General features: G+C 49.2%; 48 protein-coding genes (2 of these 48 cut by a window edge). 19 read left to right on the plus strand and 29 right to left on the minus strand.

The genetic code is table 11. The features are described 5' to 3' along the window. Window positions 1-1314: the 3' portion of a penicillin-binding protein 1B gene (gene mrcB / locus AC27IB_RS11075; protein ID WP_487120916.1), read on the plus strand. Its footprint begins 1011 nt before the window's first position; only the last 1314 of its 2325 coding nucleotides appear in the window; the start codon falls outside the window, past its left edge; its stop codon occupies window positions 1312-1314. Window positions 1315-2227: 913 nt separating this feature from the next. Here mrcB and AC27IB_RS11080 read toward each other — a convergent pair. Then, complete coding sequence (locus tag AC27IB_RS11080; RefSeq protein WP_296044258.1) at window positions 2228-3142, minus strand: DUF808 domain-containing protein; 915 nt, start codon at window positions 3140-3142, stop codon at window positions 2228-2230. Window positions 3143-3152: 10 nt separating this feature from the next. After that, window positions 3153-3899 (minus strand): hypothetical protein, encoded by a 747-nt coding sequence (locus tag AC27IB_RS11085; protein WP_487120918.1) that lies wholly within the window; start codon window positions 3897-3899, stop codon window positions 3153-3155. Between the two features lie 239 nt (window positions 3900-4138). Between AC27IB_RS11085 and glnK the strand changes: the two genes are divergently transcribed. Further along, the gene (gene glnK / locus AC27IB_RS11090) at window positions 4139-4477 is read left to right on the plus strand and encodes a P-II family nitrogen regulator (RefSeq protein WP_273641883.1); all 339 of its coding nucleotides are present in this window, start codon (window positions 4139-4141) and stop codon (window positions 4475-4477) included. Between the two features lie 33 nt (window positions 4478-4510). Then, a complete protein-coding gene (locus tag AC27IB_RS11095; RefSeq protein ID WP_487120920.1) occupies window positions 4511-5755 on the plus strand; it encodes an ammonium transporter in 1245 nt (414 codons plus the stop codon). Between the two features lie 100 nt (window positions 5756-5855). On the opposite strand, the gene AC27IB_RS11100 is transcribed toward AC27IB_RS11095, so the two are convergent. Further along, window positions 5856-8369, minus strand: coding sequence for a putative bifunctional diguanylate cyclase/phosphodiesterase (locus AC27IB_RS11100; protein ID WP_487120922.1), 2514 nt, complete (start codon window positions 8367-8369; stop codon window positions 5856-5858). 292 nt (window positions 8370-8661) lie between these two features. Between AC27IB_RS11100 and AC27IB_RS11105 the strand changes: the two genes are divergently transcribed. Beyond that, window positions 8662-10164, plus strand: coding sequence for a catalase (locus tag AC27IB_RS11105; RefSeq protein WP_487120924.1), 1503 nt, complete (start codon window positions 8662-8664; stop codon window positions 10162-10164). Window positions 10165-10231: 67 nt separating this feature from the next. Here AC27IB_RS11105 and AC27IB_RS11110 read toward each other — a convergent pair whose 3' ends face one another. Beyond that, complete coding sequence (locus AC27IB_RS11110) at window positions 10232-10984, minus strand: glycosyltransferase family 2 protein (protein WP_487120926.1); 753 nt, start codon at window positions 10982-10984, stop codon at window positions 10232-10234. Between the two features lie 421 nt (window positions 10985-11405). On the opposite strand from AC27IB_RS11110, the gene ggt reads away from it, so the two are divergent. The 4 genes from ggt (at window position 11406) to htpX (ending at window position 15955) form a co-directional block, all read left to right on the plus strand. Beyond that, the gene (ggt, locus tag AC27IB_RS11115) at window positions 11406-13094 is read left to right on the plus strand and encodes a gamma-glutamyltransferase (protein ID WP_487120983.1); all 1689 of its coding nucleotides are present in this window, start codon (window positions 11406-11408) and stop codon (window positions 13092-13094) included. Window positions 13095-13136: 42 nt separating this feature from the next. Then, on the plus strand, window positions 13137-14054 hold the full coding sequence (locus tag AC27IB_RS11120; RefSeq protein WP_296044242.1) for a Dyp-type peroxidase: 918 nt from the start codon (window positions 13137-13139) through the stop codon (window positions 14052-14054). Window positions 14055-14069: 15 nt separating this feature from the next. After that, window positions 14070-14948, plus strand: a complete 879-nt coding sequence (gene nhaR, locus AC27IB_RS11125; protein WP_296044240.1) for a transcriptional activator NhaR — start codon at window positions 14070-14072, stop codon at window positions 14946-14948. 128 nt (window positions 14949-15076) lie between these two features. Then, complete coding sequence (gene htpX, locus AC27IB_RS11130; RefSeq protein WP_296044238.1) at window positions 15077-15955, plus strand: protease HtpX; 879 nt, start codon at window positions 15077-15079, stop codon at window positions 15953-15955. A 101-nt stretch (window positions 15956-16056) separates the two neighbouring features. Here htpX and AC27IB_RS11135 read toward each other — a convergent pair whose 3' ends face one another. Genes AC27IB_RS11135 through AC27IB_RS11150 form a run of 4 tightly spaced genes read right to left on the minus strand, consistent with a single transcriptional unit; the run spans window position 16057 to window position 19684 of the window. After that, window positions 16057-16266 (minus strand): hypothetical protein, encoded by a 210-nt coding sequence (locus AC27IB_RS11135; RefSeq protein WP_487120929.1) that lies wholly within the window; start codon window positions 16264-16266, stop codon window positions 16057-16059. A gap of 16 nt (window positions 16267-16282) precedes the next feature. Beyond that, complete coding sequence (locus tag AC27IB_RS11140; protein ID WP_487120931.1) at window positions 16283-17356, minus strand: adenylate/guanylate cyclase domain-containing protein; 1074 nt, start codon at window positions 17354-17356, stop codon at window positions 16283-16285. Window positions 17357-17386: 30 nt separating this feature from the next. Further along, window positions 17387-18667, minus strand: a complete 1281-nt coding sequence (gene hemL, locus AC27IB_RS11145) for a glutamate-1-semialdehyde 2,1-aminomutase (RefSeq protein WP_487120933.1) — start codon at window positions 18665-18667, stop codon at window positions 17387-17389. A gap of 6 nt (window positions 18668-18673) precedes the next feature. Beyond that, complete coding sequence (locus tag AC27IB_RS11150) at window positions 18674-19684, minus strand: aspartate carbamoyltransferase (RefSeq protein WP_296044230.1); 1011 nt, start codon at window positions 19682-19684, stop codon at window positions 18674-18676. A 199-nt stretch (window positions 19685-19883) separates the two neighbouring features. Here AC27IB_RS11150 and AC27IB_RS11155 point away from each other — a divergent pair, with 199 nt between their 5' ends. Both AC27IB_RS11155 and AC27IB_RS11160 read left to right on the plus strand, forming a co-directional pair. Beyond that, window positions 19884-20057: a hypothetical protein gene (locus tag AC27IB_RS11155; RefSeq protein WP_487120935.1), complete on the plus strand. Its 174-nt coding sequence runs from the start codon at window positions 19884-19886 to the stop codon at window positions 20055-20057. Beyond that, entirely contained in the window at window positions 20041-20730 is a 690-nt protein-coding gene (locus AC27IB_RS11160; protein WP_487120937.1) for a DUF2982 domain-containing protein, read from the plus strand. The genes AC27IB_RS11155 and AC27IB_RS11160 overlap by 17 nt, the downstream gene beginning before the upstream one ends. Here the strand turns inward: AC27IB_RS11160 and AC27IB_RS11165 are convergent. Continuing rightward, window positions 20727-23864, minus strand: a complete 3138-nt coding sequence (locus tag AC27IB_RS11165) for a hybrid sensor histidine kinase/response regulator (protein WP_296044226.1) — start codon at window positions 23862-23864, stop codon at window positions 20727-20729. The genes AC27IB_RS11160 and AC27IB_RS11165 overlap by 4 nt on opposite strands. Window positions 23865-24093: 229 nt before the next feature. Here AC27IB_RS11165 and parC point away from each other — a divergent pair, with 229 nt between their 5' ends. From parC to AC27IB_RS11180, 3 genes are all read left to right on the plus strand, one after another. After that, window positions 24094-26346: a DNA topoisomerase IV subunit A gene (gene parC, locus AC27IB_RS11170; protein ID WP_487120939.1), complete on the plus strand. Its 2253-nt coding sequence runs from the start codon at window positions 24094-24096 to the stop codon at window positions 26344-26346. 159 nt (window positions 26347-26505) lie between these two features. Further along, complete coding sequence (locus AC27IB_RS11175; protein WP_296044223.1) at window positions 26506-27048, plus strand: heme NO-binding domain-containing protein; 543 nt, start codon at window positions 26506-26508, stop codon at window positions 27046-27048. Then, a complete protein-coding gene (locus AC27IB_RS11180) occupies window positions 27045-29201 on the plus strand; it encodes a putative bifunctional diguanylate cyclase/phosphodiesterase (protein ID WP_296044221.1) in 2157 nt (718 codons plus the stop codon). Before AC27IB_RS11175 ends, AC27IB_RS11180 begins: the two co-directional genes overlap by 4 nt. Window positions 29202-29248: 47 nt before the next feature. Here AC27IB_RS11180 and AC27IB_RS11185 read toward each other — a convergent pair whose 3' ends face one another. The 8 genes from AC27IB_RS11185 to rpe all read right to left on the minus strand — a co-directional run bounded on the left by AC27IB_RS11185 (window position 29249) and on the right by rpe (window position 37861). After that, the gene (locus AC27IB_RS11185; protein ID WP_296044219.1) at window positions 29249-30055 is read right to left on the minus strand and encodes a DUF1338 domain-containing protein; all 807 of its coding nucleotides are present in this window, start codon (window positions 30053-30055) and stop codon (window positions 29249-29251) included. A 15-nt stretch (window positions 30056-30070) separates the two neighbouring features. Then, the gene (gene astD / locus AC27IB_RS11190; RefSeq protein ID WP_296044217.1) at window positions 30071-31546 is read right to left on the minus strand and encodes a succinylglutamate-semialdehyde dehydrogenase; all 1476 of its coding nucleotides are present in this window, start codon (window positions 31544-31546) and stop codon (window positions 30071-30073) included. Between the two features lie 40 nt (window positions 31547-31586). Then, a complete protein-coding gene (gene astA / locus AC27IB_RS11195) occupies window positions 31587-32624 on the minus strand; it encodes an arginine N-succinyltransferase (RefSeq protein ID WP_296044215.1) in 1038 nt (345 codons plus the stop codon). A gap of 17 nt (window positions 32625-32641) precedes the next feature. Next, entirely contained in the window at window positions 32642-33850 is a 1209-nt protein-coding gene (locus tag AC27IB_RS11200) for an aspartate aminotransferase family protein (RefSeq protein WP_296044213.1), read from the minus strand. 358 nt (window positions 33851-34208) lie between these two features. Then, on the minus strand, window positions 34209-35369 hold the full coding sequence (locus tag AC27IB_RS11205; protein ID WP_296044211.1) for an HDOD domain-containing protein: 1161 nt from the start codon (window positions 35367-35369) through the stop codon (window positions 34209-34211). A gap of 111 nt (window positions 35370-35480) precedes the next feature. After that, on the minus strand, window positions 35481-36134 hold the full coding sequence (locus tag AC27IB_RS11210) for an anthranilate synthase component II (RefSeq protein WP_296044209.1): 654 nt from the start codon (window positions 36132-36134) through the stop codon (window positions 35481-35483). 16 nt (window positions 36135-36150) lie between these two features. Next, window positions 36151-37158: a tryptophan--tRNA ligase gene (gene trpS / locus AC27IB_RS11215; RefSeq protein ID WP_296044206.1), complete on the minus strand. Its 1008-nt coding sequence runs from the start codon at window positions 37156-37158 to the stop codon at window positions 36151-36153. Window positions 37159-37183: 25 nt separating this feature from the next. Further along, window positions 37184-37861, minus strand: a complete 678-nt coding sequence (gene rpe / locus AC27IB_RS11220; protein ID WP_296044204.1) for a ribulose-phosphate 3-epimerase — start codon at window positions 37859-37861, stop codon at window positions 37184-37186. Between the two features lie 425 nt (window positions 37862-38286). Between rpe and AC27IB_RS11225 the strand changes: the two genes are divergently transcribed. The 3 genes from AC27IB_RS11225 to AC27IB_RS11235 all read left to right on the plus strand — a co-directional run bounded on the left by AC27IB_RS11225 (window position 38287) and on the right by AC27IB_RS11235 (window position 39643). After that, on the plus strand, window positions 38287-39015 hold the full coding sequence (locus AC27IB_RS11225) for a TorF family putative porin (protein WP_279318950.1): 729 nt from the start codon (window positions 38287-38289) through the stop codon (window positions 39013-39015). A gap of 154 nt (window positions 39016-39169) precedes the next feature. Then, window positions 39170-39430 (plus strand): hypothetical protein, encoded by a 261-nt coding sequence (locus AC27IB_RS11230; RefSeq protein WP_296044198.1) that lies wholly within the window; start codon window positions 39170-39172, stop codon window positions 39428-39430. A gap of 21 nt (window positions 39431-39451) precedes the next feature. After that, on the plus strand, window positions 39452-39643 hold the full coding sequence (locus AC27IB_RS11235; protein ID WP_296044196.1) for a DUF2970 domain-containing protein: 192 nt from the start codon (window positions 39452-39454) through the stop codon (window positions 39641-39643). 15 nt (window positions 39644-39658) lie between these two features. Here AC27IB_RS11235 and AC27IB_RS11240 read toward each other — a convergent pair whose 3' ends face one another. From AC27IB_RS11240 to pilM, 9 genes are all read right to left on the minus strand, one after another. Then, window positions 39659-40513 carry a Dam family site-specific DNA-(adenine-N6)-methyltransferase gene (locus AC27IB_RS11240; RefSeq protein ID WP_296044194.1) on the minus strand — a complete coding sequence of 285 codons (855 nt, stop codon included), beginning with the start codon at window positions 40511-40513 and terminating at the stop codon, window positions 39659-39661. Window positions 40514-40714: 201 nt separating this feature from the next. Next, window positions 40715-42121 carry an SPOR domain-containing protein gene (locus tag AC27IB_RS11245; RefSeq protein WP_296044192.1) on the minus strand — a complete coding sequence of 469 codons (1407 nt, stop codon included), beginning with the start codon at window positions 42119-42121 and terminating at the stop codon, window positions 40715-40717. A 37-nt stretch (window positions 42122-42158) separates the two neighbouring features. Continuing rightward, window positions 42159-43226, minus strand: coding sequence for a 3-dehydroquinate synthase (aroB, locus tag AC27IB_RS11250; RefSeq protein ID WP_487120945.1), 1068 nt, complete (start codon window positions 43224-43226; stop codon window positions 42159-42161). Between the two features lie 22 nt (window positions 43227-43248). Beyond that, window positions 43249-43764, minus strand: coding sequence for a shikimate kinase AroK (aroK, locus tag AC27IB_RS11255; protein ID WP_296044187.1), 516 nt, complete (start codon window positions 43762-43764; stop codon window positions 43249-43251). 290 nt (window positions 43765-44054) lie between these two features. Next, the gene (locus AC27IB_RS11260) at window positions 44055-45830 is read right to left on the minus strand and encodes a type IV pilus secretin PilQ (RefSeq protein ID WP_487120947.1); all 1776 of its coding nucleotides are present in this window, start codon (window positions 45828-45830) and stop codon (window positions 44055-44057) included. Between the two features lie 15 nt (window positions 45831-45845). Then, entirely contained in the window at window positions 45846-46370 is a 525-nt protein-coding gene (locus AC27IB_RS11265) for a pilus assembly protein PilP (RefSeq protein WP_487120949.1), read from the minus strand. Further along, on the minus strand, window positions 46370-46978 hold the full coding sequence (locus AC27IB_RS11270; RefSeq protein ID WP_296044179.1) for a type IV pilus inner membrane component PilO: 609 nt from the start codon (window positions 46976-46978) through the stop codon (window positions 46370-46372). Before AC27IB_RS11270 ends, AC27IB_RS11265 begins: the two co-directional genes overlap by 1 nt. Beyond that, window positions 46975-47556, minus strand: coding sequence for a PilN domain-containing protein (locus AC27IB_RS11275; RefSeq protein WP_296044177.1), 582 nt, complete (start codon window positions 47554-47556; stop codon window positions 46975-46977). Before AC27IB_RS11275 ends, AC27IB_RS11270 begins: the two co-directional genes overlap by 4 nt. After that, window positions 47544-48614 carry a type IV pilus biogenesis protein PilM gene (gene pilM, locus AC27IB_RS11280; RefSeq protein ID WP_296044300.1) on the minus strand — a complete coding sequence of 357 codons (1071 nt, stop codon included), beginning with the start codon at window positions 48612-48614 and terminating at the stop codon, window positions 47544-47546. The genes AC27IB_RS11275 and pilM overlap by 13 nt, the downstream gene beginning before the upstream one ends. A gap of 140 nt (window positions 48615-48754) precedes the next feature. Between pilM and AC27IB_RS11285 the strand changes: the two genes are divergently transcribed. Together AC27IB_RS11285 and AC27IB_RS11290 are read left to right on the plus strand one after the other, a co-directional pair. Continuing rightward, complete coding sequence (locus AC27IB_RS11285) at window positions 48755-51406, plus strand: penicillin-binding protein 1A (RefSeq protein ID WP_487120951.1); 2652 nt, start codon at window positions 48755-48757, stop codon at window positions 51404-51406. A gap of 42 nt (window positions 51407-51448) precedes the next feature. After that, window positions 51449-53140 carry an NAD-dependent malic enzyme gene (locus AC27IB_RS11290; RefSeq protein WP_487120953.1) on the plus strand — a complete coding sequence of 564 codons (1692 nt, stop codon included), beginning with the start codon at window positions 51449-51451 and terminating at the stop codon, window positions 53138-53140. 313 nt (window positions 53141-53453) lie between these two features. On the opposite strand, the gene AC27IB_RS11295 is transcribed toward AC27IB_RS11290, so the two are convergent. Continuing rightward, window positions 53454-54314, minus strand: coding sequence for an alpha/beta hydrolase family protein (locus AC27IB_RS11295; protein ID WP_487120955.1), 861 nt, complete (start codon window positions 54312-54314; stop codon window positions 53454-53456). 321 nt (window positions 54315-54635) lie between these two features. Between AC27IB_RS11295 and AC27IB_RS11300 the strand changes: the two genes are divergently transcribed. Next, the gene (locus AC27IB_RS11300) at window positions 54636-54713 is read left to right on the plus strand and encodes a transposase (protein WP_296049503.1); all 78 of its coding nucleotides are present in this window, start codon (window positions 54636-54638) and stop codon (window positions 54711-54713) included. 367 nt (window positions 54714-55080) lie between these two features. Here the strand turns inward: AC27IB_RS11300 and AC27IB_RS11305 are convergent, their stop codons facing one another. Both AC27IB_RS11305 and argA read right to left on the minus strand, forming a co-directional pair. After that, window positions 55081-56214, minus strand: coding sequence for a hypothetical protein (locus AC27IB_RS11305; RefSeq protein ID WP_487120957.1), 1134 nt, complete (start codon window positions 56212-56214; stop codon window positions 55081-55083). Window positions 56215-57296: 1082 nt separating this feature from the next. Continuing rightward, on the minus strand, window positions 57297-57671 hold the 3' end of the coding sequence (argA, locus tag AC27IB_RS11310) for an amino-acid N-acetyltransferase (RefSeq protein WP_487120959.1). Its footprint extends 936 nt past the window's final position; 375 of the gene's 1311 nt are visible here — the last part of the coding sequence; its start codon lies off the right edge, out of view — the gene reads right to left on this strand; it ends in the stop codon at window positions 57297-57299.

The following is a 57671-nucleotide window of genomic DNA, read 5'->3' on the forward strand; positions in this document are numbered from 1 at the left end:
GAGTTAACCCCTCAACAATACGAGATGGCGGTGTCCAGGCCTGTGGGTATCGCCACCGGCGATAGTCTGGCAACCGGCAAGCACCCGGCATTTATGACCCAGGTGCGCAAAGAACTGCAAACTATTCTGGCTGATCCGAATATTCGTGAGTCAGGAGTAAAGGTGTTCACTACCCTGGATATTTATGCCCAGCGCCGAGCAGAGCAGGCGCTGACCAGTACACTTGACCGGTTACAGCCGGGCCGGGAGGCGCCCCTGGAAGGCGCTATGGTGGTATCGGATATCGGCAGCGGTGAAGTGCGGGCTCTGGTAGGCGGCCGCAATGTTAGCTTTGCCGGGTTTAACCGGGCGCTGGATGCGGTACGGCCGATCGGCTCTCTGGTAAAGCCGGCCGTGTATCTGACAGCTCTGGAGCAGCCTGCACAGTATAACCTGGCCACACCGCTTCAGGACCAGCCTTTGTCACTCAGCGATGAGCATGGCGATAACTGGCAACCGCAGAACTTTGATAAAACCTACCGGGGCAGCGTACCGCTAATCGATGCACTTAGTCTGTCGCTTAATGTCCCAACCGTTAATTTGGGGCTCGAGCTGGGTATCGACAATGTTGCGGCGACACTCAAAAAACTGGGCGTCAAACGGCCTGTTCCTGAGGTGCCGGCATTAACGCTGGGGGCCGTTGCCCTCACGCCTTTTGAAACCAATCAACTGTATCAGACGATTGCCAACAACGGCGCTTATCGACCACTGCATACCGTTAGCGCTATTGTGAGCGTAAATAATCGCTTAATGTGGCGACAGGCAGAATACGGTGAGCAGCGGGTTAATGAAGAATCGGCTTATTTGCTTAACTACGCCCTGTATCGCGTTGCTACCCAGGGCACTGCAAAAGCTATCGGCAGAGCCTTTGATAACATCAATATGGCCGGTAAAACCGGTACTACGGATGATTACCGTGACAGCTGGTTTGCCGGCTATGACCGCAATAACCTGGCGACCGTATGGGTCGGAAACGACGATAATAAATCTATCGGCTTAACCGGATCTACCGGCGCGCTGCCGGTATTTATGGCTTATCAGCAGTTGCAGGAGCCTAAATCACTGTCCCGACGCTTCCCCAACGGCCTGGGTATAGCTCACTTTGATCCTGTCACCGGTGCAGTGTTAACTGCCGGGTGTCCTGGCAGCCTGAGTGTCCCTGCAGTGCTTGATGCCCTGCCGCCTGCTCAGGGCTGTGTGGGCCAATCGAGAGACAAAACGCCGGTTAAGAAAGCAAAGGAAAAGTCATGGTGGGAACGGTTGTTTGGTGGTTGATAGGCTAATGAACCTGGCTAAAACTACCTGGTTGGTGAAGTTTATAAGCAGAGTGCAATACATCCTTATTTTTGGTTCTTATTGAGCGAGATACTGTCATTGGGCAGATGAAGTAAAAGCGTAGAGGCGTCATGGACGACGCCTCCGGCCAGCGAGGGCATGGAGCCCTCTCTGGTCGATAGGTTTTACCTGCCCGATGACAGTATGCTTTTCGTGAGTAAGAACTGCGGGGGTCAAGGGGCGTCGCATAACGCCCCTTGGTGCTGTCGGCACCCCGACAAAATGCCAAGACATCTATCGTATTTAAAGTGAACGTTACAGCAAAAATAAGTTTGTTGTGAAGAAAAGAGGCTGCTAGCTTGCTATAACCGAGTAACTGCGAGTGATTATTAGTCTTTAACAGATAAAAAACTCAGGAGATTGCAGAGATCTGCAATTCCTGAGAAGTGGCACTACGGGAGTGTCCAGGGATATAAAACGGGTAAACTATTAATGGATCAACGAGTCAGACGTAAACAGATACCGAATACCGTTCACAATTCCCAGAGCGACGATATAAGCCAGTACCGGACCCAATAAAAGCCAAATCAAAAAACTGTAAGTAATCATAATCTCGAACCTCGCTGTTCGTTACGGGCACACCAGTGAGAGAGTCACACTCACTGCCCTGTACCCAATCAGAGCCTCTTCATGCTCGCCGAGCAGGCTGTCTGTTTAGTTAAGTCGCAGAATAGTTAGCGATAGTTGTGCCAGTCAGGTTATTAATTTTTAAATTATTGATAATTATAGGAATGTTTTGTTTTTGGCAGGGTGGCGAAAAATAAAGGAGTAGCTTTTTAAACTAATTAATAACAGAAATGACAGTAAAGTAGCGAAAATGACGAACGCAACTTTACTGTGGATAGAAGACGTTTTAACTGCGGGCCTTATTGAAGATAGCCAGGGCAAGAGCGATGATGGTGCCGGCGATTAATCCGGCAATGCCATCGGCAACAATGCTCAGGATCAGCGCTATTGGCGGCACTAACTGGCTCACCGACTCGGCCAGGTGATGTAAAAAGGGAATGCTGTGGGTCAGAATGCCGCCGCCCACCAAAAACATCGCTATGGTGCCAACAAACGACAATACTTTCATCAGCACCGGCGCCGCAGTGAGCAGAAAACGGCCGGCCAGTCGCTGGGCCGAGTTATAACCACCGGTAAGCGACTTGCGCAGCAAATACAGGCCGAGATCGTCCATCTTTACAATGCCGGCTACCAGGCCATAAACGCCAATAGTAAAGGCGATACTCAAACCACTGAGTACCAGAATCTGAGTCGTCAGGTCGGCACCTTGCAAGCTGCCGAGAGTAATAACCACTATTTCAGCCGATAAAATAAAGTCGGTGCGAATAGCGCCCTTAATCTTATCCTTTTCCATTTGCACGAGGTCAATGGACGCGTCGGCCAGATTATTCAGACGTGCATCGGCTTCCTCCGCGGTGTCGCTATGGGGCAGGAAGCGGTGGAGTACCTTCTCGGCCCCTTCAAAACACAAATAGAGCCCGCCAAGTACCAGTAGCACGGTGATTAGCACCGGTACAAAAGCACTGATCAACAATGCTGCCGGCACCAGGATCAGTTTATTAATGAAGGATCCCTTAGCCACTGCCCACACCACGGGTATTTCGCGGTCAGGTTTCACGCCCTGTACCTGATTGGCATTCAGCGCTAAATCATCGCCCAGCACACCGGCAGTTTTCTTGGCTGCCATTTTCGACATCATGGCGACGTCGTCTAGCAGAGTGGCTATATCATCAATGAGTGCAAGTAGGTTGGCTCCGGCCACGGGCAGTCCCTTATTGTTCTGGTTGGTTATGTTGTCGTTTGTCGATGAATTGCTGAAATTCATTGCGACTGTTGCACTTTACATTGCCTCCAAACAGTCGCGCAACTGTTGCCACAGTTCTATTCACTCCCTTTTCGCAATTCACGGCATATTCACCGACGACTTTTTTGGGTGGTTCGTACTCACTGATTTTTAAATCGGGTGAGATGTGCTCTTCGCGCCGCTGGCGGCTGACTTCCTCTGCTAAGTCGTATTGTTGCTGCAACTGTTGCCCTGCAATGCCTCGGCTGATGGCATCGGATAGCCGTCGTGAGGGCGGCGCGGGGCTATCTTCTGCCTGCATGAGTATTTCCCCGGGGGCGGGTGCAGATGACTGGTTATTGGTGTTTACGTTCGTCTCTGGCTGTGCCAGCGGTGAGTGCTGCTGAGCGGGTGGCGGCTCCTCAGATGACTGAGCGTTAGGGTCTGCAGCTTCAGCAACGACGGGTGCCGGTTGGGACTTCTCGTTCGTCTCGGGCTTTGGGGGGAGGGGTCTAACCGGTGTGTATAACGCGGCTTTAATCGGGCTGGATTTTACCGGCGGCACAGCCGGTGGCTGAAACGACAGTGTGGCCAGCACTGCGATATGAAACAACACCGAGCCGATAATCAGCCACACCAATCTGCCAGCTTTGTTCGGGGCTGGTTCAGAAGGTTTAAAGCGGGTTGGTCCGGTAAAGGCTAAGTCCATTTTTTCCATGCCAGATAGACCGGCCATTTACCGCTAAGTTCCCTGCGATAAACGACATTACTGACAGGATGAATTGGTCATGCATCAAAATGGTGCAAACGGACGCTCATGCATTTAAATGGTGCGTAAAAATGTAAGAAAATATAACAATTTTTGATTTAGCTATTGATTTATAAGATTTTTAATTTGTGGCATAGGACTTGTTCTAGTCAATCTCGCACAACATGAACACTGGTAGCAAACCACTATTATTTTGGGAGCAACACATGAAACTAGTCACAGCAATCATCAAGCCATTTAAGCTGGATGATGTTCGTGAAGCCATTTCAGAAATCGGTATTGACGGTCTGACCGTAACCGAAGTGAAGGGTTTCGGACGTCAAAAAGGACACACAGAATTATACCGCGGAGCCGAGTATCAGGTCGACTTCCTGCCGAAAGTCAAACTGGAAATAGCGGTTCAGGATGATCAGGTAGAACGTTTGGTTGAAGCCATCGTTGGCGCTGCTAAGACCGGCAAAATTGGTGACGGCAAGGTTTTTGTTTATGACCTTGAAGGCGCTGTCCGGATTCGTACTGGCGAAACAGATACCGACGCACTGTAATCAGTCGACGAGAAATTTGCGGAGATAAGCATAATGGAAACAACTTTTGAATTAGGGTACGCGTTAGATACCTTTTACTTTTTGATCTGTGGCGCACTGGTAATGTGGATGGCTGCAGGTTTTGCCATGCTGGAAGCTGGCCTTGTACGTGCTAAAAACACAACTGAAATCTTAACTAAAAACATCGCACTGTTTGCGATTGCTTGTACTATGTACATGATTTGCGGTTACGGCATCATGTACGGCGGTGGTGACTGGGTACCTTTCCTGGGCGGCATCGTAGCTGACGGCGCAACTGGCGTTGCTGATGAACCAGCAACCTATGCCCCATCTGCTGACTTCTTCTTCCAGGTAGTATTCGTTGCCACGGCAATGTCTATCGTATCTGGTGCGGTAGCTGAGCGTATGAAACTGTGGGCATTCCTTGCCTTTACCGTTGTTATGACTGGTTTCATCTACCCAATGGAAGGTGCCTGGACCTGGGGTGGTGCGTCTGTATTCGGTATGTATACACTGGGCGACCTGGGTTTCTCTGACTTTGCTGGTTCTGGTATCGTTCACATGGCTGGTGCTGCGGCTGCTTTAGCTGGCGTACTGGTACTGGGTGCTCGTAAAGGCAAGTACACTGCAGACGGAAAAGTTAACGCGATTCCTGGTGCAAACCTGCCGCTGGCTACTTTAGGTACATTCATCCTGTGGATGGGTTGGTTTGGCTTTAACGGCGGTTCTGTACTGGCTACAGCGACTGTTGAGAGTGCCAACGCGGTTGCCGTTGTATTTATGAATACCAACGCTGCGGCAGCGGGTGGCTGTATTGCTGCACTGATCGTTGCTCGTATCATGTTTGGTAAAGCTGACCTGACTATGGCGCTGAACGGTGCTCTGGCAGGTCTGGTAGCGATTACTGCTGAACCTTCTACTCCAACGCCTCTGACAGCGACTCTGTTCGGTGCTCTGGGTGGTATCCTGGTAGTCTTCAGTATCGTTACTCTGGACAAACTGAAAATCGATGATCCGGTAGGTGCGATTTCTGTTCACGGTGTGGTTGGTCTGTTAGGTCTGTTACTGGTTCCTGTTACTGGTGGCGCGACTCTCTCTGGTCAAATCATCGGTGCACTGACTATCTTCGTATGGGTATTCGTAACCAGCTTAGTGGTTTGGTTAATCATCAAAGCCGTTATCGGTGTACGCGTTAGCGAAGAAGAAGAATTTGAAGGTGTTGATATCAGTGAATGTGGTCTGGAAGCTTATCCTGACTTCACTGGTGGCCGTTCATAATCTTCGGACACATTATTGATTAGGCACTTAAGTTAATAATAATAAGCCTAAATCACTTCGACTCAGACCCCGCTTTTGCGGGGTTTTTTCTTTAGGGTAGTCACAAGGCTTCGGTCTGCTGTGTCGCATAAGTTTCAAAAGCGTCTGGCTTCAGGGGGCGACTGAAATAGTAACCCTGAAAATAATCGCAACCCATTTCTTTTAGCATTTCTACCTGTTGCAGGTTTTCCGTTCCCTCTGCGACGGTGAGCAGCTTCATGTGTTTACCGATAGCAATAATCGACCTGACCAGTTCCTTACTCTGTTGATGCTCGATGTTATCAATAAACGACTTATCGATTTTAAGCACGTTCAACGGCAGGTCACGCAGGTAAGATAAAGACGAATAACCGGTGCCAAAATCATCCAGGGCCACTGAGATGCCGGTGCTTTGTAATGTCTTGAGTTGCTCGATGGCCTTTTGGCTGTCAAATAACAAACTCGACTCGGTGAGTTCCACCTCGATCAGCTCTGCCGGTATCTCGTAGCGCTCACGTTCCGCCAGCAGATAGTGAATAAAATCCCCTTCAGCAAATTGCGAGGCCGTTACGTTTACAGATACCCGGAACAGCGGGACGTCGCGTTGTTGCCAGCAACTGAGTTGATCAAACACACAGCGTAAAACCCATTTGCCTAATTCGTGGATCAGGCCCGTTTCTTCTGCGATGGGGATAAAATGCGCCGGTGAAATGAAGCCTTTAACCGGGTGATGCCAGCGTAATAATGCTTCACTTCCCATCAGGCGACCCTGTGGATCGACTTTGGGTTGGTAAACCATCGAGAGTTCGTCGTCGTTCTGTAACGCTTTAGACAGCTCTTCTTCAAGTTCCCGGGCGGCATCCTTGAGAGCGAGCATTTGAGGCGCGAATAGTGAGCACTGATTACGGCCACGCTCTTTGGCCTGTTGCAGCGCGTGTTCTGCTGAGCTGATAACGTCAAAACGACTTTCAATTTGTTCCGGGAATAACACGGCTCCTGCGCTGCACTGAATTGATATCTTACGTCGGCCAATGTTAATTTCATCACTGACTATGGCTTTCAGAGCTGCCCAGTGAACATGCAGCAGTGCGGTGTAGTCGGCTTGCAGGTTCGTTAACAATATGGCGAAATCATCACCGCCATTACGTGCTATAAAAACATCTGCCGAGCGATAGGCAGCAAACCGGTTACCCAGAATATGGATCACCCGATCGCCAATCTCGTAGCCGTACTTTCGGTTAATCTCACCAAAATGGTCCAGATCAAGCAGTACTAGCAAGGCATTCTGCCGATGCCTGGTGGCATCGAGGTACGTGGCATTGAGCACTTCCAGTAATTTGGCGCGATTCGGTAAGTTCGATAAATAATCGTAATAAGCCATGGAGCGTAATTTCTGCTCCAACTGATCACGTTGTAATTCAGAGGCTGCCCGTGATGCAACGATCTGAAGGGCTTGCTGCAGCGCATTATCCATGCCATTGGCGTGGGGGAAGAACATCATGATCACCCCGGTGTTTTGCTGCTCAGCATTTACAATTGGTATGCCAGCGTAACTGCCCGACGCCTTAATTTCAGTAGACTCGCTACAATGAAAGCGGTCTGCTTTGATGTGCCTTCTACTGTGCAAACCGAGGTTTAACACTTCTTCACTAGGGGTACCGGCTAGCTCGTAGGTGAAGTTTTTCCCTTTCTGGCCAAACGCTAACACCGCTTTGGTCTCAACCTGGTTTTGATTATCTGGACAAAGGTTGCCAATAAGGATGAATTCAGCCGGTGAGAGCTGGTAAAGAATGGTGATCATTTCAAAATAGAGATGCTCAGCATTGCTACCCGCCGCGCTGGTCGCAAGCCGTTTCATGGCCATCTCAAGTTCGCGCTGGCGTTGACGCTGATGATCCAGCTCCCTGGCATTACGCCGGTATGAAACACTGAGCATTAAGGCAAAAGACAGAGAGATAAGCGTAAAAGGCAGACCTCCGGTATAAAACAACGGCACGCTGCCGCTGTCTATCTGATAACTCATAAAGCTGGTGGCTACCGACAACCCCAGGCAAACGGTCAGAGCCAGTGAAATAAAATTGTTTTGCCGTTTATAAAAACGTAAAGCAAACAAAAGCTGCACAACAGCCATAACGATAAAGCCAGCATGGTACAGGGAGAAAAACAGACTGGGCTCACCAACCAGCAGGGACATCTGCTCGCCAAATAAGTTATTAAATTTAACCAGTTGTGGGTTGTTACCATGCCGCAAAACCGCATCAGAGAATGTGTTAAACAGCGTGAAAATGGCCGCCATAGTACCGAAAGCCAGTACCATAAGGTTGGTATAGCGGAATCTGCACCAGTGGCCAAAGGTATAGATAATAAACGGCCAACCAAGGATTACGGTATTGGTGTGTAATCGACTGAGAGTAATGGCTTCTGAAACCGTGGCGGCCTGGTGAAAACGCCAGGATAAAAAGTGGTAACCAACCAGCAGTAAATTAACGATTGCCAGTGAGTAGTAATGATGTTTCTTGTGCTGAATACCGGACAGCAGGATGAACAGAAAACAAACCAGGTTTAGTGTAATAACGGCTACAAAATAAATTGTCATTTACAGCATCCTGAGCAAGAGCTTGGAATGGGGTGAGTGGTCAGTGGCCAGTAATCGCTTTTGGTTCAGCACTCTGTTAGCGAGCGGGTACGAAAATAATTGATTACTACTATAGTTTAACAGTTGAGAAATATTTTGCGTAAAAGCCCGCTCTCAAATAGTGCAGAAGCGGATGGTTGCGGGTGGTACTGAGTGAATCACTTTTACTATTCTGATCAACAGTCAAAATCGATTGGTCGCTTTACAGTCTGAGGGCGTATCAATTAAGTAACTCATACTCAAAGGACAGAAAATGGCTAAAGCACCAAAGCTTACCACCTCCGCAGGCGCGCCGGTTCATTCAAACGCTACGTCAAAAACTGCCGGCAGTCGCGGTCCGGTATTGCTGGAAGATTATCAGCTAATTGAAAAGCTCGCCCATCAAAACCGCGAACGTATTCCTGAACGCGCGGTGCATGCCAAAGGCTGGGGGCTTCAGGGGACATTCACCGTTACCCACGACATTACCCAGTACACCTGCGCTGATTTATTTTCTGAAATAGGCAAGCAAACCGATGTATTAAGCCGCTGGTCAACGGTAGCCGGAGAATCCGGCGCGGCTGATACTGAACGTGATGTACGTGGATTCAGCCTCAAGTTTTATACGGAGGAGGGCAACTGGGATATGGTAGGTAACAATACGCCTATCTTCTTTATCCGTGATGCTTTTAAGTTCCCCGACTTTATTCGTACTCAGAAGCGTCACCCTAAAACTAATCTGAGAAGCCCGGAAGCGATGTTTGATTTTTGGGCCGCACAGCCGGAATCCGTGCACCAGGTAACTATCCTGATGTCTGACCGTGGTATTCCTAAAAACCCAATGTACATGAATGGCTATGGTTCCCATACTTTTAGTCTGTGGAATGCCAATGGGGAGCGCTTCTGGGTGAAGTTTCATTTTAAAACCCAGCAAGGCCATCAGCATTATACTAATGAGGAATCCGAGCACATTATCGGCAAAACCCGGGAGTCTTATCAGGAAGATCTCATCAACGCCATTGATGAAGGCAACTTCCCTAAGTGGACACTGTATATTCAGGTGATGCCTGAAGAGGAAGCCGGTAATCAGCCCTACAATCCATTTGATTTAACCAAAGTCTGGCCGCACAAAGACTTTCCGCTGATTGAAGTGGGTGAGCTGGAAATGCATACCGTGCCGGAAAATTATTTTCAGTTGGTTGAAAACGCCGCCTATAGCCCTTCGAACGTGGTGCCAGGCATTGGGTTTAGTCCGGATAAAATGCTGCAGGCGAGAATTTTTTCTTATGCAGATGCGCACCGTTACAGACTGGGCACGCACTATGAAGCCTTGCCTGCGAATGCACCGAAGAATGCTAAGGTAAATCACTATCATAAAGATGGTGCCATGCGATTCTTTACTAATGATTTCGGTAATGCGGATGCCTACTATGAGCCTAATCAGCACGGTGGCCCTGAAGCTCAGGTTAAATACCCTGAACCGCCATTGCGTATTGACGGCGATGCCGACCGGTACCATCAGGACGAAGCGGATATCGATTACGTGCAGCCAAGGGCGTTGTATGAAATGTTTACCGACGAGCAAAAGGCCCGTTTATATAAAAATTACGCTGCTGCCATGGGCCCTTGCTCTGATGGCGTTAAAGCGCGCTGGTATGCGGTACTGGAAAAAGTGCACCCTGACTACGCTGCGGGCGTCAGGAATGCCGTTGAGTCGCTCGATACCGATGTCAACACGGTACCGGTTACCGAAGACACACCGCTGAAAGATAAATAAGTCAGCTTAATGCAAAAAAGCCCGGTTCACTTCATTAATTGAACCGGGCTTTTTAATGTCTAACGTGTTAAGCGGTTTGCCGCATATCTTCAGCAACTTCCGGTTGTTCTTCACAGGGCTGCTCAATAAAAAACGCGTCGAGCTCTTCATCTGAAGCCAGCCGGGTAACCCGGAGCCCGTTTTGCTCGTAATCTTCGTTCACATAACCAAGTTCGGCGAACTTCTCGAAATAATCGCAAAAGGGGTAGCAACTCCACTTCTGTTTGAACAGCTCCGCATTGGCTACCAGATCACACAGGTGGTTAAGCGGCGGATTAAAATGCATATGAAATTGTTTAAACACGTGCCTGCCGGTATTGACCAATGTAAGGCCGGCCTGACTGCAGCGCATCGCAAAATCCACATCGCTGAAGCCATAGCCATCGTAGTCGGTATCAAAACCGCCCAGTTGGCTGAAGTCTTCCTTTGTGATAGCAAATGCGGTGGCATCAAAATGCACAAAAGGTTGTTGTTCTGCGGCCTTTACCGGCATTGCTGCGAGTTCTTTTAACACGCTGTTGGTTACCTCTTCGGCCTGGCATGGCAGGTCGGTAATATTGGCGCTGACAACCCGCCCGTTGGTCAGTTGCTCTGTCATGGTTTGCAGCAGGGTTTCCGGACACAAACAGTCTACGTCCAGATAAATAATTCGGTTGCTGGTACAGGCGTCAAATCCTCGGTTACGGGCTTTGGCAATCGGCAGTTCCGAGTGAGTAGCAAAGCAGTGCTGAATATTAAACGAGTCGCTGCTTAACAGTGACTCGTCACTTGGCGAGGCCATTCAAACAATGATCATTTCTTTCGGTAACAACGAAGAGCGCTCTATGCTGCTGAGCAAATTATTCAGTTGTGGGGTGCGGTGCTTAACAATCGTAACGATACTAAACTCTGTGCTCATGGTACTGGCTCTCTGCGGCTGAATGTTTAAAAACAAAAATGAAAAGGGTCCACAAGTACTGCAAGCGAGGGGACAGATAAACAGCTGTTTGCAAACTTAATTCCACAATGTCAAATCTGGCCGGTTGCTGTTCAGCCCACGTATTTAAAGGTCTTTGGTTTTGAAGCAAAAAGTGAAGGATTGTAATAATATGGTATCGTAAGCAAAGGATTCACGCCGGGCTGGTAATTCTTACATACGGTTAATCACTCGCGATAACAAAGGTAACGTAATAATAATGATGTTGAGTTTATTTAAGCGCATGATGAGTACTAAGCTGACTTGTCTGATGATGGGGCTAATGGTCACTGTAAGTGTCAGTGCCTACGACAGAATTACCGGAAAACCCTTCGCCAGTCGCTCTGAAGTGATTGCCCGGCAGGGGATGGTGGCAACCAGTCAGCCGTTGGCTACCCAGGTTGGTCTGGATATTCTCAAACAAGGTGGCAGCGCTATTGACGCTGCTATTGCCGCAAATGCCATGCTGGGCCTTGTGGAGCCGACCGGCAGTGGCATTGGCGGCGACCTGTTTGCTATTGTCTGGGATGCTCAGAACAAACAGTTATACGGCTTGAATGCGTCCGGTCGGTCACCTGCATCGCTCACAGCCGAAGTGTTTGCAGAGCAGGGACTGACCAAAATTCCCTCCTTCGGGCCTCTGCCTGTATCGGTGCCTGGTGCCGTTGATGGCTGGTTTGAATTACATGAGCGTTTTGGCCGTTTACCCATGACCTCACTGTTGTCACCGGCAATTCGTTACGCTCGCAATGGCTTCCCTGTCAGTGAGCTGGTGGCTTATTACTGGCAAATGAATGTTGACCGGATTGGTCATTATCCCGGATTTTCAACAATCTTTATGCCCGGCGGTAAAGTGCCGCAAAAAGGCGATGTGTTTAACAACCCAGGCCTGGCAGCCACCTATGAAAAAATCGCCACGGGCGGGCGGGATGCATTTTATAAAGGGGATATTGCGCGGGCTATCGCTGCTTATATGAAAGCGCAAGGCGGTTATTTAAGTTATGAAGACTTAGCGTCCCACACCTCTGAATGGGTCACCCCGGTTTCGGCTAATTATCGTGGTTATGATGTCTGGGAATTACCGCCTAACGGACAGGGCATTGCCGCGTTGCAGATCCTTAATATTCTTGAGCAGTACGATATTGAAGGCATGGGACCGGACTCTGCCGATTACGTACATACCTTTGTAGAGGCCAAAAAACTGGCCTTTGAAGACCGCGCTAAATATTACGCCGATCCGGCATTTAACCAGATACCGGTTGAACCACTGATAAGTAAAGCCTATGCCAAAGAGCGCCGGGCACTCATCGACCCATTGAAGGCGGCCAAACGCTATGATGCCGGTGTGATCGACGGTGATACCGTTTATCTGACTGTGGCAGATAGCAGCGGTAACATGGTTTCGCTTATTCAGAGCAATTATCGTGGTATGGGCTCAGGCATGACCCCGCCTGAACTGGGGTTTATTCTGCAAAATCGAGGTGAACTGTTTACCCTGGAGCCCGGGCATCACAACCAGTATAAGCCGAGTAAACGACCGTTTCATACCATCATTCCGGCCATGGTGACCCGCAACAATAAACCCTGGTTAAGTTTTGGTGTAATGGGAGGCGCTACACAGCCTCAAATGCACGCACAAATTATTATTAATCTGATTGATTTTGGTATGAATTTGCAGGAGGCTGGCGATGCACCGCGATTTATTCATACCGGCTCAAGCAGTCCAACCGGCACATTGATGAAAGACGGTGGCTCGGTGAGTCTGGAACGAGGGTTTTCCCTTAGTACGGAAAGGGAGTTATTGGAACGAGGCCACAAACTGGAAAATAAATTAGGGATTTACGGTGGCTATCAAGCGATTATGTATGATGCCGATAAGCAGATATACTATGGTGCATCAGAAAGCCGAAAAGATGGTCAGGCTGCCGGTTACTAATTGATAACGCCGGCCTATAACGATAAAAACAGCGGGAAGACTATGTCGCAACCACAAAAAGGTATTTGTGCTGAACCCAATCTGCATGCGCAGTATTTGTTGTTCAATGTGATTGACGACGATTCACAGGCGGTCCGGGCTAAACTGGGCCGGGTTCTGGAAGTAATTGATCATTACGATAATGAACATTACGAAGCCATGGTGTCAGGGGTCATTGCTGTAGGCAGTAACTACTGGAGTGAGCTTTACCCAGGCCCGATTCCCGTTGAACTAACCCCATTCCCCGACATGCAAAGTGAAGACCGCGTAGCGCCTTCCACCCCTTGCGACCTGTTTATTCAAATCCGCGCGGACCGCATTGATATTTGCTATGCCATTGGCCTGGAAATTATGGAACTGTTACGTATTCATGTGGAGCTGGTAGAGCAGATCCAGGGCTTCCGTTATCTGGATGGCCGCGATCTTAATGGCTATTTGTATGCCCAGGACAATCCCCGCGGGCTGCAACGGGCCAAAGTCGCCGTTATCGACGATGATGAAAATGGTTTTAGTGGCGGAAGCTATGTACATGTTCAGCGCTTCCGGCATGATTTACGCCGCTGGTTGAGCTTATCTGAGCGCCAGCAGGAACAAATAATGGGGACCACCAAAGAACATAATTTGCCAAGCGTGGAATGTAACCCTTCGTCTCATACGATCAGAGCCAGCACTCATGGCACCGAGCAGGGCAAAGCGGATTTGCTGAAGCAGGGTATGCCCTACGGCGATATGAACTCGCAAGGCATGTTCTCGGTTACCTGCGCCGCCAGCTCACAACCGTTCAAGCGCATGTTACACAGTCAGGTGTATGGCAGCGGCGACGGCGAGTACGATCGTTGGCTCGACTACACCGCAGCTGAAACTGGCTGTGCATTCTTTGCCCCTTCCATTGCCTTTATCAGGTCTCAGGCCAAACTCTGATAGCGCTAACCACCAATGACGCCGATTAATTACAACCAGCTTTACTATTTTTATATGGTTGCCGAGCATGGCTCTATCGCCAGAGTCAGCGAGTTATTGCATATAACGCCCCAGACCATCAGCGGTCAGATAAGTGCGCTGGAAGACACCATAGGCGCATCGTTGTTTACCCGACAATCCCGCCGCCTGATACCCACCGAGCTGGGTATACTGGTGCAGGGCTATGCGGCCGATATTTTCCAGTTGGGTGAAGAGCTCAAGTCAGTACTGAATCAGCAGCACAACCAATGGCAAAGCTTTACCGTTGGGATCACCGATGTATTACCCAAAACGCTGGTCTACGAAATGCTAAAACCGGTACTTCAATTACCGGTTAAGCTGGTGTGCCGTGAGGGAGAATTAACCTCATTGCTGGGAGAGCTGGCGGTTAACCGACTTGATATGGTGTTATCGGATCAGCCTATTCAAACCGGCAGCCACATCAAGGCTTACAGTCACCTGATTACCGAATCGCCGATGGCAGTGTTTGTCGCGGCAGATAAAAGCGAGTCACTGAGTCAGCATTTTCCTCAGTCGCTGCACAATGCCCCGTTTTTGCTGCAAGGTAAGAAATCATTAATTCGTCAACAATTGTTGGGGTGGTTCAGCACTCAGGACATTCAGCCCGATATTACCGCAGAATTTGATGACAGCGCGCTGATGCTGGCTTTTGCCCAGGAAGGGCTGGGCGCTTTCTCTGCGCCATTGCTGTTGGCCCCGCAGTTGGAAAAGCAATTCAGTCTGGTGAAAGTGGGCGTAATCAACCGTGTTACAGAGCAGCTTTATGCCATTTCACCCGAACGAAAACTCACCCATCCTGCTGTACTGCAACTGGTAAAAGCACTTCGTAACTGATTTTGTTCGGCTTTCCTTTTAATCAGTTTCTGCCTGATTAAATGTAAGTTATATACGATTTTAACTTACAGTATAAGTCCTTATATAATGCGCAGTGTTAATTTTCGTTTCTTTTTAGAGAGGCTCTTATGAAACGTATTGTGCTGTTTCTGATCACAAACCTGGCCGTGGTACTGGTACTCGGGATTGTGCTTAGTGTGGTGTTTGCCGTGCTGGGTATTAACAGCCAGAGTATGGGCGGCTTACTGGTGTTTGCCGCGGTATTTGGTTTTGGTGGTTCGTTTATTTCATTGTTTTTGTCGAAGTGGCTGGCAAAGCGCTCAACCGGCGCTGTTGTTATAGAGCGGCCGCGTAATGCGACTGAACAATGGCTGCTGGAGACCGTAAAACGTCAGGCCCAGAAAGCCGGTATCGGCATGCCGGAAGTCGCGGTTTATGACTCGCCGGAAATAAATGCTTTTGCCACTGGCGCCAATCGCAATAACGCGTTGGTTGCGGTGTCGACAGGCCTGCTGCAAAACATGACGCAGGAAGAAGCTGAGGCTGTGCTGGCCCACGAGGTATCACACGTGGCCAACGGCGATATGATCACCCTGGCGCTTATTCAGGGCGTGGTAAACACCTTCGTAATTTTCCTGGCCCGGGTGGTTGCAGGCTTAATCAGCAATCTGATGCAAAACGATGAAGATGGTGAGGTAGTGGGCGGTTTCGCTTATATGTTCACGGTGATTATTCTGGAAGTCATTTTTGGCGCACTGGCCAGCACTGTGGTGTTTTGGTTTTCCCGTCAACGAGAGTTCCGTGCCGATGCTGGTTCCGCTTCATTAGTGGGTAAGCAAAAAATGATCGCTGCACTGGAGCGCCTTAAGTCAAACCGCGAGAGCGAACTGGAAGGTACCATGATGGCGTTTGGTATTGCCGGTAAACGCAGCTTTTCAGAACTGTTTATGAGTCACCCTCCGCTGGAACAACGGATCCAGGCGCTTCGCACTACTGAGCATGTGTAAACGGTAAACCTACACCGTTTACCGGAAATCGGTGACTTTTTTGCCGGACGGGCTTCCACTTCCCGCCCGGCTTTTTTAAAAGGTAAGCCGGCTATCGAAGATTATTCCTGATGACTCAGGTCAGGCTTATTGAGCAGATAAATAACATACACAATGGCCACAACAGGGACGAACACTGATATGCCCAAAGACAGGGCGGTCAGCACTGGTTTCTCTGTTTTACGTTTACCTAATACAAAGCCGACAGCGGTCATGATTAGGGCTACCGGGATCAGCCATTGGAAAATCATCTGAATATCGTCGTTGCTCACTTTGTCTTCCTGTTGATTAATGCGATACCGCGCCGTCCCAGTCTGCCGGGAGTTCAGCGTGTATCAGTGTTTCAATGGTGTGAATATGGTAATGCAGAAGACGGTCATCCGGTGCTATCAATAAAGCTTTATTGAAATGGCCCAGCGCTTCCTGCCAGTCCCTGGTCATTCGGCAGGCCAGGCCGTCCCTGATATAAGGGGCAACCACAAGCTTTTGCTTGCGAATATCATCATTCAGATGGTTTAGCACCTCATAGATACGGATAGGAGCCTGGCGGCCCTTCACCCGGACTAAGTCGAGTACCCGGCAATCAATTTGCTGCTTGTTGTTGATAGCTTTTAAGGTTTGCGCACTGATAACAATATCAGCATGATATTTTGGCGCCAGGCCTTCCAGTCGAAAAGCAATGTTAACGCTATCGCCTATGACCGTGGTGTCCATTCTGTCATCACTGCCTACAGTACCAAGGATCACCGGGCCATAATGAACACCCACGCCAACCCGAATGCCTTCATAGCCGGATTTTGCTCTGTGCGTATTATACACCCGCAGGGCCTTTTGCAAGTCGAGGGCGGCATTGACTGCATCAGTGGCTTTATCGGTACCGGTACCGCCCGGATGATCGAACAAGGCCATAATGGCATCACCAATAAACTTATCAATAAAGCCGCCATTTTGGTGGATAGGGTCGTTCATCCGCAAAAAGTAAGAGTTAAGAAAGTTCATTAACTCCTGGGGCTTCATTTTCTCCGACAGGCCGGTAAAACCACGAATGTCACAAAACAAAATTGCAACTTCGTCCTCATCGGCGCGGCCAAGCACCAGAGTGTCGATACCATGTTTGGCGAAATGATCGACAAACTGCTTTGGCACAAACTTTTGAAAGGTTTGATTCAGCCGCATGGCCTCATCGGCTTTTTCCAGAAAGCGTTGTTCACTGTCGTCGCTTCGAATAACCGGCTCAGGAATAACGCGGGTAGCGGCCCGGGCAATACGCTGGGTGATTTTTCTCTGCCGAAACAGCAAAAAGGTCACAACCCCAGCGTAGAGCAATAGTCCGGTGACCAGACCTGCGGTTATCAGTGTCATCGCGGCATTATTCCTGACCAGTTCACCAGGTTATAAATTCGCAAAGACTTTGCGCGCCGCTGCCAGCGTGGCGTCAACAATTTCCCGGTTATGCAGTTTGGATACAAAACCCGCTTCATAAGATGCCGGTGCCAGGTAAACCCCTTCATCCAGCATGCCATGATAAAACTGCTTAAAGCGTTCCTGATTGCAGTTTATGGCTTGTTGATAATTTACGACCTTGTCGACATCGGTGAAGAATAACCCAAACATTGAACCGGCGTGGTTAGTGGTAAACGGAATACCATGTTCATCGGCAATTGCCTGGAATCCTTCTACCAGTGCTTTGGTGTTGTCGAAAATAGAATCGTAAAGCCCGGGTTCACCAATTTGTTGCAACGCCGCCAAACCGGCAGCCATCGCTATTGGATTGCCCGACAAGGTGCCCGCCTGATAGATTGGGCCGGTTGGCGCAATATGAGTGAGGATAGATTTCTTGCCGCCAAAAGCGCCTACAGGCATTCCACCACCGATGACCTTACCCAGACAGGTTAAATCAGGTGTAATGCCATAGCGCTCTTGTGCGCCGCCGCGGCTAACGCGGAAGCCGGTCATCACTTCATCAAAAATGAGTACGGCGCCATGTTCGTCACAGATATCGCGCAGGCCTTGTAAGAAGCCTTCGACAGGCGGAATACAATTCATATTGCCGGCCACGGGTTCAACGATGATACAGGCAATATCCTCACCCACCTCAGCGAACACCTGCTTTACGCTATCCAGATTATTGTATTCAACGGTTAAGGTATGCTGAGCGACATCAGCGGGCACACCCGGTGAACTTGGCACGCCCAGAGTCAGCGCGCCGGAACCGGCTTTGACCAGCAGTGAGTCGGCATGACCATGGTAGCAGCCTTCAAATTTAACCAGCTTGTTTCTGCCAGTGTAACCACGGGCCAGACGAATAGCAGACATGGTGGCTTCGGTACCCGAATTAACCATTCTTACCATTTCCATGGAAGGCACCAGTTCGCGGACCTTCTCGGCCATGATAATTTCAGCTTCGGTGGGGGCGCCAAAACTTAATCCGGAGGCCGCAGCATGAATAACGGCTTCACGAATTTTATCGTTGTTGTGACCCAGTACCATAGGGCCCCATGACTGCACATAATCGATGTATTGTTTGCCATCCACATCATAAATATACGGGCCGTCTGCCTTTTGAATAAAGCGGGGCGTTCCACCCACTGCTTTAAACGCTCGCACTGGTGAGTTTACGCCACCGGGAATAGAAAGTTGGGCGCGTTCAAATAGTTGTTCGGATCGTTGCATAATGTTTTAGCTCTTATTGCTATACCAGATGACAGGCTTTTCGTACTGACTTACCAGATTTTCCACGCCAAGCGTGAGCGCGAATAACGCCATGCGTACTAATACGCCATTATCGGTTTGTCGGAAAATTGCCAGATTAGGGTTGAGATTAAGATCGTTATCCAGCTCGTTAGCCTCTGTACGGGAATCCCTGGGTAACGGATGCATAATAACGGTTTTAGATTGAAAATGACGAGTGTAAATCGACTGATTTAACCGGAATTTTCCCCGGTATTTATTGGCTTCGTCCTGCGAAGGGAAACGTTCTTCCTGAATACGGGTCTGATAGCAAATGTCGGCATCCATATTACCTTCGAGCTGATCGGTTACTTTTAATGAGTGGCCTGCGTTTTCAATGGCGGCCAGAATATAATCCGGCATGGCCAGCTCTTTGGGAGAAATTAAGGTAAAACGAACATTCTTGAATAAACAAAGCAGCTTGGACAGTGAATGCACGGTTCGCCCGTAACGTAAATCGCCGATCATCGCGATGTGTAAGCCATCGATGGTTTTATTATTGAACTGCAGTTCCCGTTTTATCGTGAACAAATCCAGTAACGCCTGAGTGGGGTGCTCATTGGCCCCGTCGCCGCCGTTTAATACCGGTACCCTGCTGCCTTCAGCAAACTCGGCTACTGAACCCGCTGCCGGATGGCGCATAGCAATGATGTCAGAGTAACCACTCAGCACCCGGGCAGTATCATACAGTGACTCGCCCTTGGCCAGTGCCGAATTGGCCATGCCGGTGGTTTCACGCACTTCGCCACCAAGCAGATTAAAAGCCGTACCAAAGCTTACCCTGGTCCGGGTGCTGGGTTCGAAAAACAGGTTGCCTAATATCGCCCCGTCAAGAACAGTGGTTCTCTTCTGACGCTTGGCGTAGGGTTCCATGCTTTGGGCAACACTGAAGACCAGTTCTATCGCTTCGCGATCGAACTGAGAGACAGAAAGAATATGATTTCCGGTGAAACTCGACATAGATTTCGCTGCGGCCTCATTGGTTTGTGGCTAGTGTAGCAAAAATCGCTAACTGCCGTGCGGATTATCGTTGCGCGGGATCATATCCCCGTGCGTCAGTATTGCCAATATCGATGTGCTAATTATATTCCGTCACTGTTGCGTTGTGGCATGGTAAACTATTTACTCAAATCCGCCGTTTAAAAGAGCGATACTCGGTATGCATAAGCCCGATAAGCTGAAGCCACAAGCCCGAACCGTGTTATCCCGTGAGGGCAAAAAGCGCAAGGCAAACTGGTGGTCGACGAACTGCCCGTTTTGTAAACGTATGCGGCTGTATGTGGTTTGGACCATTTTAATGTTTCTGGTGTATTTCTATGTCTTCCAGCGATGATTACATTCTTATCCGCTCTACGGCTAAACGCAATGGCCTGACCACACTACTCATTGGCGTAGCGGTGCTCCTGATCGCTTCAACGGCGATGTCTCTGAGCCCTGACTGGCTGTTTTTACCCCTTGTTTTCGCAGTCAGTGGAGGCATTGTAACCATTTTAGTTGGCTGGTTTAAACTGCGCGAGCCACCGCACAGTCTGGCCATTGGCCGCGATAGGGTGAATTATCAGCATCGATGCGGGCAGTGGCAGATTGCCTGGGAAGACATCCAGCGGGTCGATTGCCCCCGAGTCAGCCGCGGGCTTGACTATGACACTCTGGAGCTGGTGGGGTTTAAGTTAAAATGCTACGACGAATTCCTGCTAACCATATCGCCCCGATTGGCGTCACATATCATTATTGAACAACGGCCATTGTTGGTACACGGCCAGGATAAGTCGTGTACAACCGGCGGCTGCTACAGCAGCAGTATGTTTGAAGATAAACCCTTTACACTGGAAAACGGCCAGACCTTAACCGGGATCAAGGCGATTCTAGCCAACCGGATGACAGCAGTAAGAAGTGCTCTGGGTTACGACGTGTTTATCTCTGCCAGCGAATTAGACCGCGAGCCGGAAGAATTTGTTGGCCTGTTGCGAGAGTGTCAGGTAGCAAGGTTGAGAGACAGTGCCTAGTCGGCATTAAACGAACGGTTGTCCTCAATAAACTTGTTAGCCTGAGCGGCTGCTATTTCACACTCAAGAATAATCGTCGGCAGCATCTCAGCCACCTCATAATGATTGCCCAGTTTCAGCGCTGATTCCATTTCATTGGCCAGTGCCTGTAGCTTAGGGACACCGGTATAGCAACAGGCACCGTGCAGGCGATGGATTTCGTCCTGTACTCCCTGATAATTACGGGCGTCCCATTCACTTCTGATAACTTCTGCGGCCTGGGGTAAATGAACAATGAACTCACCCAGCAGTTCCATTGCCAGATCGCGGTTCTGATTGGCCCGTTTAAGAGCCAACTGCCAGTCCAGGGTAGGCAGGGCCATGGCGCTGCTATCCACGCCCTGACACCAGCGTTTAATAAGGGCGATCAGGGTGGCAAATTCGATGGGCTTGGGCAGGTAATCTTCCATGCCTGAAGACAGCAGACGCTCCTGTTCTTCCTTAAAGGCATGAGCGGTAACAGCAATGATGGGCGTGCCTGCATTCAATGGCGTTTTGCGGATGTGGCGGGTGGCCTGAATGCCGTCCATTCCTGGCATTTGTACGTCCATAAGAATTAAATCAAACTCTTGATTTTTACAACGGTTCACCGAGTCCTGGCCGCTGGTGGATAAGGTCAGTTGAACCGGCGAGTCAGCCAGCCAGGTATCCAGAAGCTTCAGGTTCATATCCATGTCGTCGACCGCCAGAATACGGGCCTTAGGTAACGTATTAAGCTTACTTTGCTGAGAGGAGGCTTTTTCTTTGATAGTGCCATGAACAATCCCTTCCAGCTTGGTAAGGGTCAGTGGCATTCGGACCTGAGCCTCGAAATCATCGATATAGGCGGGGAAGTCGGTCAGCGGCTCATCACCTGAATACCATAAAATACGCTTGCTGGCTTTGAACAGGCACAGTGTTTCCAGCATTTGCTCACGGCCTGCCTGTTTGAGTGTGGGCAGGGTGGCGAACAGGTAATCAAACTCATCCCTGACTGAGTTGAGGTGAGCAATGGATTCGACGCAATAGACCTTCGCTCCCAGTCCAATCATCATTTGCGCACTGGCGCGACGGCTGACCGGATGTGGGTCAAAAATTAAAACCCGCTTACTTTGCCATTCCGGTAAGGGCGATAATGCGTAACGCTGGCTCAATTGGTTGGTACGTAGCACAACCGTAAAGATACTGCCTTGCCCCGGCGTGGTTTTAAGCGTGAGGTGACCACGCATGAGTTTTACCAGTTCCTGGCAGATAACCAGGCCCAAACCGGTACCCTGATAGCTGCGGTTCAGAGCATCATCGATTTGCGAAAATGCACTGAACAGCTTGTTTTTGTCTTTGCGACTTATACCGATACCGGTATCTTCGACCTTTATTTCAAGTTCATGAATGCCATGCTGCAATGCCTTACCTTCCACCGCCAGTTTTATATAGCCGGAGGAGGTAAATTTGAGTGCGTTACTCAACAGGTTGTTAAGGATTTGGCGGATCCGGAACACGTCTCCAATCAGCTTTTCAGGCAGCGGACCTAGTTCGAGGATAAATTCCAGGCCCTTCATATGCGCCGACTTCGACATGATGGTCACCATTTCTTCAATCAGCGAGTTGGGTGAAAACGGCTGATTGTTGATTTGGAGCTTACCGGCTTCGATTTTTGAGAAATCCAGTACGTCGTTGACGATAGTGAGCAAATTGTCGGCTGCGGTATTAATGATTCGGACCTGCTCCATCTTATCTACCGGCAGGGTCAGATTCGTCAGTTCTTTGCTGAAGCCTAAAATGGCATTGAGTGGTGTGCGTATTTCGTGACTCATGTTAGCCAGAAACTGCGACTTTACATTACTGGCTTTAATGGCATCTTTGCGGGCAATGTCGAGCCTGGCGTTCTGCTCTTCTATGAGCTCCATGTTGTGGCGCAGTTCGTCGGTGGCTTCACTGACTTCACTTTCCAGCTGACCGCGGCTTTTTTCCATCAAAGCGATTGAAAAGAGGCCGGCTTCGCAGAATACGGCCGCCTGAAAACAATAAGTGGTAAGCAGATTGGATGGCAGAATACCTACCAGGCTAAGCATTCCGACAATGGCCCCGGTGGCTAAAATGCCCCAGGCAAAAATGAAGTAACGAGCCGGCCGATAACGTTTGCTATAGGCCTCAAAGCCCGCCGCAATGTAGCTGGTAATCGACAGCATGCCGACCCCATACACCAGATTGTGTTCCCATACCGGCGGGAAAATATCGATAATAGTAGCCAGCCCCATCACGCCCTGTAACCACAAAAATGCCACAACCACCGGGTGCATGGAGGGGGAGTTGGTTTTGGTTTCCAGAAAAATTAACGAGAATATCCCGGAACTAATGCCTATTAACGAGAAAATAAGTGACGTGTAGGGCGAAAGCAGTGGCGACAGCGTATCGGCAAAGAAGAAGTCGATATGACCGCCCCAGACAAACTGCCAGACCAGTACGGTCACAATATAGGCTACATAGGCAATCAGGCTGTGCTCCCGTGAGCCGATAAACAGCACCAGGTTATAAATAGCCAGAATAAACAGTCCGCCATAAAACAAGCCCCAGATGAGATTATCAATTTGACTGATGCGCACTTCGGCCACTTCCGACATCACATAAATAGGGGCAATCAGACTGGACGAATCGCTTTGTATGCGGATAAATAATTCGGCTTCTTCACCAATCGGAATGTTGGTGTTAAAGGTAGGAATGCGGTAGAGCTGTTCGCGCTGCAGTTTTCCCTGGTGGCTTTGTGAGACCACCTCGCCATTAATTATCAGGTAAAAATCCACCGTATCGAGCTGACTGAAATTTAATGAGAATACCCAGTCAGCATTATGCGACAGATTCGACAGCTCGGCGTGAAGCCATAAGCCTTTATCACTGAAGCCGTAATTGGGGTTATTGTCAGCCTGATAAATAAACTCGTGGCGACGTTTGAGGATTTCACTAATGGTAAAGGGCGTTGCCTGTTCATGCTGAATGGCAAAGTTGTCGGCCAGCAGTTGGGTTTGTTCTCCATCGTACAGGTGCACACCGGCCTGAACTGGCAGGCTCAGCCAGGTAAGCAAAAGTAACCAGCGGATAACGGGGAATTTGCCGTTCAAAATGAATGCGCCTTTAAATACAGATGGCGGTTGCCGAGTGCTTATTAAACCCTAACTTTGGCTCCTCTGCAAAAGCTTGATTGAATAAGGATTAATCTGCCAGAGGTGACAGAGATGATCTATTGCGCTTCATGGCGGATTCACTCACAATGGGATGAGAGTCATTGCGGCAACTCACTATTCCCCGGCGGATTGGTATAAATAATAAGACGAGAATAAAACAGTAACCATGAGCGACGAAATTACCATTAACCAAGACGGTGTCGAACAGCTCCCGATTCGACGATTTACTGAAGACGCTTATTTGAATTACTCCATGTATGTCATCATGGACCGCGCCTTACCTAACATTGGTGACGGCCTCAAACCCGTGCAGCGGCGCATCATTTACGCGATGTCTGATCTGGGCCTGAGTTCAACGGCGAAGTATAAAAAGTCAGCCCGTACGGTGGGTGATGTACTGGGTAAATTCCACCCCCATGGCGATTCAGCGTGTTATGAAGCTATGGTGTTAATGGCGCAGCCTTTTTCGTATCGTTATCCGCTGGTCGATGGCCAGGGTAACTGGGGGGCGCCGGACGATCCCAAGTCTTTTGCTGCCATGCGTTATACCGAAGCGCGGCTGTCTAAATTCAGTGAAGTCCTGTTATCAGAAGTGGGACAGGGGACGGTTGACTGGACCCCGAATTTCGACGGTACCCTGAACGAACCCCTGGTGCTGCCTGCCCGGTTACCGCATATTTTACTTAATGGAGTCACTGGTATCGCGGTGGGTATGGCAACCGATATTCCGCCTCACAATGTGCGCGAAGTGGCCTATGCCTGTGCCAGGTTACTCGACAACATTAAAACCGAGTTACATGAATTGCTCGAAGATATTCAGGGTCCTGACTATCCCACCGACGCCGAAATTATTACGCCGCGCAGTGACATTCGTAAATTATACGAGACCGGTCGAGGCAGCATTAAAATGCGAGCCAGGTACCACGAAGAAAATGGTGATGTGGTGATCACCGCTTTGCCTCACCAGTCATCCGGCGCCAAAATTCTGGAACAGATAGCCGGGCAGATGCAGGCGAAGAAACTGCCGATGGTCAGTGATTTGCGGGATGAGTCGGATCACGAAAACCCAACACGGCTGGTGGTGATTCCGCGCTCTAATCGGGTCGACACCGAGCAACTGATGCAGCATCTGTTTGCCACCACCGATCTGGAAAAAAGCTATCGCGTCAACCTCAATATGATAGGACTCGATGGCCGGCCGCAGGTTAAAGACTTAAGAACCATTCTCAGCGAGTGGCTGGTGTTCAGAAAAGACACGGTAACCCGTCGTTTGCAGTTCCGTTTGGATAAAGTGCTGGCCAGGTTACATATTCTTGAAGGTTTGATGATTGCCTTTTTGAATATCGATGAAGTGATTGAAATTATCCGCTTTCATGACGAGCCCAAAGCGGAGCTGATGCGCCGCTTTAGCCTGAGTGATAAACAGGCGGAAGCTATACTCGAATTAAAACTGCGTCATCTTGCCAAGCTCGAAGAAATGAAAATTCGTGGTGAGCAGGAAGAACTGGAGAAAGAGCGCGATCATCTGCAGCAGTTACTCGGCTCTGACCGCCGTTTAAAAACGTTGATCAAGAAAGAAATCCTGCAGGATGCCGAAACCTATGGTGACGATCGCCGTTCGCCTATTGTGGAACGAGCGGAAGCCAAGGCATTAAGCGAAAAAGAACTGGTACCCAGTGAAGCGGTAACTGTGGTGTTATCAGAAAAAGGCTGGGCACGCTGTGCCAAAGGCCATGATATAGATGCTGAAGCACTGAGTTATAAATCCGGCGATAAATTCCTCGCCAGTGCTCAGGGCCGCAGTAATCAGCCGGTCGTATTTTTGGATACGTCCGGGCGGGCATTCTCCTGTGATGCCCATGGATTGCCGTCAGCCCGGAGTCAGGGCGAACCCTTAACGGGTCGGTTCAGTGTGGTAGCCCAAGAGCAATTTAGTCATGTGGTGATGGGCAACGATGACGGCAAATACCTGATGGCCTCGGATGCCGGCTATGGGTTTGTGGGCACCTTTGCCGATATGATAAGTAAAAACAAAGCCGGTAAAGCCTATCTCAATCTGCCAATCGGTGCCAAGGTTCTCACTCCTCAGCGGGTGGATAACCTGCAGACCGACTGGTGTATGGCAATCTCAAATGAGGGGCGAATGTTACTGTTCCCGCTACGGGATTTGCCAAGTTTAGGCAAAGGGAAAGGCAACAAACTTATCAGCATTCCGTCGGCTAAAGCACAAATTCACGAAGAATATGTGAAGGTTCTTGCCGTTGTTCCGGAAGGTGCTTCGGTGAAAATTACGGCCGGCAAACGGAGTATGACGCTCACGGCTGAAGACCTCGCTCATTATCAGGGCGAACGTGGCCGTCGCGGAAATAAGCTGCCCCGTGGCTTACAACGTGTCGATCAGGTCGACATCGAAATCTAGTTCTCTTGTGCGCCCTCATTCTGCAGGGCGCTACGCTATTTTGCAGCTTATTCCGGTCTCAATGTCTCCTTTAGTCTAAAAATCCCGTTTTGATGTGCAATTTTCGTGTGCTTTCAGCGACTTCTTCTACACTTAAAAGTGTTTATAGGGAGAGACATTATGCTCGGAATTGTGTTCACGTCTTTGGTTGAAATGCTCGAAGACAATATTTCACCTGAGTTTGCCGACGAAGTGCTGGTGGAAGCCAATCTGGAAAACGATGGTGCTTTTACGTCAGTGGGTTATTATCCTTTCAGTGAACTGCAAAAAATAATGGTGGTGTTGGTCAATAAAACCGGCCGACCTTTAAATGACCTGCTCTATGATTACGGCAAATATCTGTTTACGGTATTATCGGCGGGTCATGCCGGGATGATGGCTAACCGCCACTCTGTGTTGGAGATCCTGGACTGTCTGGATGATGATATTCATGTGCAGGTCAGAAAACTGTATCCGGACGCCGACTTACCTTCGTTTAAAGTGCTGGAACGCACTCCAGAGAGTATCAAAATGGAATATTACTCCATGCACGATCTCTACGCGCTGGCTGAAGGCCTTATTGACGGTGCGGCGGCCTATTTTGCACAGCAGGTTGAGCATCAGGTGATGCCAACCAACGTGCCTCACACCTATCATATCGACGTTAAACTAATTGCATCGTGAATGATTCGTCAGTCCCAGCGCCAGCCGTTGCCAGTCTGAACCGACGACTGGAGCGGGAAAAAGCGGCAAGAAAACAGGCTGAAACCCTGCTCACAGAAAAAAGCCGGGCGCTTTACGATGCGCTGACCAAAAGTCGCCGTGATCAGGACAAGCTTGAGCTTGCACTCTGGGCCAGCCAGGAAAGCTACTTTGAGTGGCATGCAGAGGAAGATATTTTCACTATCAAAACCTTTGGCTTGCGGCAAAAGCAGTTGCGCGAGGTAAAACAAAACGCCATTGCCCTGATGAGCAGAGTTCATCCCGATGATTTAGCCCAATTGCAATTAACCTGGTCTATGGCGGTAAATGGTGAAAGCGATGACATTGAACTGATTTGCCGGATAAGGGGAATCGGCGGCTATCAGTGGACCCGCGCTCGCGGTAAGGTGCTGGAGCGGGACAAAACCGGTGCGGCCACTTACATCGTTGGCATGGCGAAGGATAAAACCCGTGAACACCACGCCGAACAGTCCTTTCAACTTATGGCTTCGGCATTTGCCAGTTCCCGTGAACCCATGCTGGTGTTGTCGACTAACCTGCAAATTACTGAGTCCAATAAAGCGTTTCGGCAGCTGGCCGGTCTTGGTGAGTCTGAGACTGCTGAAAAACTGCGGTTAGACGATTTTCTGGCGGATGCTCAGGCGCCGCTGGAGCGTATTTATCAAAGTCGTCAGGAACGCTTCGAAACGGAACTTATCACGACTGGTGGTCGTCAGGTGGCCGTGGATGTGTCGCTGGCGGTGTTTGAATCCAGGCACCAAAACTCCTCTTATTTAATCGCCACGTTGCGTGATATCAGTGAACGCAAGAAAAATGAACAGCACCTGCGGGTGCTGGCTAATCACGACGATTTAACCGGTTTGAAGAACCGCCTGGGTTTGCGCGCCGAACTGGATGAGCTGCTGGCCCGCAGCCAGCACTTTGTATTGTCTTTCATTGATTTGGATGGCTTTAAGAATATTAACGATATTGCCGGCCACGAATTGGGTGATGAATGCCTGCAAATTGTCGCGCGCTTGCTGAGTGATACCTTTGGGGCATCTACTGTCGTGACTCGCTGGGGCGGGGATGAATTTATTATTGCCAGCTCGACGTTGGATAAGCCGGCTTTTAGCCAGCTTAACCGTAACGTCATTAAGGTTCTCGAGCAGCAAACTTTCAATAGCGGTAAAACCGAGCTTACCGTGTCGGCCAGTATCGGTATTGCTGCTTATCCGGATGATGGTGCAAGTATTGAAACGATTATTCAAAACGCCGATGTGGCGATGTACCGGGCGAAGACTAGTGGTAAAGGCCGGGTATTTGAGTATCACGATGGCCTGGCTGAGCATGTGAAAGAACAGGTTTCCATGCTGAGTGACTTACGCAGGACCATTCGCAACCGCGGCTTGGAGTTTTACCTGCAGGGCAAATTTAACGTGGCAGGCAGCCTGATTGGCGCTGAATTGTTGTGCCGGTGGTTTTCGCCGCTGCATGGTATTGTTAGTCCGGCAATATTTATCCCGTTAGCGGAGAAGCACGGGCTGGATTCGGATATCGGCCTGATCGCCCTGGAGTCTGCCTGCGAATATATCAGTATGTTGGAAGCGGAACGCATAAGCCTGCCATTGTCGGTAAATATCAGCGCCAATCAGTTGTTGAGTGAGTCATTTGCTGAGGTTGCTGCGGCCATTTGTGCCGACCACTTTGTGTCGCCTGAATTAATCGAAATCGAAATTACCGAGTCGATTTTTATACAGGATGAGGCTTCAGCCGTGAAGGGATTAGCGGCCTTAAAAGCGTACGGGTTTGTGATAGCGTTAGACGATTTTGGCTCTGGTTTTTCGTCGCTTAGCTACTTACGCAAGTTTGACTTTGACGTCATTAAGCTGGATAGAAGCCTGGTGAAAGGAATTGATGGTTCTGAGCGGGCGCGCGCGTTATTAAACGGCATCTTCAGAATGCTCGACAGTCTGCGTCTGGGGGTGATCATTGAAGGGGTGGATAATTCGGCTTATCTGCCGCTACTGGAAAACATCGGCATTAACGCTTACCAGGGCTTTTTATTTGAAAAGCCACTCCCCTACGACCAGTTTATTTTAAAACATACCCATGGCTGGCAGATGGCTAAGTAACCACACAGCCAGAAACCATAGTCTCCGGCTGTGTTTTAACAGGGCAATTAACGACTGTTGGTACTTTCGAAAATCTTATCTGCAGACGCTTCCACAAAGCCCTGATAAAGTTTGCCATCAGGCAGGGGATAGCGCTGGGCAAACTCATAGAAGCAACTCGGTATAGTCAGGCTGCCATCACTGAATGACAAGGTGTATTCATCGGCCATGGTGGAGGACTGGGCCAGATAAACTGACTCTCCGCCTTTTATTTCACCGCCTGACGTATTTAACACAAAGCCAGCCTCTTTCAGCAGTGTGTTTACATCTGCCAGGTTCGCTATGTTGTTCAGGTGATTTACACTTACCGTGAAGTGATTCGCTCTGAAGCCCCAGGCGGCAAGCCAGCCGGCATATTCAGACTCACTGATAAGTGACTGATATTCCTGGGTAGATAATTGCCAGTGGCGCCCTGAGTACAGAAAGTTCTCGGCATTCACTACGCTGGCCGGCATTTGTTCTACCAGGCCTTGTATGATGCGTTGGGTTTCAGCCGAAAATTCGGCTACCCGAAGTTCACTGATAAACACTTTCGGTACCGTGGTGTCCGGGTGTTCGAAGTGTTTGGCAGTCACTTTTTTCGATTTGAAATCATAGTCGCCTTTGGCTTCGTAACCCAGCGCTATAAAGTGCTCGGCCAGGTGAGACAATTGCGTTTTGTCTAAAGCGAAGGTACGAAAGGCCACGTGATCATTGACTATCTGCGGACTGTTTTCTTCACCGGTCAGTAACTTATGAATACGCTGAGCGCTTGGTGTAATACTAACGTAATCGTTCCAGAGCGCCGAAAATAGGCTATCGGTTGTTTTATGCATGGCGAATCCTTGTCCTTATTCCAGTACTAAGCCTGGGCTTAAAGTGCCAGGCAGTGTTACTTTGTCTAGCTCAACCGATGCTACCGGGTAGGCACAGTAATCGGCGGCATAGTAGGCACTGGCACGATGATTACCGCTTTCACCAATGCCGCCGAAGGGGGCTGCACTGCTGGCACCGGTAATCGGGCGGTTCCAATTAACAATACCTGCTCTGATATGGGTAAAGAAATACTGGTAATCGGCTTCGCTGTCGCTTAACAGGCCCGCAGACAGGCCAAACCGGGTGTTATTCGCCTGAGCAATGGCGGTATCTATATCGGTATAACGAATGATCTTCAGTAACGGACCAAAGTGTTCTTCATCTTCCATGGTGTCGGCAATGGCAGTGACATCGACAATGCCGGGCGTTACCAGGCCAGTTTGCTCATCAAGGTGCTGCAGGGGGATTAAAGCGGAGGCTCCGGCGTCCAGCAATTGTTGTTGGGCTTTTACCATTCCGGCGGCGGCGGCTGCACTGATCATGGCGCCCATAAAGGGCTGAGGTTCAGCATCGTAATGCCCCACGGCGATCTTTTTCGTGGCATTAATCAGCGCGTCAACCAGGGTATCGCCGGCGGCAGTGGCTGGGATAAACAGGCGACGAGCACAGGTACAGCGTTGTCCCGAGGTGACAAAAGCGGACTGGATAATGTCATGGACAGCGGCTTTGGTATCGGCTACTTCGGTGACGATTAAGGGGTTGTTACCGCCCATTTCCAGCGCCAGAATTTTGCCTGGATGGCCGGCAAATTGCTCGTGCAGGATCTTTCCGGTGCGCGAGCTACCGGTAAAGAACAGACCGTCAATTTGTGGATGAGATGCCAGCGCCTTGCCGGTTTCTACTTCACCCTGTAGAAGGTTGAGGACACCGGCTGGAATACCTGCTTGTTCCCATAGTTTAACCGTCGCTTCTGCCACCGCTGGGGTTAAATCACTGGGTTTGAACACGATTGTATTACCGGCAATAAGAGCCGGGACGATATGCCCGTTTGGCAGGTGCCCCGGGAAATTATAGGGGCCGAATACCGCCACGACGCCGTGTGGTTTATGGCGAATAAACGCTTTGCCTACTGGCATCGGGTTCTCTACCGTACCGGTACGTTCATAATAGGCTTTTTCAGAAATGGCGATCTTGCCAATCATGGCGCCAATTTCGGTAGCGGTTTCCCACAGTGGCTTGCCGGTTTCCTGAGCAATCAGGGCGGCCAGCGCCTGCTTGTTCTCGCCCAGCAGTTCGGCGAATTTTTTAATCAGTGACAGGCGTTCTTCAACGGTTTTGGCGGACCATTGAGGCAGCGCTGCACGGGCAGCGTTAAGCGCGCTGTCTACCTGGGTGGCCGAGGCGGCCTGACCGCGCCAGATGGTTTGATTTTTGGTCGGGTCGACCGAAGTAATTGGAGAACCTTCTCCGGCAACCCACAGACCATTAATAAAGTGAATGGCTTGTTGCATGATTTCTGTCCTGATGCTGTTGTAATTGTGTAGTTAGGTATCAGTTGCGAGGTTTTACGCTCGCAAACCGAATTGAGTCGCCTTCTTCCACGTCCAGCGACGCTGCAGCCTTATGAGAAAGCACTGCCTGGCCAGTCAGTTCATCGAAACTGACATCGGCAACAACCGCTCTGAAATCGGCGATTTTAGTATTAATGATGTAGCATAACTCACCGTCCTGGGCGGCTGACTGATCGTCAATATGCACGACTGCCCGACGGCTGCGTTGCGCCGTATTGATGTGGCTGAGTCGTGCTTCCACGGTGGGGCCGCCATCAAATATATCTACGTAGCCCCGGCAACTGAAACCTTCTTCCTGTAATAAGCGCAGTGCAGGCTCAGTTTTCTGGTGAACCTTACCAATCACGTTTTGGGCTTCCTGGCTAAGCAGGTTGACGTAAATCGGGTATTTTGGCATCAGTTCAGCAATAAAAACCTTATTACCGATGCCCGTCATGTAATCCGCGGTAGGGAAGTCCATCGAGAAAAAGTGCTCTTCAAGCCATTCCCAGAAGGGTGAGCGGCCATTTTCGTCACTCACACCACGCATTTCGGCAATCACAATTTCGGCAAAACGCTCGCGGTGTTCTTCCATAAACAAAAACCGCACCTTGGATAAGAAGCGACCGTTTACACCTTTGCGGGCATTCTCGCGCAAGAACAGGGTGCAAATTTCGCTGACACCGGTGTAGTCATTACAGAAGGTCAGAATTTCCACTGTATTGTGGATATCGAGTTCACGCGAGGCGTGAACTACTTTACCCAAATGGTAGTGGTAAAAGGCATCGTCGGTGCCGACCGCGGCTTCAATACCGGTGGTCCCGACGACTTCACCGGTAACAATATCTTCCATGACGAACAGGTATGACTCATTACCAGGCGCTGACACATCGCGACTGAACGCTTCCAGTGACTTGCCGATTTTGCGTTTGAGCAGACTTTCATTGACCGGCAGCGACGTAAAGCCGATGCCGGATTCTTCTGCTACAGCATACAGGGCGTCATAATCACTCGATCGGATAGGGCGAATAATGTACATGAGCAATTCCCGGTTAATTAGCGCGCTGCTACCACGCTCGCAATAGCGCGTTCAAAACGGACCAGACCTTCTGCTATATCTTCGTCTGGAATCACCAGCGACGGAGCAAAACGAACCACGTTAGCGCCCGCTACCAGGCACATTAGCTGTTGGTCGGTTGACGCGTCGAGGAATTTACGGGACTCGCCTTTGAAGTCGTCATTCAGTGCGCAGCCCAGTAACAGGCCCTTACCCCGAATTTCAGCAAACACTTTGTGTTTGGCATTGATGGTTGCCAGGGTGTCGCGGAACAGCTGCTCTTTTTGCTTAACGCCGCTCAGAACCGCCGGATCGTTAACGATATCAAAGGTACGCTCTGCTACCGCACAGGCTAACGGGTTACCGCCGTACGTGCTGCCATGAGTACCCGGCTTAAGATGCTGCGCAATGGCTGTGGTGGTTAGCATAGCGCCAACCGGGAAACCGCCGCCCAGTGCTTTAGCCGTAGTCAGGATATCCGGTACTACGTCGAGGCCCATATAGGCGTATAGGTGACCGGTACGGCCTACGCCTGACTGAACTTCATCGAAAATCAACAGCGCATTGTGCTTATCACACAGTTCACGAACGCCTTTCACAAAGGCCGGGTCCGGGGAAATGATACCGCCTTCACCCTGCAGAGGCTCCATCATTACCGCACAGGTTTCATCTGAAATCAGTGCTTCAAATGCTGCCAGATCGTTATAATCACAATGTTCCACCGCGCCAGGCTTCGGTCCAAAGCCATCGGAGTAAGCTGGCTGACCGCCTACGGTTACGGTAAAGAAAGTCCGGCCGTGGAAACCCTGGGTAAAGGCAATAATTTTTTGCTTGTGCTCACCATATTGCTCCAGCGCGAAGCGGCGGGCCAGTTTCAGAGCGGCTTCGTTAGCTTCTGCGCCTGAGTTAGCGAAATAAACACGCTCCGCAAAAGTGTGGTCGGTGAGCTTTTTGGCCAGTCGTAATGCCGGCTCATTAGTGAAAACGTTACTCAGGTGCCATAATTTCTGGCCCTGCTCAGTTAAGGCATTCACCAGCTCCGGGTGACAATGTCCCAGTGCGTTTACGGCAATACCGCCGGCGAAATCAATAAACTCGTTACCTGCCTGATCCCATACTCGCGAGCCCAAACCACGTACCGGTACCATTTTGGCCGGGTTGTAGTTAGGAACCATGACTTGATCAAACATTTCGCGGGTTACCTGCATTTTTTCACCTCTAACTGTTAGTTATCGCCATAAATTCGCGTGTTTCAGGCGTCGGAATTTATGGCTTTAATTCATTTTTGAGCGCTCCAGTATGCCACCTTAAATGACCGTTGTCTTGTCTATTACCTTTCCTGTAAGGCAGTAAAATCAAGGGGTCTGGCACTTATTGCATAAAATGTGAATAACTATCCAGATATATGAATATGCTGGTGTCAGGGCGAAATTATCGGCGGATTCTGCGCCATGCTGGTTATAGTGGGGTTTTTGTGTGTAAAACAGGCTTTACGGCTGAATGATTATGAATCGCTTAAAAAGCCGCACTTTTTCTCTTTTTGGCGGCTTGTTCAGGCCTTTTTGTTCACAGATCGGTCAGAATTGGCAGCTGATGAAGCGGTTGGGCATTCAGCGTTTGCAGTAATTCAGGTGCAATGGCGCAGCCTGCTATGAACTTTTCATTTTCATCATCCAGGAACAGGTTGTTGTCTTTTAACATTCTGTACTTGGCATAGTAGCGGGATTGCTGCAGTACCTGAGTGAGCGGATCCGCATCATCCGGCAGGACATCCTGCAGCACTTGTTGCATGGCACTGGTAAAGCCAACCCGTTTAAACACCATGTACTCAAATAAGTGCAGGGCAGCTTTATCGCTGTGTTGATCAATTAAGGGCAACAGGCGTTTAGGGTCGGGTACCAGTTGCACCAGCGCGGAGTGCAAATTGCGCAGCTTGGCCTTTTGGGCATGGCGTAAAAAGTCCAGGTGCACCTGTTCAAACAAGCGAAAATACAGCTTAACAATAGCACTGCGACCCAACTGACTAAAGATCGCCAGGGAATAAGCTTCAAACGGTTTTACCTTATGTTGTGTGGCAATGGTTTCAGCCGTCCGGGCGCAAATCAGGCTGTATTCCCAGACTTTGTGTTTTATTTGTGGGAACGGGTCACTGATTAGTGGCAGGGTCTGTTTATAAATTAACGCGGGAATGACTCGCTTTACATTGTCGATACCAATGAAACTCAAAGCGGTTTTCAGCGTGTCTACGGCAATAACGTCTCCACGGGCATCGCGACGTCGGTACTGTGGCTGGTTTACCTGTTTGAGCAATTCATCGACTAGCCAGGGAATATTCACTGCAATGGCTTCAACCTTGCTGATGGTGGCAGAGGGGGTAGCCAGTAAATCAATCAGGTTAGTAGTATGTTCTGACCAGTTCAGCAGGTTCTCACACACATCCTGGGTATCGGCGAGTGTCGACAACAGCTTTTTATCGATGACCGCGTGTAACTGCTGATTGATTTGTTGTAAGTAATTGGCCTGGATCTTAGCGGTTTCCAGCTTATTTTTGATGGCGTCTTTTTCGACTTTCAACAACTGACGGCGGGTAAAGCTTTGCTCTGACTCGGCGTAGCTGACTTCGCCGGGGGCACGCCGACCGACCATCGCTTTCGCGAGCTCAGGAGCCAGCAATAAATAGTTGAATCGTTTAGCAAACGCTGGGGGGGCCAGTAACCGCTCTACCATTGAAGTCCCGCTATATCCATGTAATACCCGAACCTTATACGTTTTGCAATGCTTAGGCTAGGACATGTTTGTGTTTGTTCAGGCAATCAGACCGTTGAAGTAATCAGTGTCTTACATCGTTTTGTTCAGCGTAACGAGTTGACCGTTAAATTCTGATACACAGTTCATATCGGCATCTATTGGAACAACCTTAGCCAGCAGTAGGAAGTTTAGCAGAACCTGATGACCATATTCGGTTAGCAGCGACTCGGGATGATACTGCACTCCCCATACAGGCAGGTGCTGATGTTTAATGGCCATGATCTCAGGTGTCTGACCGTCATCGCTCCAGGCTACGACCTGCAGACAGTCGGGTACCGACGCCGGGTCGATGACCAGCGAATGGTAGCGGGTTACCACAAAGTGTTCGGGGATATTGTTAAACAGGCTATCGCCGTTATGGTTGACACCTGAAAGTTTGCCATGCCTGACCTGCCGGGCATTGGTGACCCGGGCGCCAAATACCTGACCGATTGCCTGATGGCCAAGGCAGACGCCCATGATAGGGATTACCCCGGCAAATTGCCGGATCACATCGAGACTGACGCCAGACTCGTTTGGCGTACAGGGCCCTGGTGAGATAACAATACCCTTCACAATAGCCGGGTCTATCCCGGCTACACTAATGGCATCGTTACGCACTACTTGCAGCTCACACCCCAGCTCCTGAAAATATCTGGCCAGGTTGTGACTAAAAGAGTCGTAATTATCGATCAGTAATAACACGGCTTAATTGACTGCTTCAGGGTTTAGCAATAAATCCCAGCGCATCATAAGTGGCCTTAAGTGTAGCCGCGGCACGGATCTGCGCTTTCTCTGCGCCCTGATGCATCACTTCATCAAGGTAGCTGCGATCGGCGCGCAGGGCGTTGTAACGTTGTTGCAGCGGTTCAATCAGTGCGACGACTGCATCGGCAACGTCGGATTTTAAATGGCCGTACATTTTATCTTCATAGGCCGGAACCAGCTCATCAACGGCAGTGCCGGTTGCCAGTGACAGCAGGGTGAGCAAATTGGTGACTCCGGGTTTTTCTGCCCAGTCAAAATAAATGCGCGCCTGCTCGTCTGAGTCGGTCACTGCGCGTTTGATCTTCTTGGCTACCTTCTTAGGTTCTTCCAGCAAGCCGATAAAGTTGTTCGGGTTGGTGTCTGATTTAGACATCTTCTTATCCGGCTCCTGCAAACTCATGATGCGGGCGCCAAACTCAGGAATGTAGGGCTCCGGAATACGGAAGGTATCGCCGTAAATGTTGTTGAAGCGGGTAGCGATGTCGCGGGTGAGCTCCAGGTGTTGTTTCTGATCTTCGCCCACCGGTACTTCGTTGGCCTGATAAAGCAAAATATCAGCCGCCTGCAACACGGGATAACTGTACAGTCCGACATTAATATTACTGGTATTGCGGGCTGATTTATCCTTGAACTGGGTCATGCGGTTCAGTTCACCCATTTGGGTAAAGCAGTTTAACACCCACGAAAGCTGCGCGTGCTCAGGCACATGAGACTGCAAAAACAGCGTGCTCTTAGCCGGGTCGATACCACAGGCCAGGTAAAGTGCCAGGCCATCCAGGCAAGCTTCTTTCAGTTTGGCCGGGTCCTGACGTACCGTAATCGCATGCAAATCCACAATCATATACAGACAGTCGTGTGTTTCCTGCATGGAGACCCACTGCTTCAGCGCACCCATATAATTACCCAGGGTAAGCTGTCCGGATGGCTGACAGCCGCTTAATACGATTGGTTTTGCGCTCATTACTTATTTACCTATTCACACTTAATTACTTAGAAGACACTGTAGCCAGTTCGTCACGCATTTGTTGGATAACCGTGGCATAGTCCGGCTGATTGAAGATCGCTGAACCGGCAACAAACATATCGGCACCGGCAGCGGCAATGGCTGCGATATTATCGACTTTAACTCCGCCGTCAACTTCCAAACGGATGTTTTGACCAGATGCATCGATACGGGACTTAACTTCTCTGAGTTTGTCCAGGGTGCCAGGGATGAATGACTGACCACCAAAACCGGGGTTTACCGACATTAATAAGATGTGATGCAGTTTATCCATCACGTAGTCGAGATAATGCAGCGGCGTGGCGGGATTAAATACCAGGCCCGGCTGACAACCTTTATCAGCAATTAACTGCAGACTGCGGTCGAGATGCTGGCTGGCCTCCGGGTGGAAACTGATATAACTGGCACCGGCATCGGCAAACTGAGTAATTAAGTCATCCACCGGCGATACCATTAAATGCACATCTATAGGTGCGGTAATGCCATAGTCTCGCAGCGCAGAACAAATCATCGGGCCAAAGGTAAGGTTAGGTACGTAATGATTGTCCATCACGTCAAAGTGGACCACGTCAGCGCCGGCATCGAGCACGCGCTGCACATCATCACCCAGACGGGCGAAATCGGCCGAAAGAATCGACGGAGCTATCAGGAATGGTTGCATGATTAACCCTTATAGACGGTGTAGGGAAGCAGGGTAAAGCCGGACGAGTGATGAAGTGCACTGTTGTTATGCTGATATCTACGACAAAACAAACACTTGGCCCGCGTATTTAATGAGCGATATGTTAGCGGATTATCGCTAAGGGCAAAAGTTTTAATCTCGCACCTTAACGGGGATTCTGCTTCTTTTTGGTGCAATATATTGCTGATTGACTGTGCGAACGGCCTTTTTCAGATTTTTATGTTGTAAAAGTTGTGAATAAAAATACATTTAAAACAATAATTTATTAAGTTTATGTGGTCTATTGGCAAGTGTCGACACATTGGGCACTAGTTTTGCGTATACCGACATCACAAAAATAAAAATACAGACAGAAAAGTGATTTAAATAAAAACACTTATGCGTGATTTATACGGAGAACACACATGAAATTTAATAAAACACTGGTAACTTTAGCCGTTGTTGGCTCTTGTCTTTCATCACAAGCTGTACTGGCTGATAGCCTGTCTGGTAACGTTAGCGTAACTAACAACTACATCTGGCGTGGTCTGACTCAAACCATGAACGAAGCAGCGGTTCAGGGTGGTATCGATTACGCCAGCGACAGCGGTTTCTACGCGGGTACCTGGGCATCTAACGTTAAGTATGAAGAGTCTGACGCTTACTCTTATGAGCATGACGTTTACTTTGGTTTTGCTGGCGAAGCTGGTGATATCAGCTACGACGTAGGTTACCTGTATTATAACTACGATGAAAATGCGGGTTATGATTTTGGTGAAGTTTACGGAAGCATCGGTTACGGCAGCTTCAGTGCAACGTTATCTGTATTAGCAAATGCTGAGCCAGATGAAGGTCCGGGTGAAGACTTCGGTTTCGGCCAGGCAACTTACCTGTCACTGGATTACGGTATTGCTCTGGAGAGTGGTACAGAGATTGGTCTGCACTTAGGTCACCACCAGGGTGATTTTGCAGAATCATTTAACGGCGTTACTGACGCTTATATTGATTACGGTGTAACCATTGCGAAAGACGGCTTTGCGTTTATGATCAGTGGTACTGATTTAGACGACAATGATGATTTCGCAAACACGCCAGAGCGTGATAATGATTCAATCAAATACACTGTTTCTTACTCAGTAGATTTCGAACTGTAAGAGACCTTTAACACTTTTACAGTGTTTATGTTTTGTGCACGCAAAGGCCACACAGTAGTGTGGCCTTTGTACTTTTGGTTGAAATTTTCATTGCCAGATGTAACAGACTGATTATAATTACACCAATGGACTTTATTCTGGAACGGTTTTCAGTATGACAATGCTAAAGAAAAGCTTGAACTGGCGGGTAACAGGAGCGGTATTAGCTCTGATGTTAACCGTGGGCAGTTATAATCTGGGTGTAGGATCGCCTGTGCAATCAGATTGTCCGGAAAGCCGTGTGAGTAATGTACTGGATGATGCCGAGCAGGTAAGCTGGGTCAGCTGGCTCACAGGACGCTCTACATCTTATCGTTTTCATTTCCTCGATCTTCTTGAATTACTCTCTCGCCACAAAGGTCAGGACAGCGAGTAACTACTCGTTGTTTGCGTACTGGTGGCAAATAAACCGGGTTTTCTGAAAGTAGTACAAAGCGTACTGGCCAGTGCATTTGGTGTTCAGAGCCAGCAAAAATACCAGCAGGACTTTTCTCAAACTGCTATCGCTCCCTATATTGTGGTTGGCGTAGTATTCGTTATATTACTGGTGCTTGGGTTAGTGGCTCTGGTTAACTGGCTGACGGCCTGAAGAGACAGTTGATAACTACTCGTCTATTGCGGTAATAGGATACACCGGCTTATCCTGAAATAATGCCAGCAATTCGCTCACAGGTTTACGGGCACTGCCTTTTTGACTTATCGAACGTTTTACATTCATCGTGGTTATTTGTGCACCGTAGTACATCTGCCGGGTCATGGGTAAGTCATGATTGGAGATCAGCACCGGGATGTGCCGTTTAAACGCTGCGCGCTGAGCCAGAGTAGCCAGCTTATGCTGACAGGATAAACTGAACTGTTTGGCGGCATAGCTGGTAAACAGGGCGGTTTTACTGATGGGCGCATAAGGCGGGTCGCAATAAATGACACTGCCTTTGCGTGCATGCTGAAAGACTTTCTCAAATGGTAAACAGGTAAATTTGGCCTTTTGCGCTTTTTCTGCAAACACAAACATTTCGCGTTCGGGAAAATAAGGGCGCTTATAACGGCCGAATGGCACATTAAAACGGCCTTTCAGACTGTAGCGACACAAGCCGTTATAGCCATGTCGGTTTAAATAAACAAAAAGCAGGGCGCGATAATACTCATCGCTGGTCTGATTGAATTCTTCGCGCAGTCCGTAGTAGGTTTTTTCGCTGTTGTGGTTTGGCGAAAAAAAGTGTTTAAGATCGTTAATAATCGGGTCGGGCTGTTCTTTTAACAGCGTGTAGAGATTAATCAGATCCGGATTAATATCGTTGAGCACATAGTGCTGAAAGTCAGAATTGAGAAACACCGACCCGGCGCCAACGAAAGGCTCGATGAGCTTCTTCCCTTCTGGCAGGTGTGCATTGATTTGTTCAACCAGGCTGTATTTGCCTCCTGCCCATTTGAGGAAAGCCCGGTGTTTACTGACGGCCATTATGTTGGTAACTACTCACTGACGCTATGATTTTTATTATTGGGGATATTGTGAACGAAATTCACAAAGCCCAGCATCCCGCACCCGGGAAGGTTACCCTTGGGTGGCATTCAACTTTAACGAATCGTTGATTGTATCTGTCAGCGCGGATCTCGACAACCGACAATAGCCAGAAATCGGTAATTAATAGCGTTTGTGGCGTTATGGCTGGCTGGCGATTTCGGCTTTTATCTGGCGACCCGCTTTAACAAAGGCTTTATCACTGCCCGGGAAATCGGGTAACGTTTGCAATTGTTGCTGGGCTTCTGCCAGGGAGGGAGCAGGCGTTGACCATAATATGACGTACCAGTCACCACCATAGCGATAGGTCTTATATAAGATTACCTGACTGGTGAGCTGATAATCTGTTAAGAAATCCTGTGCCAGTTGCCGATCCTTCATACCGGCAATTTGCACCCAGTATTGCCCGGCTGGACTTCTGGCCAACTGTGCATTAGCTAGCACAGCGGGTTCGGGGGGCACTGACTCACTGCCCGCCGGTACTGGTTCGTTTGGTGCTAAATTTGGTGCAGCCGGCGGCGTTGTAAGCTCGGATTGCCCCGCTTGGGAAACCGATGCTGACTGCTCAGCTGCTGCGGTTTCGTTGGCCGAAGCGTCGCTTGTGGCCTGCTGTTCGACTTCAGTGGCAACCGGCGTTACCGGAAGTGCTTTGATAGCTTCATTATAACTGGCCATAACCCGCGGCTGGACTGACGACTCACCCGCTTCAATGGTACTCTGCTGCGCTGCGTTACTATTATCCTGCTTAACAACACTGAGGGTCCGGGTGGGCTTAATGATTGCTTCTGACTCACCAGCACTCTGCTGTGTTGCCGTTGGCTGGCTGTCTTCAAGGGGCTCAAACAAAGTGGTCATTGTGGCGCCGTACTGCCAGCCCATAATGGCGGCAAAACTTGAAAGAAAGACTAAAGTAATGCCAATCCACAGCCAGGGGGAGCGTAACCGGTTATCGGTTAGTGGCAGAGCGCCAGCTTCGCCACGCTCCTGACGGTAGCGTTCAAAAGCGGCCCGGCGCTCGGCGAGCAGTTTATCCACATCACTACTGTATTGCTGGGTTGATACCGACTGGCTGCTGATCAGTAGCGGCGTATTGGTATTTTTGGCGGGGAGCCATTCTTTAGCCTGCTCGGCCCAGTCACTTTCGCCAAATAAGAGCACATTCAGATGCTGCTTGTTATTAGCAAACCGACTTTGTAATACCAGGTCCCAGAGCTCCTGCAGAAAACTGTTGGGTAAATGCTGGGCCTGGGTAATCGTAATCAGTACCGGCCCGTCATGATGATTAAGACCGGCGAGTAGTTCATTTAATGGCCGGATATAGCTGCCTACCACCTGACCAAGCAACTGCTTGCACAGTGTGCCGCGATAGTCCGTTACCTGCATATCGGATTCTGCGGTAATAAAAGCCAGTTCGGTGTTATCGGATTGCTGAAAAACGAAGGATTCGAGGGTGCGCTGCTGCTCAGCAATACTGTCTCCGCTGACAAAAATCAGCTGAGACGAGTAATTGACTAAATATTCAAGCCTGCTATGCAGCTCTGACGCCACGGTAGTTTCCTCATTAAAAGGCCAGTGAAATACCCGATTAACTCAATACCGCGTCCAGAATAGGCTGGGTAACCGCTTTGGTTACCACCGCTTTGCCTATCCCCTGCGGGATAACAAAACGGATTTGGCCGGCTTCGACTTTTTTATCCCGCGCCATATGACGCATATAATCATCGACTGACATGCTATCGGGGCCGCTAACCGGCAGCTTAAACTGTTGCTGCAGAGCTTCAATCCGACGGGTTTCTGACGCTGTTAACCAATCAAGGTGTTCTGCGGTTTTACAAGCAAGGATAATACCAGCTGCTACTGCTTCGCCATGCAACCAGTTGCCGTAACCTTGTTCTGCTTCAATCGCATGACCAAAGGTATGGCCAAGATTCAGCAATGCGCGAATTCCGCCTTCTCGTTCATCCTGAGCAACAATCTCAGCTTTAACCTGGCAGCAACGGAAGATTGCATGGCCCAGTGCTTCGGCTTCCAGCGATTTGAGTGCTTGTTGATTGGCTTCTAACCAATCGAAAAAGCCAGCATCATAAATAATGCCGTACTTAATCACTTCCGCCATGCCCGCAGCGAACTCACGTTCTGGCAGCGTGTTGAGGGTAGTGATGTCTATGGCGACTAAAATGGGCTGATAAAACGCACCAATCATGTTTTTGCCCAGAGGATGATTCACTGCCGTTTTGCCGCCTACGGATGAGTCTACTTGCGATAGCAAGGTAGTAGGCACCTGAATAAACGGGACGCCCCGTTGATAGGTGGCTGCCACAAAACCGCATAAGTCACCAATAACACCACCGCCCAGAGCAATGAGCGTGATATCCCGGGCAGCGTTCATTTCCAGCAAGCGGGTCATTACCACTTCGAATTGCTCAAGGGTTTTATATTGTTCGCCATCCGGTAACGTGATGACATCAGTTTGCTTGTCGCCGCAAGCTGCCAGTACCCGCTCCAGATAGAGTGGTGCCACGGTTTCGTTGGTTACGATAACGGCACGTTGCCCTTTAATGAAAGGCACAAAAAAGCCGGGCTGCGATAACAGTCCGGCTTCAATCTGAATAGGGTAGCTACGCTCGTCAAGTTCTACTGTTAAAGTTGACACGCATGTAGCTCCTTTTTAAATGTTATAACCCAATCTTACTGATAATTTGGTTAGCGACGGCCCGCGCTGATTGATCGTCGGTTTCCACTACGTAATCTGCTACTTCTTCATACAGTGGATTGCGCAGTTCCGCGAGGTCTCTTAATACCTTTTCCGGATCATCCTTTTGTAACAAGGGGCGACGCTTGTCGCGCTGGGTTCTGGCAACCTGCTTGTCGATGGTCGTTTGCAGATACACTACAATACCACGTGCTGACAAGCGATTACGCACTGCTTTGGTCATAATAGAACCGCCACCAGTGGCCAGCACAATACCTTGTTTGTCAGTTAAATCATTAATGACATTTTCTTCGCGTTTGCGGAATCCATCTTCACCTTCAAGATCAAAGATCCAGGTAATGTCTGCGCCAGAACGACGTTCAATCTCCTGATCGGAATCGAAGAACTCGAGGTGTAACTCATCTGCTAAGTGACGACCAATGGTACTTTTACCTGCTCCCATTGGACCAACCAAAAAGATATTACGTTTTTCAGCCATATTTGCTTATTTCACAACTTATTTATGTTAAGGGCAGAATGTTCTGTTTTCCTCAACCACCCGTTCACACGTGCTTATTTTGTCGCTAATAAGCACATACACAAAACCTCGTAAAAATTTCGAGAGCGGGATTATCTCAGTTTCTCAGACCGCTATGCAAGTTTTGTTGCAGGGATTAGGGCGAAAGCTGCAAAAATGAAGCTTAGCCAAAGGATTAATGTGCAGATTAGGGGAAGAAAAGGCAAAAATGTCTTTCTCAGGCGGCCGATTTGCCGCCTGAGAGAAAAAAATTACAACGCTTCGGTAACGATTTTGGGTGTCACAAAGATAAGTAGCTCTCTTTTTTGATAAACCGTAGAGCTGTTTCTGAACAGTGCACCCACCACTGGCAGATCACCAAACAGGGGAACTTTGCTCACATCATTGCTGTTGACCTGTTGAAAGATACCGCCCAGTACTATGGTTTCACCGTTTTCTACCAGCACCTGGGTTTTAATTTCCTGAGTATCAATAGCGACGGCATCACCGGTAGCCGTTTGCACGGTTTCACCGCGGGTATCCTGGGTCACAATCAAATCCAGAATGATTCGGTTATCAGGGGTAATGTGTGGTGTTACCTTAAGGCTTAGTACGGCTTTTTTAAATTCAACCGACGTAGCACCACTGGAGGTGGCCTGCGAATAAGGAATTTCAGTCCCTTGTTCAATGTAGGCTTCCTGCTGGTTGGCAACAGTGATACGTGGACTGGCGATGATTTCACCCTTATTTTCAGATTCCAGAGCCGATAATTCCAAATCCAAAATGGTGCCATCAGCCAGGCTGGCAATCTGAAAACCAATGCTGCCTGCTGCGCTGGCCACCGGCAGGTTAACATTCAGGCGGTCGCCCAGAGCTGGCACCGTTCCGCCTGCGATGGACTCAGCACCAGACAAGGAACCTGATACGCCATTATCATCCTGACGATCCGAGAATCCCCAGCGAACGCCAAGTTGTTCGTCTACGTTATCGCGCACGGTCACCATGCGAGACTCAATTAATACCTGCTTAACCGGGATGTCCAGCGATTCAATGACCTGTCGCGCCTCGTCAATAGACTCTTGAGTATCCCTTACCAAAATAGTGTTAGTGCGGTTATCGACGGTCACCGTGCCGCGTTCGGTCAGAATGCCGCCGCCTCCCTCTGCGCCTTTGAGGATTTGTGATAACTCCGAGGCTTTTGCATAGTTTACGGTAATGCTTGCTGAGGCCAATGGGGCCAGTTGGGCAACCTGCTGCTCAGACTGTAGCCTTTGAGTTTCGCGCTGCGACAGCTCATCGCTGGGCGCGATAAGCAGAATATTACCTTCCTGACGTTTGTCTAAGCCTTTAATTTTAAGAATCATTTCCAGTGCTTGATCCCAGGGAACCCCGGTCAGGCTAATGGAGACATTACCGGTAACGGTATCAGTGGTAACCAGATTAAAACCATTTACCTTAGCAATGATTTGCAGCACCTGACGCACCGGAACATCCTGGAAATCCAGCGAAATGGGTTCGCCTTCGTATACACTCTTTTCCAGTTTCGCCATTTGTTCCTGGCTCATCGGGCTAATGCTGACTGTCAGGGTTTTACCGTCTTGCTCAGTATTAGTGATCACATTACCGGTATAATTAAACTCAATGCGTGAAGCCTCTTTTTCCTGAAAGGTCTCAATGGTTGTCACCTGGGTGCCAAAGGCGGTCACGTCGAGTTCAATTAACTGGTCTTCGGCAAGTTCTGTTGCCGGCAGTGTGACCACTAACTTACCATTCGCTTCAATAACCTGAGGCTTTACGTCGCGATTGTTCATTGTCAGTGTAGTCACGGCCACGGCGCTGGCGCCGCGAGTAAAATCGATGTCTTTAAGCGTTGTCTTAAATACCTTCTCTGCCTCGGCATTCGGATTAATTAATTGCGGAGATTCCTGAGCGCGTAGCTCAGCGGCAACTACATTAAACAGTAAAAACGTGATCGCGGCGCCCGCTAACCAGTAGCGGCGCTTGTTTTGCCGATTTAGCCTTTCGTTAAAGATATATCGCTTAGACATCTAATAATCTCCTGCTCACGACTTCATCGTCAGCGTTGTTTCTTTCTTCTGCCAGCAGCCGGTGCCGTCAGGAACAAGCTCTTGAATAACCACTGTGTCATTGCCAATGTTGATAATTTGTCCGAAGAACAAACCCAACCGACTGCCTTTCTTCGCCTGGTAAAGTCCGCCATCATTGGTTTTAAATAACACCCAGGTGTCACCGTTGGAGCGGAAGCTGCCGGTGAGCGACAGTGCATCAATACCGTAAGCTTCCAATGGCTCCTGCGCCCGGTTGGAATCCGGCTGTAAACAGTTGGTTTTGACCTGCGCCACTACGGGAGCCCGAGTGGCTTTCGGGCGGATAAACGGACTGCGAAATTCCTGCGCGTTGTAGGCAAACACCGGTTTTTGTTCAAATTCCGGATAAGGTTCGATACTCGGTTTGGTGTTTTGTCTGACTTCATTGGTGTAAGTCACCAGATCGTCAATATGCGGCGCGCAGCCTGATGCGGTCAAGGCTACCACTGCGATACTCAGGAGGCGCGTAAATTGCGACATTACTTACTCTCCTTTTTTTCAGTGGTGGCGGCCCGGTAAGTCTTGGCCAGCAGGCTTAAACGTAAACCGTTCTGGTCACTGTGTACTTCAAAATCGTGCATTGTCACGATTCGAGGCAAGTCGGCCACTTTAGACACGAATTCACCAAAATTGTGATAGCCACCAGACACCTCAATGCGAATTGGTAGCTCGGTGTAAAATTCTTTAGGGATTTCCTTTTCCCAGTTCAGTAACCGGAAAGTAAGGCCGGCGCTGGTGCCGACATAAGTAATGTCATCCAGCAGCCCGGGCGTTTCATTACGGGTTGGCAGCGACTTCAGCATTGAGGAAAAATCTTCTTCGATTTGGGCCAGCTGTTCTTTGTAGGCCGAAAGGTTAGCCGCCAGACGGTATTTTGCCTGAAACTGCATTTTTAACTCGGCTTCCTTGGCTTCAGCCTGATCCAGTAGCGGCAGCTTGGGGCTAACAATACCGAAATAGCTGATACCAGACACCACAATCACAATGAATAAGGCTACAACGGTTTTTACCTCAAATGGCCAGATGGCAATTTGTTCAAAATCGAGGTCGTTAATCTCTTTTAATTTGGCAAAGTCAAACTTCTTCATTTGCCACCTCTGTCTTGTTGTTCTTTCTCCATTGCCACCTGTTCGGTAATGGCAAAGGTCAGGGTAAATTCACTTACGGCATCGGTTGCGCTGGTGTCGGCAACAATCGAAGACAGTTCACCAGAGCTAAATACTTTTGATGTTTCGAGTTGGCGCATAAATTCGGCCAGGCGGTTGTTAGACTCGCTGGTGCCACGTACCTGAATACTGTAGCCGGTGCGCTGGAGTGATTTAAAGCTAACGCCCTGTGGCACTATACGAGCAAGCTCATCGAGTACCTGAGGGGCCAGATTACGGCTGCTTTGCAGTTGTTCAATCAGGGCCATGCGTTGCTCGATGGCCGACTTACTTTCTTTAATGCGTTTAATTTCTGCAATCTGACTGTCGAGAGCGGTGATCTGGGTCTGCAGATACTGATTGCGCGAGTTTTGATTACTGATCTGGGTATCGATAATCTGGCCTATAAACCAGAACAGCAGGCCGGTCATAATGGCCACGAACGCCAGTACAATTATGTACTGTTGTTTCTGCTGCTGACGGCGTTGTTCACGCCAGGGCAGTAGGTTTACATGTGCCATCTTGACATCCCCCTGCTGGCGAGGCCTGCAGCAATTGCCAGTAAAGGTGCAACCTGCTCGACCTGCTCAGCATTTAGTTTGTCACTGATTTTGACATTGGCAAAAGGATTGAAGACTTCCACCGCAATGCCGAGATCCTGTTGTAAAGTATCTACCAGCGCCGGTATAACCGCGCCAGCGCCCGTCAGGATGACTTTTTCAGGACGCTCAGTCTGCATGGTGCTCATGTACATTTGTAAGGCACGATTAATCTGCTGCTGCAGATTTGCCGCAAAGATAGGCAGGGTATCACTAATCCAGTTGCTTGGTAGGGTATTGTTGATTAACTGTTCCTCAGTATCTTTGCGATCAAGCATGTGCACAAGAGACAAATCCTGAATCAGCGCATCAACGCCGAAAGTGTGCTCTTTGGTATACACAGTTTTGCCATCATCCCAAACAGTAACCTGCAGAAGAGATGAACCAATATTAATGCAGCATATACGCTGGGTTTCTTCGTTATGGGGATAAAAGTAATCTACCGCATTACCCATAGCGTAGGTTTCCACGTCCACCACTTTCGGCTCGAAGCTATGTTCACGTACCAGCGTGGAGCGATTATCCACCACATCACGGTGGGCGGCGGTAAGCAACACGTTCACTTTACCAGAATGGGTTTCACTCATACCCACTTCCTCGAAGTCCAGATAAACTTCTTCCAGCGGGTAGGGGATTAAGCTGTCGGCCTCGACTTCTATCTGTCCTTCAAGCTCGTAGTCGGACTGATCAGGTTCCATATGCACGATTTTGCTGATCACCGAAGTGCCGGCTACGGCAATGACTGCTGGCTTAATTTTACTCTTAAGTGCCAAACGAACTTTACGTAACGCCAGACTTACTGCGTCGAAGTCGGTTATCTCACGCTCTCTGAATGCTTCTTTAATAATCGGCTCGCAGGCAAACGCCGTCAGCGTGTAGTCGCCCTCAGCGCCTTCCAACACAACTGCCTTGATGCAACGGGTGCCAATGTCGAGTCCGACAATGGGGGGTTGCTTTTTCTTGAACAGCGATTTTAGCATAGTCAACTGAGTCTCATTTACTTGCTATCAATTTCTAACATAAGATGTTACTTAAATTTTTTCTATTTAATGGTTCTAATAAATACACTTAGGTATAAAATATAAGTCATTTTTGCAGAAAAGCCCTGTTTATTCTTATTGTGAAGTATATCAAAACCTTCTTATTGCTCGGATTTGTCGGTGCACTGCTCGGCGGTATTGCACTTACGGGTATTTATTTTTATATCAAGCCGGACCTGCCCAGCGTTGCAATCCTGAAAGATGTGCGATTGCAAACGCCTATGCGTATCTATACGCATGACGGTAAACTCATCTCGCAGTACGGCGTTAAACGCCGCATCCCGGTTACCCTGGAACAGGCCCCGGATTTACTGCAAAAGGCCATCCTGGCAACAGAAGATAATCGTTTTTACGAGCACTTCGGTATTGATCCTATCGGCATCACACGGGCTTTCATTAACCTTGTTCTGACCGGCGAGAAAAGTCAGGGTGCAAGTACCTTAACCCAGCAGTTGGCACGGGGGTTCTTTTTAACCCGAGAGAAAACCTATATTCGTAAAATAAAGGAAGTGTTTATTGCTCTGCATATGGAAGCCGAGCTCAGCAAAGACGAAATTTTCGAGCTGTATTTAAATAAGGTGGAGCTCGGACACCGCTCTTTTGGTTTTGGCGCAGCGGCCCAGGTTTACTATGGCAAGCGACTCGACGAACTAACGCTGGCGCAAATAGCTACGCTGGCTGGTTTGCCCCAGGCCCCTTCAGTATTGAACCCGGTGAGCCGTCCGGCACGTTCGGTGGAGCGCCGTCGCATTGTGCTACTGCGGATGCTCGATGAAGGTTACATTACCCGCCAGCAATTTGATGAAGCTGCCAGTGCGCCGGTTACAGCCGAGAAGCATGGTGCAGAAATTGAACTGGATGCCCCTTACCTGGCCGATCTGATTTATTCAGAAATGGTGACGTTGTATGGCAAAGAAGAAGCGGAGACCGGCGGATACCAGGTTTATGCGACCGTTTCGTCTGAATTACAGCAGGCGGCACAAAATGCAGTAAAGCAGAATTTACACGATTACGATGAACGTCATGGTTATCGCGGCGCGGTGGCACGCTTGTGGCCACAACAAAAAGATCAGCCAACGCCGGAGACTGACGAGGCAGAATCCGGCTGCGAGACCACACCACTTTATCCGTACTGGCCTTGTGAGGTAACGGAAGAAGCGGTGATCAGTCAGTTAGACAATGCCGGCGCGTTTGGTTTTGTGTTCCCGGTAGCGGTTATCAGCGTCGATGAGCAAACTTTTATCACCCGGGATGTCACTGGCACTGAGCGGGTCATTGAATGGCAGGGTATGGACTGGGCCCGGCCATTTTTAAGCGATAGCCGGCAAGGCCAGCCTCCCTCCGAGGCGTCTGATATTGTCAGTGCGGGTGATATTGTTTATATCCGGCAGCAGGATGGTCTGTGGCGGCTGGCTCAATTACCCGCGGTCAGCGGCGCCTTTGTTGCGTTGGACCCGCATGATGGCGCGGTACAGGCCATTGTTGGCGGATACAGCTTTTATCAGAGTCAGTTTAACCGGGCGACTCAGGCCAAACGTCAGGTGGGCTCAAATATCAAACCATTTGTTTATTCGGCGGCGCTCGATAATGGCTATACCGTTGCCAGTATTATCAACGATGCGCCAATCAATGAGTGGGATGAAGCAACCGGCGTCGCGTGGCGACCGCAGAATTCACCGGCTGAATACGACGGGCCTATCCGTATGCGGGTGGCACTGGGTAAGTCTAAAAACGTGGTGTCAGTGCGTTTACTGCGTGGTGTAGGGCTGGACAATACCATTGAACACCTGACCCACTTTGGTCTGGACAGAACGGATATCCACCGTGATGAAACCGTATCGCTGGGCTCAAGTTCTCATACGCCACTGGAGATCGTTCGCGGTATGGCTACGATAGCCAACGGTGGGTTCTTAATTGAGCCGTATTTTATCGACCGGGTACTCAATGAAACCGGGGAAGTGTTATGGCAAACCAATCCGGTAGTTGCCTGCGATAACTGCGCAGAAAGCAGTGCAGAAAAGGCGAACCAGGACGAGCAGGAAACCGATATTGAGGCGCTGTTAGCTGCGGAGTTAAATCAGTCGCTGCCAGCCCAGTCGGATATTGCAGAAGTTATCGCAGCGCCCCGGGTAATTTCAGCTCAGAATGCATTTTTAGTCGCAGATATGATGCGTACCGCCGTCAGAGCCAATGGCAGCTGGAACAAAAAGACTTACTGGCAGGGCACTGGCTGGCGCGCCAGAAACATTCTGCAACGCACCGATCTGGCTGGTAAAACCGGTACAACTAATGATTCCCGGGATGCCTGGTTCAGTGGTTTCAGCCGCAACCTGGTCGCCACCGCCTGGGTGGGTTTTGATGACATGACAAGGCAACTTGGCAGAGCGGCTTATAATAATCCGCTGGCCAAACGGGATCCTGACCGCTTCGGCTGGATTGGTAATGCCATGGTAGGCACGGAGAGTGGTGCTATGGCAGCACAACCAGCGTGGATCCGCTTTATGCAGGTAGCGCTTGAAGACGAGCCGGAAGAAGCTATGTCGGTACCCGATGATATCGTACGGGTGCGAATTGATCGTACCAGTGGGAAGTTGACCCGACGTACAGACCATACCACACTATTCGAGTATTTCCTGAGGGGCACTGAGCCGACCGTGTATGTCTTAGAAGATGACGTCATGGATCCGGCTGAGCAGGAAGACTCAACGCCTGACGTAGAGGAAATCTTCTAACGTCTATACTGATAACGACAATATAAAAACTGGTTAATAACAATGTCTGATGACGATAAGCGATATTTGTATATACCGCATGCCGGCCCGTCTTTGCTGGAAACTCCCTTACTCAATAAAGGCAGCGCGTTCAGCGCTCAGGAAAGGGCGCGCTTTAATCTTACCGGTCTGTTACCCCCGCGCTACGAAACTATCGAAGAGCAGGTAGAGCGGGCTTACCTGCAGTACAACTCCTTCGATGAGCCGCTGAATAAGCATATTTACTTACGCGCTATTCAGGATAACAACGAAACCCTGTTTTACCGTCTGATCCAATCGCACATTGAAGAAATGATGCCGATTATTTATACCCCTACCGTAGGGGATGCCTGTGAGCAGTTTTCAGATATCTATCGCAGTTCCCGTGGTTTGTTTATTTCCTGGGAAGAGCGCGATCAAATTGATGATATCGTCCGTAACGCGACCAAACGTAAAGTAAAAGTCATTGTAGTGACCGACGGCGAGCGGATCCTTGGCCTTGGCGATCAGGGCATCGGGGGAATGGGTATACCCATCGGTAAACTCTCCCTGTATACCGCCTGTGGTGGTATTTCACCGGCGTACACTCTGCCGGTAATGCTGGATGTGGGGACCAATAACGAAAAACTGCTGAATGATCCGATGTACATGGGGGCCCGTCACCCGCGTATCAGTCAGGCCGAGTACGATGAATTCCTCGACTTGTTTATCAAGGCTGTCAATCGCCGCTGGCCTGAAGCTCTTATTCAATTTGAAGATTTTGCCCAACCCAATGCGATGCCACTGTTGAACCGCTATCGAAATGAAGTGTGCTGTTTTAACGATGACATTCAGGGCACGGCTGCGGTGACCCTGGGCACCATTCTGGCCGCGTGCAGAATGAAGCAGGCAAAGCTCTCTGAACTAAAAGTGGTGTTTGTCGGTGCTGGCTCGGCCGGTTGTGGTATTGCTGAGATGCTGATCCAACAAATGTGTTCTGAAGGACTCAGGGATGAAGAGGCCCGTAAGCAAATCTTTATGGTCGACCGCTACGGTCTGGTGATGGAAGGTCAGGAGGGGCTGCGCGACTTCCAGCAAAAACTCCAACATAGTCAGGACGAAATCGCTGACTGGTCGTTTAGCGGTGAATATCCGGTGCTACTGGATGTGGTTAACTGCGCTAAGCCTGATGTGTTAATTGGTGTATCTGGCCAGCCCGGCTTGTTTACTGAGCATGTGGTGCGAGCCATGAAGCGCCACACCGAACTGCCCATTATCTTTCCGCTTAGTAACCCGTCACGTCAGGTGGAAGCGCGTCCTGAACAGGTTATTGAATGGACCGAAGGGGAGGTGATCATCGCCACCGGCAGTCCGTTTAAGCCCGTCGAATACGAAGGCAATGTGTATCCGGTAGCCCAGTGTAATAATAGCTATATCTTCCCAGGGATTGGCCTGGGTGTCATTGCTGCTAAGGCACGCTTAATCAGTGATGAAATGCTGATGGCCGCCAGTAATGCGCTGGCCAATGCTTCGCCGCTGGCTAATTCCGGTGAAGGCGAACTACTACCGCCACTGAGAAAGATCTCGGCTCTCAGTCGCCAGATCGCCTTTGATGTGGCTAAGGTCGCTATGCAGCAAGGCCTGGCACTGGAGCAAACTGACGACAACCTGTTAGCCAGTATTGAGAAAAACTACTGGCGGGCGGAATACCGCCCCTACAAGCGGGTTAGCATCTAATTGTGACCAATATTCCGGCTACGCAGGGGCGTAGTCGGAAAAAACTGTTATCGTTTTGCAACATTTACCGACCCCATCTCCCTCTCTCAATTCAATATTTCAATTTAACTCACTGTTTATTATATAAAAGTCTGTTTTGGCACGGCTCTTGATTATACTTAAGTGTAATGCACTTGCTTCACTAGGGCATGCATTGCACATTGCTTTTCAGATGTGTCTCAACAACGTCAATCCGACTGGATGAAGCGTTTGTTGTTCCCTTCTTTTGATCCTCAGGGGGCGATGGAGTGCCCCCTCTTTTTTTCTAACACGGTTATGAGTGCTTAACTATCCAGCTCACAATGTCAGCCCAGAAAGGTAATCCGTGTTTGGAGAAAAAACGCATATGCCCAAGATGCTTCAGACCATGCATGTCCGGATCGAGTACTTTTCGCGTGACCCTGAGGTTTTGATATACCGTGAGAATATCTTCCATATTAACCTCTGGTGATATTTGGTCGTCGATGGCTCTTAGCCACAATGCAGGTTGAGTGAGCTGATCGTAATACTGCTGTTGAATATGACTACCAAACTCGGTTTTGGCATAACCCTGACCATTACACCAGCGTCGCCACTGAGCGCCTACGCCTTTGGGCAGCGGCTCACCCATCCCCATCCAGTGCGATTGCGTGCGACCAAATAATGCGTTGGTGAGTGGAATAAACACGTTCATATAGAACTGTGCCTGGTACTTGTAGCTGCCGGTAAAATTACGCAAACAGCCGGAAGAGCTGCCATAGGTTATAAGGCTGGTGAGCTCGGTGGCGTTAGGCATCAGCCCGGCTAACTGACCACCGGCGCTGTGCCCTATTAAGTGGGTGGGCCGGGCTGGGAATTGCTGTTGCAGAAAAGCCAGCGCCGCCGGCATATCTTTCTGGCCCCAGTCCTGCAAGCGGGTTTCGCGCATCACCCGGCGGGTTTTCGGCGAATCGCCGATGCCGCGGTTATCAAAGGTGAGCACGGCAATGCCCTGTTCCGCCAGGAAGGTGGCGAAACGAGTATAAAAGCCCTGTTTTATACCGGTTGCCGGTGCAATCATAACGGTCGCAAGGGGCGCCGCTAAGGGCTTATAGAGTAAGCCTGATAAACAGACATCGTCTGTACACTCGATAGTGACAGCGTGGGGAGACAGCATAGATGACCTTCTGGTCTAACCAGTTTAAGCCAATTATAACGAACTCTTAACAATATGAAAGAGGGGTATTTTGTCGGGCGGGTTCGTAAACCGCATTTTTATTCGCTCAACAGGGGTAATACTTGGCAGTGTATTCGTCACCTCTTCGCTCAAGAGACCTGTCGGGCGAAGCGTTTTGATAACAGCCAAATAGTAAGGAGCAACCCCTTTACCTGCACGCTTATTCTCTTTAAACAGAAAACGAAAGGACGCCACGCTTCAAATCCAGATGGTACACGCTAGGCATCACTGGCTTCTCACCGATGCTTATCGAAACAAGTTGTGGCTATTTATCGCCAACGCATGCAAATTGAAGAGGGCTTCAGAGATATGAAAAGCACCAAGTTCGGGCTTGGCTAAGAACAGAACAAAAGCGTGAAAAAGCAGCGCCTAACAATACTGGTATTGCTGACTACGTTAGCATCACTGGTTGCTATTTTACTGGGTATGGTGCTCGTTTCTTCGAACAAGCATCGTCAATTCCAAGCCAATACCGAAACTAGAAGCGTGCTGTCATTCCATTACCTTGGACTCGGAACTGTCGCTTGCCGAATACGGTTTACCATAGGACATTGGAAAGCTGCACTCAGGTGGTGCAGCTACCTAATAGACGCAGCCTGGGCTGGAAGCGTATGAAATTAAAATCGTGGGGTTCCCTCAAACTCCTACCCCCTTGAATTTTTTAAAGTGCTGAGTTTATCGACGCCTTAAACAATAAACTAAGGCGTTAATTATTCATAGCGCTACAAGCTGTTAAAAAGGTAATGTTTGCATTGGTACAAGTCTGTTGCCCCTCAGCTGGTGTTGAACATGTCTGTACAGCATAGGTTTCCCTGCAAATAGCCCATGAGGGGGGGGTTGAGCCGCCGACAAAAGGGTCTTCTTTTGTACCAGAACCAGAGGGCGAGCTTGTATCTTCGACTTTTTCACCTTTTTTTCTGATATACTCAATAGTACAGGGAGATAGCTCAGCACCCTCAGTGTCGCTGATGTAAGAGCTGCCAGTATCACCTAGCAGCTCATCGGCTTGTATTCCATCGATTTTTGAGTGAATTTTACTTAAACCTAACGCAACCTTTGCTAAATACTTCTGAGAACCTGGATCAAATTGTGCTTTAAGGAATACATTAAATGCCAGGTAATTCTGTCCGTTATACCATTTTGTTACGATGATTTTTCGTTCTGAATACTGTAGAGAAACTGATGCTCCTATGGATCCTTTCCCTATCGAAAATCCTCCACCATTCGGTAAAGCTTCTGATTGATATTCAACGGAAGTCTGGCCAGCCATGTGTTGCTCAATCGCTCCAGCAAGATCAGTCTTCATCGTAGAGCGGGTATTTACATTTCTAAAGTAGTCAGTTGGATGAGGGGAGTCACAGGTCTCCATTCCATCAACATTGGCAACATCATTCATCGGGTAACTTTCCGGGGATTCCATCGCATTGCTATAATCATAATGACTAACAGTGGCCGCAGATAAATCGAAATCGTTATAAAGAGTAAAGAAATCCTGGATCAAGTCACTCTCTTCAGGTGAAGGCGCTAATTCATAAACTTGGTAGAACTCCTGACCATTTGAATCTTTATTGGTTATTACTTCAAATTTCCAAGCAGAGGAGTTTGAAAACTTCGCCACTATTATGTTTTGCGATACTGGAGGGCAAAAATTAGGTCCACCGCCAAAACCATCTGATTCGCAAGCGTTGTCAGGTGCGTTTTGTGATGCAATTTGTTTCGCTTCCGAAAAACTACAATCATCGCAGGCGAAGACTTGTAAGTCTTGAGAAAAGGCAACATTTGTTGATAATGCGCCGAGGAGTAAGATCGTTATTAAAAGCGCTTTTGATACTGAGTCCATTTGGTAAACGTCCGTTTTAAAGTTGATCTTTAGAAACGGAGTTATTAACATTCGTTGGGGCAACTGTCAAAATAGTTCTACAAAAAGTTTAATGTAAAATGGTCAGCGTACAGTAATCGTTCGATAAATGTACGCTGACCCTGAGGTATTTATGGAACTGTTTAACTACCTGGCATAAAAGCGCGACTAACCGCGGTAATGGCGTGCGTGAAAAGCCTGCTTAATGGAAACGCTGCGACAGTAACGAGCATAGGTCGTGGCATTAATACTAAAGCCTTTGAAAAACATCGGATTAAACGTGCTGACCGTTTGCTTTCAAACCCGCATTTGTTAAGTGAAACTCAGTTTATATTTGCATCTATATGCCAACTATTTTTATTCGCCCAACAGCGGTAATACTTGGCAGTGTATTCGTCACCTCTACGCTCAAGCGACCTGTCGGGCGAAGCGTTTTGATAACAGCCAAATAGTAAGAAGCAACCCCTTTACCTGCACGCTTATTCTCTTTAAACAGAAAACGAAAGGACGCCACGCTTTAAATCCAGATGGTACACGCAAGGCATCTAAGCATTCGAAAACCCACGCACAAGGAGCAAAAGCCCCGAGGCTGTTAGCCACATCACTGGCTTCTCACCGAAGCTTATCGAAACAAGTTGTGGCTATTTATCGCCAGCGCATACAAATTAAAAAAGGCTTCAGAGACATGAAAAGTACCAAGTTCGGGCTTGGCTATGAACAGAGCAAAAGCGTGAAAAAGGAGCGCCTAACAATACTGCTATTGCTGACTACGTTAGCATCACTCGAGGCTATATTACTGGGTATGGTGCTCGTTTCTTCGAACAAGCATCGACGATTCCAAGCCAATACAGAGACAAGACGCACACTATCATTCCATTACCTTGGACTCAGGGCTGTCGCTTGCCGAATACGGTTTACCATAGGACAGTGGATAGCTGCACTCATAATGGTACAGCTCCATAGCTGAAGGGCCTGGGCCGGAAGTCCATGAAATTAAATTCGTGGGGATCCCTCCGGGATACTGCCACTGCAACCGGGGAGCCCGGCTACAGTGCAGGCTACAGCTATAAATCGAGGGTATAGACTTTTGATTTACGCTGGAAGTTATACAGTTCTTTCTTTTGCGCCGGTAATGCGTCCACGTCTGCCGCCTTGAAACCCTGATCCAGAAACCAGTGACCGGTAACCGTGGTCAGCACAAACAGACGCTGGATCCCGGCCGCAATGGCGCGTTCGCGCACTTCATCGAGAATACGTTCGCCACGGTTTTTACCGCGATAATCGGAATGTGTGGCCACGCAGGCAAGCTCAGCAGAACCGTCATCAGGATACAGATAAAGGGCAGCACAGGCGATGATCATACCGTCCCGTTCTATAACGATAAACTGATGAATTTCATTCTCTAAACGTTCGCGGGAACGTTTTACCAGCACGCCACT

The organism is Alteromonas sp. 4NH20-0104, from assembly GCF_057547795.1.

Bases quoted from the DNA above. Each gene is read 5' to 3' on its own strand.
- trpS (WP_296044206.1), bottom strand. From the start codon at position 37,158: ATGAGCGCAAAACCAATCGTATTAAGCGGCTGTCAGCCATCCGGACAG.
- ggt (WP_487120983.1), top strand. From the start codon at position 11,406: ATGAGTACTAAGCTGACTTGTCTGATGATGGGGCTAATGGTCACTGTA.
- AC27IB_RS11100 (WP_487120922.1), bottom strand. From the start codon at position 8,369: ATGACAATTTATTTTGTAGCCGTTATTACACTAAACCTGGTTTGTTTT.
- AC27IB_RS11225 (WP_279318950.1), top strand. From the start codon at position 38,287: ATGAAATTTAATAAAACACTGGTAACTTTAGCCGTTGTTGGCTCTTGT.
- AC27IB_RS11240 (WP_296044194.1), bottom strand. From the start codon at position 40,513: ATGGCCGTCAGTAAACACCGGGCTTTCCTCAAATGGGCAGGAGGCAAA.
- aroK (WP_296044187.1), bottom strand. From the start codon at position 43,764: ATGGCTGAAAAACGTAATATCTTTTTGGTTGGTCCAATGGGAGCAGGT.
- AC27IB_RS11200 (WP_296044213.1), bottom strand. From the start codon at position 33,850: ATGCAGGTAACCCGCGAAATGTTTGATCAAGTCATGGTTCCTAACTAC.
- AC27IB_RS11230 (WP_296044198.1), top strand. From the start codon at position 39,170: ATGACAATGCTAAAGAAAAGCTTGAACTGGCGGGTAACAGGAGCGGTA.
- AC27IB_RS11265 (WP_487120949.1), bottom strand. From the start codon at position 46,370: ATGTCGCAATTTACGCGCCTCCTGAGTATCGCAGTGGTAGCCTTGACC.
- hemL (WP_487120933.1), bottom strand. From the start codon at position 18,667: ATGCAACGATCCGAACAACTATTTGAACGCGCCCAACTTTCTATTCCC.
- rpe (WP_296044204.1), bottom strand. From the start codon at position 37,861: ATGCAACCATTCCTGATAGCTCCGTCGATTCTTTCGGCCGATTTCGCC.
- AC27IB_RS11140 (WP_487120931.1), bottom strand. From the start codon at position 17,356: ATGACACTGATAACCGCAGGTCTGGTCACCGGACTATTGCTCTACGCT.
- astA (WP_296044215.1), bottom strand. From the start codon at position 32,624: ATGTACATTATTCGCCCTATCCGATCGAGTGATTATGACGCCCTGTAT.
- AC27IB_RS11105 (WP_487120924.1), top strand. From the start codon at position 8,662: ATGGCTAAAGCACCAAAGCTTACCACCTCCGCAGGCGCGCCGGTTCAT.
- AC27IB_RS11305 (WP_487120957.1), bottom strand. From the start codon at position 56,214: ATGGACTCAGTATCAAAAGCGCTTTTAATAACGATCTTACTCCTCGGC.
- htpX (WP_296044238.1), top strand. From the start codon at position 15,077: ATGAAACGTATTGTGCTGTTTCTGATCACAAACCTGGCCGTGGTACTG.
- AC27IB_RS11110 (WP_487120926.1), bottom strand. From the start codon at position 10,984: ATGGCCTCGCCAAGTGACGAGTCACTGTTAAGCAGCGACTCGTTTAAT.
- AC27IB_RS11120 (WP_296044242.1), top strand. From the start codon at position 13,137: ATGTCGCAACCACAAAAAGGTATTTGTGCTGAACCCAATCTGCATGCG.
- nhaR (WP_296044240.1), top strand. From the start codon at position 14,070: ATGACGCCGATTAATTACAACCAGCTTTACTATTTTTATATGGTTGCC.
- AC27IB_RS11095 (WP_487120920.1), top strand. From the start codon at position 4,511: ATGGAAACAACTTTTGAATTAGGGTACGCGTTAGATACCTTTTACTTT.
- AC27IB_RS11155 (WP_487120935.1), top strand. From the start codon at position 19,884: ATGCATAAGCCCGATAAGCTGAAGCCACAAGCCCGAACCGTGTTATCC.
- pilM (WP_296044300.1), bottom strand. From the start codon at position 48,614: ATGCTAAAATCGCTGTTCAAGAAAAAGCAACCCCCCATTGTCGGACTC.
- AC27IB_RS11205 (WP_296044211.1), bottom strand. From the start codon at position 35,369: ATGGTAGAGCGGTTACTGGCCCCCCCAGCGTTTGCTAAACGATTCAAC.
- AC27IB_RS11085 (WP_487120918.1), bottom strand. From the start codon at position 3,899: ATGGCCGGTCTATCTGGCATGGAAAAAATGGACTTAGCCTTTACCGGA.
- AC27IB_RS11295 (WP_487120955.1), bottom strand. From the start codon at position 54,314: ATGCTGTCTCCCCACGCTGTCACTATCGAGTGTACAGACGATGTCTGT.
- astD (WP_296044217.1), bottom strand. From the start codon at position 31,546: ATGCAACAAGCCATTCACTTTATTAATGGTCTGTGGGTTGCCGGAGAA.
- AC27IB_RS11290 (WP_487120953.1), top strand. From the start codon at position 51,449: ATGTCTGATGACGATAAGCGATATTTGTATATACCGCATGCCGGCCCG.
- parC (WP_487120939.1), top strand. From the start codon at position 24,094: ATGAGCGACGAAATTACCATTAACCAAGACGGTGTCGAACAGCTCCCG.
- AC27IB_RS11275 (WP_296044177.1), bottom strand. From the start codon at position 47,556: ATGGCACATGTAAACCTACTGCCCTGGCGTGAACAACGCCGTCAGCAG.
- AC27IB_RS11160 (WP_487120937.1), top strand. From the start codon at position 20,041: ATGTCTTCCAGCGATGATTACATTCTTATCCGCTCTACGGCTAAACGC.
- AC27IB_RS11260 (WP_487120947.1), bottom strand. From the start codon at position 45,830: ATGTCTAAGCGATATATCTTTAACGAAAGGCTAAATCGGCAAAACAAG.
- AC27IB_RS11175 (WP_296044223.1), top strand. From the start codon at position 26,506: ATGCTCGGAATTGTGTTCACGTCTTTGGTTGAAATGCTCGAAGACAAT.
- glnK (WP_273641883.1), top strand. From the start codon at position 4,139: ATGAAACTAGTCACAGCAATCATCAAGCCATTTAAGCTGGATGATGTT.
- AC27IB_RS11270 (WP_296044179.1), bottom strand. From the start codon at position 46,978: ATGAAGAAGTTTGACTTTGCCAAATTAAAAGAGATTAACGACCTCGAT.
- AC27IB_RS11150 (WP_296044230.1), bottom strand. From the start codon at position 19,684: ATGTCGAGTTTCACCGGAAATCATATTCTTTCTGTCTCTCAGTTCGAT.
- AC27IB_RS11185 (WP_296044219.1), bottom strand. From the start codon at position 30,055: ATGCATAAAACAACCGATAGCCTATTTTCGGCGCTCTGGAACGATTAC.